51 protein-coding genes, 1 tRNA gene and 1 pseudogene (1 of these 53 only partly in view) are annotated in these 54,951 nt (G+C 73.1%); 25 read left to right on the forward strand and 28 right to left on the reverse strand.

Annotated features, from left to right (window positions below):
* Window positions 1–80: 80 nt before the first annotated feature.
* From mshC to ACFWVC_RS17995, 4 genes are all read right to left on the reverse strand, one after another.
* A complete protein-coding gene (mshC, locus tag ACFWVC_RS17980; protein WP_384286194.1) occupies window positions 81–1,310 on the reverse strand; it encodes a cysteine--1-D-myo-inosityl 2-amino-2-deoxy-alpha-D-glucopyranoside ligase in 1,230 nt (409 codons plus the stop codon).
* A gap of 124 nt (window positions 1,311–1,434) precedes the next feature.
* Window positions 1,435–2,310 carry an SCO1664 family protein gene (locus ACFWVC_RS17985; protein WP_384286197.1) on the reverse strand — a complete coding sequence of 292 codons (876 nt, stop codon included), beginning with the start codon at window positions 2,308–2,310 and terminating at the stop codon, window positions 1,435–1,437.
* Complete coding sequence (locus tag ACFWVC_RS17990; protein ID WP_384286200.1) at window positions 2,268–2,864, reverse strand: DUF3090 domain-containing protein; 597 nt, start codon at window positions 2,862–2,864, stop codon at window positions 2,268–2,270. The genes ACFWVC_RS17985 and ACFWVC_RS17990 overlap by 43 nt, the downstream gene beginning before the upstream one ends.
* 58 nt (window positions 2,865–2,922) lie before the next feature.
* Entirely contained in the window at window positions 2,923–3,621 is a 699-nt protein-coding gene (locus tag ACFWVC_RS17995) for a histidine phosphatase family protein (protein WP_384286203.1), read from the reverse strand.
* A 64-nt stretch (window positions 3,622–3,685) separates the two neighbouring features.
* Between ACFWVC_RS17995 and ACFWVC_RS18000 the strand changes: the two genes are divergently transcribed.
* Window positions 3,686–4,687, forward strand: a complete 1,002-nt coding sequence (locus ACFWVC_RS18000) for a magnesium and cobalt transport protein CorA (protein WP_384286509.1) — start codon at window positions 3,686–3,688, stop codon at window positions 4,685–4,687.
* Between the two features lie 37 nt (window positions 4,688–4,724).
* On the opposite strand, the gene ACFWVC_RS18005 is transcribed toward ACFWVC_RS18000, so the two are convergent.
* Window positions 4,725–5,513 (reverse strand): ferritin-like domain-containing protein, encoded by a 789-nt coding sequence (locus ACFWVC_RS18005; RefSeq protein ID WP_384286209.1) that lies wholly within the window; start codon window positions 5,511–5,513, stop codon window positions 4,725–4,727.
* Between the two features lie 305 nt (window positions 5,514–5,818).
* Between ACFWVC_RS18005 and ACFWVC_RS18010 the strand changes: the two genes are divergently transcribed.
* Window positions 5,819–6,424 carry a hypothetical protein gene (locus ACFWVC_RS18010; RefSeq protein ID WP_384286213.1) on the forward strand — a complete coding sequence of 202 codons (606 nt, stop codon included), beginning with the start codon at window positions 5,819–5,821 and terminating at the stop codon, window positions 6,422–6,424.
* Between the two features lie 37 nt (window positions 6,425–6,461).
* Here the strand turns inward: ACFWVC_RS18010 and ACFWVC_RS18015 are convergent, their stop codons facing one another.
* On the reverse strand, window positions 6,462–7,514 hold the full coding sequence (locus ACFWVC_RS18015) for an LLM class F420-dependent oxidoreductase (protein ID WP_384286216.1): 1,053 nt from the start codon (window positions 7,512–7,514) through the stop codon (window positions 6,462–6,464).
* Between the two features lie 126 nt (window positions 7,515–7,640).
* Here ACFWVC_RS18015 and ACFWVC_RS18020 point away from each other — a divergent pair, with 126 nt between their 5' ends.
* Entirely contained in the window at window positions 7,641–8,621 is a 981-nt protein-coding gene (locus ACFWVC_RS18020) for an aldo/keto reductase (RefSeq protein WP_384286220.1), read from the forward strand.
* Entirely contained in the window at window positions 8,593–10,677 is a 2,085-nt protein-coding gene (locus tag ACFWVC_RS18025; RefSeq protein ID WP_384286513.1) for a helix-hairpin-helix domain-containing protein, read from the forward strand. Before ACFWVC_RS18020 ends, ACFWVC_RS18025 begins: the two co-directional genes overlap by 29 nt.
* 46 nt (window positions 10,678–10,723) lie before the next feature.
* On the opposite strand, the gene ACFWVC_RS18030 is transcribed toward ACFWVC_RS18025, so the two are convergent.
* Window positions 10,724–11,347 carry a hypothetical protein gene (locus ACFWVC_RS18030; RefSeq protein WP_384286224.1) on the reverse strand — a complete coding sequence of 208 codons (624 nt, stop codon included), beginning with the start codon at window positions 11,345–11,347 and terminating at the stop codon, window positions 10,724–10,726.
* Between the two features lie 47 nt (window positions 11,348–11,394).
* Here ACFWVC_RS18030 and ACFWVC_RS18035 point away from each other — a divergent pair, with 47 nt between their 5' ends.
* On the forward strand, window positions 11,395–11,583 hold the full coding sequence (locus ACFWVC_RS18035) for a DUF5703 family protein (protein ID WP_319661956.1): 189 nt from the start codon (window positions 11,395–11,397) through the stop codon (window positions 11,581–11,583).
* Between the two features lie 78 nt (window positions 11,584–11,661).
* On the opposite strand, the gene ACFWVC_RS18040 is transcribed toward ACFWVC_RS18035, so the two are convergent.
* From ACFWVC_RS18040 to ACFWVC_RS18055, 4 genes and pseudogenes are all read right to left on the reverse strand, one after another.
* Window positions 11,662–12,531 (reverse strand): chaplin, encoded by an 870-nt coding sequence (locus ACFWVC_RS18040; RefSeq protein WP_384286230.1) that lies wholly within the window; start codon window positions 12,529–12,531, stop codon window positions 11,662–11,664.
* Window positions 12,532–12,801: 270 nt separating this feature from the next.
* Window positions 12,802–13,050 (reverse strand): annotated as a pseudogene (locus ACFWVC_RS18045) (chaplin); the annotation flags it as partial.
* A 176-nt stretch (window positions 13,051–13,226) separates the two neighbouring features.
* Window positions 13,227–13,460 carry a chaplin gene (locus tag ACFWVC_RS18050; RefSeq protein WP_384286235.1) on the reverse strand — a complete coding sequence of 78 codons (234 nt, stop codon included), beginning with the start codon at window positions 13,458–13,460 and terminating at the stop codon, window positions 13,227–13,229.
* Window positions 13,461–13,601: 141 nt separating this feature from the next.
* On the reverse strand, window positions 13,602–14,930 hold the full coding sequence (locus tag ACFWVC_RS18055; protein ID WP_384286238.1) for a M20/M25/M40 family metallo-hydrolase: 1,329 nt from the start codon (window positions 14,928–14,930) through the stop codon (window positions 13,602–13,604).
* 181 nt (window positions 14,931–15,111) lie between these two features.
* Here ACFWVC_RS18055 and ACFWVC_RS18060 point away from each other — a divergent pair.
* The 4 genes from ACFWVC_RS18060 (at window position 15,112) to ACFWVC_RS18075 (ending at window position 17,688) form a co-directional block, all read left to right on the forward strand.
* Window positions 15,112–15,199: transfer RNA gene (locus ACFWVC_RS18060), tRNA-Leu, on the forward strand.
* A 164-nt stretch (window positions 15,200–15,363) separates the two neighbouring features.
* Entirely contained in the window at window positions 15,364–15,768 is a 405-nt protein-coding gene (locus ACFWVC_RS18065; protein ID WP_384286242.1) for a hypothetical protein, read from the forward strand.
* A 107-nt stretch (window positions 15,769–15,875) separates the two neighbouring features.
* Window positions 15,876–16,229, forward strand: coding sequence for a hypothetical protein (locus ACFWVC_RS18070; RefSeq protein ID WP_384286247.1), 354 nt, complete (start codon window positions 15,876–15,878; stop codon window positions 16,227–16,229).
* Window positions 16,230–16,251: 22 nt separating this feature from the next.
* Entirely contained in the window at window positions 16,252–17,688 is a 1,437-nt protein-coding gene (locus tag ACFWVC_RS18075; RefSeq protein WP_384286517.1) for a DUF2252 domain-containing protein, read from the forward strand.
* Between the two features lie 36 nt (window positions 17,689–17,724).
* Here ACFWVC_RS18075 and ACFWVC_RS18080 read toward each other — a convergent pair whose 3' ends face one another.
* Window positions 17,725–19,008 (reverse strand): chloride channel protein, encoded by a 1,284-nt coding sequence (locus ACFWVC_RS18080; protein WP_384286252.1) that lies wholly within the window; start codon window positions 19,006–19,008, stop codon window positions 17,725–17,727.
* Window positions 19,009–19,198: 190 nt separating this feature from the next.
* On the opposite strand from ACFWVC_RS18080, the gene fahA reads away from it, so the two are divergent.
* The 3 genes from fahA to ACFWVC_RS18095 all read left to right on the forward strand — a co-directional run bounded on the left by fahA (window position 19,199) and on the right by ACFWVC_RS18095 (window position 23,445).
* Complete coding sequence (gene fahA / locus ACFWVC_RS18085) at window positions 19,199–20,440, forward strand: fumarylacetoacetase (protein ID WP_384286257.1); 1,242 nt, start codon at window positions 19,199–19,201, stop codon at window positions 20,438–20,440.
* A 112-nt stretch (window positions 20,441–20,552) separates the two neighbouring features.
* On the forward strand, window positions 20,553–21,977 hold the full coding sequence (locus ACFWVC_RS18090; RefSeq protein WP_384286260.1) for an MFS transporter: 1,425 nt from the start codon (window positions 20,553–20,555) through the stop codon (window positions 21,975–21,977).
* Entirely contained in the window at window positions 21,967–23,445 is a 1,479-nt protein-coding gene (locus ACFWVC_RS18095) for a pyridoxal phosphate-dependent decarboxylase family protein (RefSeq protein ID WP_384286263.1), read from the forward strand. The genes ACFWVC_RS18090 and ACFWVC_RS18095 overlap by 11 nt, the downstream gene beginning before the upstream one ends.
* Window positions 23,446–24,012: 567 nt before the next feature.
* Here the strand turns inward: ACFWVC_RS18095 and ACFWVC_RS18100 are convergent.
* The 4 genes from ACFWVC_RS18100 to ACFWVC_RS18115 form a co-directional block, all read right to left on the reverse strand.
* Complete coding sequence (locus ACFWVC_RS18100) at window positions 24,013–24,984, reverse strand: pirin family protein (RefSeq protein ID WP_384286266.1); 972 nt, start codon at window positions 24,982–24,984, stop codon at window positions 24,013–24,015.
* Window positions 24,985–24,991: 7 nt separating this feature from the next.
* Window positions 24,992–26,749, reverse strand: a complete 1,758-nt coding sequence (locus ACFWVC_RS18105; protein ID WP_384286271.1) for an acyclic terpene utilization AtuA family protein — start codon at window positions 26,747–26,749, stop codon at window positions 24,992–24,994.
* A gap of 89 nt (window positions 26,750–26,838) precedes the next feature.
* The gene (locus ACFWVC_RS18110) at window positions 26,839–28,200 is read right to left on the reverse strand and encodes an NAD(P)/FAD-dependent oxidoreductase (RefSeq protein WP_384286276.1); all 1,362 of its coding nucleotides are present in this window, start codon (window positions 28,198–28,200) and stop codon (window positions 26,839–26,841) included.
* A gap of 186 nt (window positions 28,201–28,386) precedes the next feature.
* Complete coding sequence (locus ACFWVC_RS18115; protein ID WP_384286281.1) at window positions 28,387–28,971, reverse strand: NUDIX hydrolase; 585 nt, start codon at window positions 28,969–28,971, stop codon at window positions 28,387–28,389.
* A gap of 129 nt (window positions 28,972–29,100) precedes the next feature.
* On the opposite strand from ACFWVC_RS18115, the gene ACFWVC_RS18120 reads away from it, so the two are divergent.
* The 3 genes from ACFWVC_RS18120 to ACFWVC_RS18130 all read left to right on the forward strand — a co-directional run bounded on the left by ACFWVC_RS18120 (window position 29,101) and on the right by ACFWVC_RS18130 (window position 30,423).
* Window positions 29,101–29,505 carry a YidH family protein gene (locus ACFWVC_RS18120; RefSeq protein WP_384286287.1) on the forward strand — a complete coding sequence of 135 codons (405 nt, stop codon included), beginning with the start codon at window positions 29,101–29,103 and terminating at the stop codon, window positions 29,503–29,505.
* The gene (locus tag ACFWVC_RS18125; protein ID WP_384286290.1) at window positions 29,505–29,828 is read left to right on the forward strand and encodes a DUF202 domain-containing protein; all 324 of its coding nucleotides are present in this window, start codon (window positions 29,505–29,507) and stop codon (window positions 29,826–29,828) included. Before ACFWVC_RS18120 ends, ACFWVC_RS18125 begins: the two co-directional genes overlap by 1 nt.
* Before the next feature lie 130 nt (window positions 29,829–29,958).
* Window positions 29,959–30,423, forward strand: coding sequence for a MarR family winged helix-turn-helix transcriptional regulator (locus tag ACFWVC_RS18130; protein WP_384286294.1), 465 nt, complete (start codon window positions 29,959–29,961; stop codon window positions 30,421–30,423).
* Here ACFWVC_RS18130 and ACFWVC_RS18135 read toward each other — a convergent pair.
* Window positions 30,369–31,313, reverse strand: a complete 945-nt coding sequence (locus ACFWVC_RS18135) for a hypothetical protein (RefSeq protein WP_384286297.1) — start codon at window positions 31,311–31,313, stop codon at window positions 30,369–30,371. The genes ACFWVC_RS18130 and ACFWVC_RS18135 overlap by 55 nt on opposite strands.
* A 193-nt stretch (window positions 31,314–31,506) precedes the next feature.
* Here ACFWVC_RS18135 and ACFWVC_RS18140 point away from each other — a divergent pair, with 193 nt between their 5' ends.
* Window positions 31,507–32,094 carry an AAA family ATPase gene (locus ACFWVC_RS18140; RefSeq protein WP_384286299.1) on the forward strand — a complete coding sequence of 196 codons (588 nt, stop codon included), beginning with the start codon at window positions 31,507–31,509 and terminating at the stop codon, window positions 32,092–32,094.
* Window positions 32,095–32,127: 33 nt separating this feature from the next.
* Here the strand turns inward: ACFWVC_RS18140 and ACFWVC_RS18145 are convergent, their stop codons facing one another.
* A complete protein-coding gene (locus ACFWVC_RS18145) occupies window positions 32,128–32,835 on the reverse strand; it encodes a FadR/GntR family transcriptional regulator (protein WP_384286302.1) in 708 nt (235 codons plus the stop codon).
* Between the two features lie 113 nt (window positions 32,836–32,948).
* Here ACFWVC_RS18145 and ACFWVC_RS18150 point away from each other — a divergent pair, with 113 nt between their 5' ends.
* From ACFWVC_RS18150 to ACFWVC_RS18160, 3 genes are all read left to right on the forward strand, one after another.
* Window positions 32,949–33,497 (forward strand): gluconokinase, encoded by a 549-nt coding sequence (locus tag ACFWVC_RS18150; protein WP_384286306.1) that lies wholly within the window; start codon window positions 32,949–32,951, stop codon window positions 33,495–33,497.
* Window positions 33,498–33,570: 73 nt separating this feature from the next.
* Window positions 33,571–34,974, forward strand: coding sequence for a GntP family permease (locus ACFWVC_RS18155; protein WP_384286309.1), 1,404 nt, complete (start codon window positions 33,571–33,573; stop codon window positions 34,972–34,974).
* A gap of 87 nt (window positions 34,975–35,061) precedes the next feature.
* Window positions 35,062–35,985, forward strand: coding sequence for an MBL fold metallo-hydrolase (locus tag ACFWVC_RS18160; protein ID WP_384286313.1), 924 nt, complete (start codon window positions 35,062–35,064; stop codon window positions 35,983–35,985).
* A gap of 9 nt (window positions 35,986–35,994) precedes the next feature.
* Here ACFWVC_RS18160 and ACFWVC_RS18165 read toward each other — a convergent pair whose 3' ends face one another.
* Window positions 35,995–37,293, reverse strand: coding sequence for a glucarate dehydratase family protein (locus ACFWVC_RS18165; protein WP_384286317.1), 1,299 nt, complete (start codon window positions 37,291–37,293; stop codon window positions 35,995–35,997).
* Window positions 37,294–37,352: 59 nt separating this feature from the next.
* The gene (locus ACFWVC_RS18170) at window positions 37,353–37,937 is read right to left on the reverse strand and encodes an ADP-ribosylglycohydrolase family protein (protein WP_384286320.1); all 585 of its coding nucleotides are present in this window, start codon (window positions 37,935–37,937) and stop codon (window positions 37,353–37,355) included.
* A 178-nt stretch (window positions 37,938–38,115) separates the two neighbouring features.
* On the opposite strand from ACFWVC_RS18170, the gene ACFWVC_RS18175 reads away from it, so the two are divergent.
* The 3 genes from ACFWVC_RS18175 to ACFWVC_RS18185 all read left to right on the forward strand — a co-directional run bounded on the left by ACFWVC_RS18175 (window position 38,116) and on the right by ACFWVC_RS18185 (window position 41,352).
* On the forward strand, window positions 38,116–39,141 hold the full coding sequence (locus ACFWVC_RS18175) for a phosphotransferase family protein (RefSeq protein WP_384286324.1): 1,026 nt from the start codon (window positions 38,116–38,118) through the stop codon (window positions 39,139–39,141).
* A gap of 2 nt (window positions 39,142–39,143) precedes the next feature.
* A complete protein-coding gene (locus tag ACFWVC_RS18180) occupies window positions 39,144–40,370 on the forward strand; it encodes an acyl-CoA dehydrogenase family protein (RefSeq protein ID WP_384286328.1) in 1,227 nt (408 codons plus the stop codon).
* Between the two features lie 163 nt (window positions 40,371–40,533).
* The gene (locus ACFWVC_RS18185; protein WP_384286330.1) at window positions 40,534–41,352 is read left to right on the forward strand and encodes an SDR family NAD(P)-dependent oxidoreductase; all 819 of its coding nucleotides are present in this window, start codon (window positions 40,534–40,536) and stop codon (window positions 41,350–41,352) included.
* Window positions 41,353–41,381: 29 nt separating this feature from the next.
* On the opposite strand, the gene ACFWVC_RS18190 is transcribed toward ACFWVC_RS18185, so the two are convergent.
* The 6 genes from ACFWVC_RS18190 to ACFWVC_RS18215 all read right to left on the reverse strand — a co-directional run bounded on the left by ACFWVC_RS18190 (window position 41,382) and on the right by ACFWVC_RS18215 (window position 49,773).
* Complete coding sequence (locus tag ACFWVC_RS18190) at window positions 41,382–42,656, reverse strand: glycosyltransferase 87 family protein (protein ID WP_384286333.1); 1,275 nt, start codon at window positions 42,654–42,656, stop codon at window positions 41,382–41,384.
* Between the two features lie 80 nt (window positions 42,657–42,736).
* Window positions 42,737–43,723 carry an NADPH:quinone oxidoreductase family protein gene (locus ACFWVC_RS18195; RefSeq protein ID WP_384286337.1) on the reverse strand — a complete coding sequence of 329 codons (987 nt, stop codon included), beginning with the start codon at window positions 43,721–43,723 and terminating at the stop codon, window positions 42,737–42,739.
* Between the two features lie 22 nt (window positions 43,724–43,745).
* Window positions 43,746–44,351, reverse strand: coding sequence for a TetR/AcrR family transcriptional regulator (locus ACFWVC_RS18200; RefSeq protein ID WP_384286340.1), 606 nt, complete (start codon window positions 44,349–44,351; stop codon window positions 43,746–43,748).
* Between the two features lie 54 nt (window positions 44,352–44,405).
* Entirely contained in the window at window positions 44,406–46,061 is a 1,656-nt protein-coding gene (locus tag ACFWVC_RS18205) for a long-chain fatty acid--CoA ligase (RefSeq protein WP_384286343.1), read from the reverse strand.
* Entirely contained in the window at window positions 46,058–46,825 is a 768-nt protein-coding gene (locus ACFWVC_RS18210; RefSeq protein ID WP_384286348.1) for an SDR family oxidoreductase, read from the reverse strand. Before ACFWVC_RS18210 ends, ACFWVC_RS18205 begins: the two co-directional genes overlap by 4 nt.
* 182 nt (window positions 46,826–47,007) lie before the next feature.
* Window positions 47,008–49,773, reverse strand: coding sequence for a penicillin acylase family protein (locus ACFWVC_RS18215; RefSeq protein WP_384286351.1), 2,766 nt, complete (start codon window positions 49,771–49,773; stop codon window positions 47,008–47,010).
* A 187-nt stretch (window positions 49,774–49,960) separates the two neighbouring features.
* Between ACFWVC_RS18215 and ACFWVC_RS18220 the strand changes: the two genes are divergently transcribed.
* Both ACFWVC_RS18220 and ACFWVC_RS18225 read left to right on the forward strand, forming a co-directional pair.
* Window positions 49,961–50,563: a hypothetical protein gene (locus ACFWVC_RS18220; RefSeq protein ID WP_384286353.1), complete on the forward strand. Its 603-nt coding sequence runs from the start codon at window positions 49,961–49,963 to the stop codon at window positions 50,561–50,563.
* A gap of 838 nt (window positions 50,564–51,401) precedes the next feature.
* Window positions 51,402–52,847 carry an amidase gene (locus ACFWVC_RS18225; protein WP_384286355.1) on the forward strand — a complete coding sequence of 482 codons (1,446 nt, stop codon included), beginning with the start codon at window positions 51,402–51,404 and terminating at the stop codon, window positions 52,845–52,847.
* Here the strand turns inward: ACFWVC_RS18225 and soxR are convergent.
* Both soxR and ACFWVC_RS18235 read right to left on the reverse strand, forming a co-directional pair.
* Window positions 52,780–53,322, reverse strand: coding sequence for a redox-sensitive transcriptional activator SoxR (gene soxR / locus ACFWVC_RS18230; protein WP_384286358.1), 543 nt, complete (start codon window positions 53,320–53,322; stop codon window positions 52,780–52,782). The genes ACFWVC_RS18225 and soxR overlap by 68 nt on opposite strands.
* Window positions 53,323–53,331: 9 nt before the next feature.
* On the reverse strand, window positions 53,332–54,633 hold the full coding sequence (locus ACFWVC_RS18235) for a glycosyltransferase 87 family protein (protein WP_384286360.1): 1,302 nt from the start codon (window positions 54,631–54,633) through the stop codon (window positions 53,332–53,334).
* A 167-nt stretch (window positions 54,634–54,800) separates the two neighbouring features.
* On the opposite strand from ACFWVC_RS18235, the gene ACFWVC_RS18240 reads away from it, so the two are divergent.
* A protein-coding gene (locus ACFWVC_RS18240; protein WP_384286362.1) for a MaoC family dehydratase crosses the window boundary here: on the forward strand, window positions 54,801–54,951 show its 5' end (the start). It continues 311 nt past the right edge of the window; 151 of the gene's 462 nt are visible here — the first part of the coding sequence; it begins with the start codon at window positions 54,801–54,803; the stop codon falls past the right edge of the window.

Consider the following 54,951-nt stretch of genomic DNA (forward strand, 5'->3'; position numbering starts at 1 on the left):
GCCCCCTGCAGGGGGCAACGGCCTTCGCCGTTCGCTCAGGTCAGGTCAGGTCAGGTCAGGTCGGATCAGACCGGGTCGGCTCAGAGCGCCACGCCGAGCAGGGCGTTCACCGCGCGCGACACCAGCCCGGGGGCCCCGGTGTCGGTGCCGCCCTCGGCGGCCTGGAGCGCCGCCCAGCGGTCCACCACGGCGAGCGCGGCGGGCGCGTCCAGGTCGTCGGCCAGCGCCTCGCGGATCTCCTCGACCAGGGCGTCGGCGGACGGGCCGTCCGGCCGCGACACGGCCGCGCGCCACCTGCCGAGCCGCTCGACGGCCTGCTCGAGGACGGCGTCCGTCCACTCCCAGTCCGCGCGGTAGTGGTGGGCCACAAGGCTGAGGCGTATGGCGGCCGGGTCGACGCCGTCCCGGCGCAGCTGCGAGACGAAGACGAGGTTGCCCTTGGACTTGGACATCTTCGCGCCGTCGAGCGCCACCATGCCGGCGTGCACATAGGCCTTGGCCATCGGGAACTCGCCGGTGAGCACCTGGGCGTGCGAGGCGCCCATCTCGTGGTGCGGAAAGGCGAGGTCGGAGCCGCCGCCCTGGACGTCGAAGCCCATGCCGAGGTGGTCCAGCGCGATCGCGACGCACTCGATGTGCCACCCGGGCCGTCCGCGGCCGAGGCTGCCGCCGTCCCAGCTGGGCTCCCCGTCGCGGGCCGAGAGCCACAGGATCGGGTCGAGGGGGTTCTTCTTGCCGGGACGGTCGGGGTCGCCGCCGCGCTCCGCGGAGAGCGCGCGCATGGCGGCCGCGTCGAGGTGGGAGACGCTGCCGAAGTGCGGGTCGGCGTCGACGTGGAAGTAGACGTCGCCGTCGAGCTCGTAGGCGGCGCCCGCCTCGCGCAGCCGCTCGACCAGCGGGACGATCCCGGGGATCGCCTCGACCGCGCCGATGTAGTGGGCGGGCGGCAGCATCCGCAGGGCTGTCATGTCCTCGCGGAACAGGGTGGTCTCGCGCTCGGCGAGGGCCGTCCAGTCCTGACCGGTGGCCACGGCCCGCTCCAGCAGCGGGTCGTCGACGTCGGTGACGTTCTGGACGTAGTGGACCTGGCGCTTCGTGTCGAGCCACACGCGCTGCACGAGGTCGAACGCGTTGTAGGTGGCCGCGTGCCCCATGTGGGTGGCGTCGTAGGGGGTGATCCCGCAGACGTAGATGCGGGCGACCGGTCCGGGGTCCAGGGTTACCGGTCCACCGGTCGCGGTGTCGTGGAGACGAAGGTCGCGTCCCCTGCCCGGGAGGGCGGGGACGTCGGAAGCGGGCCAGGCATGCATGTCATGAGATTAACCGCCCGCGTCTTCGGCAAACGACCGGCGGGGTCCCACGGGACTGTGCCGTCGCCCACGCCGGGGGCCCGCAGCGCGCCCGCAGTGCGCCCGCCAGGGCCGGACGGCCGGCTCAGATCGGGGGCCAGGGGATGGCCGGCCACTCCCCGGAGGGCTCCGGGTGCCGTCCCGTGCGCAGCAGCTCCGCCACGCGCTCGCGCAGCGCGGCCAGTTCCTCGGCGGTGATCAGCTCGGCCAGCCGCGCCCCGAGGCCGCCGTCGCCGAGTTCCGTCTCCAGCTTGCGGAGCACGTCCACGGCCTCGTCGGTCAGCGGCTCCCCCGCCCAGCCCCACAGCAGCGTCCGCAGCTTGTTCTCGGCGTTGAACGTCACACCGTGGTCGATGGCGTAGAGCCCGCCCGCCGCCGTCGGCAGCAGGTGGCCGCCCTTGCGGTCCGCGTTGTTGATCACGGCGTCGAGCACCGCGAGGCGCCGCAGGCGCTCGTCGTCCGCGTGCACCAGCAGCGCGGTGCGGCCCTCGCCGACCTCCGCGAAGCCGACCGCCTTCCAGCCGGGCTCCGGCTCCTCGGCGTCCACGAGCGCGAGCAGGCCGTCGCCGCCGGCCTCGCCTTCCTCGGGGGTGTCGATCCACAGCTGGCACATGCCCTCGCCGTACGGTCCGTCGCGCAGCACCGTGGGCGGCACGAGGCCCCACCCGGTCGCCTCGGACACCAGGAAGGCGGCCACCTCGCGCTGGGCGAGCGTGCCGTCGGGGAAGTCCCACAGCGGGCGCTCCCCGGCGACCGGCTTGTAGACGCAGTGGGCGGTGGCGCCCTCGTGGGCGATCTCGCAGTAGAGCACGGCGTTCGAGGCGTCGCGCAGCCGTCCGCGGACCGTCAGTTCGCCGCGCGCGAGCAGTTCCGCCCCGGATATGCCGCCGTCGACACCATCGGCCGGCACGCCGCCGTTCAGCCCGCCGCCGATCGCCGGTACCCGTTCTGACGTGGGCATACGTGTCCTTCCGGGTCCAGGGGCAGGCTGCACAGGGGGCACGGGGGCCGCCCCGCGGCCACGACGTCCAGGGCGCGCTTGGCGAAGGTGCGGGCCTGGGCGCCGGTCAGGCGCACCCGCAGCAGGGGCGGCCCGTTCTCCTCGTCCTGGAGCAGCATCTCCTCCGCGGCCTCCAGGTCCTCCTCGTCGTCCGCCTCGATCTCGACGAGGGCCTGCGCCTCCAGGATCATGCGCTCCTCGGCGCCGTCCCAGGCGAGGGCCATGGTGCCGACCCGGAACTCCTCCTCGACCGGAGCCTGCAGGGGAGCGTTGTCGGCCAGCTCGCTGGGCGCCACGGCGGGTACGGGCGCGGCGCCGCCGGTGCGCCGCACGACCTCGTCCAGGAGTTCGTCGATACGTTCCGCCAGCGCCTCGACCTGGGTCTTCTCCAAGGCGACGCTGGTGGTCCGGCCGGCCGCGCTGGCCTGCAGGAAGAAGGTGCGTTGTCCGGGCTGGCCAACGGTGCCTGCGACGAAGCGGTCGGGCTTGTCGTAGAGGAACACCTGACGAGGCACGTCCTGCTCCGTTTGCTCGGTGTCTTCGAGGTCCGGTCCACCCTACTGCGGAAGCTGATCACGGTGCGCCCGCACCACCACCGACCTCCGCGTCCCCCGGCGCGGCCGTGGGCTGCTCGCGCGGCCGGAGCCCGTCGAGGCTGCCGGTGTCCCCGAGGCGGAGCAGGAAGGGCCGTTCCGAGGTGTAGCGGATGGCCGTCACCGAGCAGGGGTCGACGGCGATGCGCTGGAAGAGGTCGAGGTGCATGCCGAGTGCGTCGGCGACGACCGCCTTGATGACGTCGCCGTGCGAGCACATGACCCACAGCGCGTCGGGGCCGTGGGCCTCCTCCATGCGGGCGTTCCAGTCGCGCATGGCGTCGACGGCGCGGATCTGCATGGCGCGCAGCGACTCGCCGCCCTCGCCGGGGAAGACGGCGCCCGACGGATAGCGCTGCACGACTCCCCACAGCGGCTCGTCGGCGAGCTCGGCGAGCTTGCGGCCGCTCCAGTCGCCGTACGCGCACTCGGAGATCCGCTCCTCGACGTGGAGGGGGACGTCGGGCAGCACGTCCAGCAGCGGCTGGACCGTCTCACGGCAGCGCTGCAGCGGGCTGGTGACCACCGCCGCGGGCGGCAGGGACGCCAGCCGCGCGGCGAGGTCCGCCGCCTGGTCACGGCCGGTCTCGTCGAGGGCGACTCCGGGGAGCCGTCCGGCCAGCACGTTCTCGGAATTGGCGGTGGACCGGCCGTGCCGGACCAGGATCACGGTGGACATGACCGCCACCATACGGCCCGCCCGCGACCGGTGTGTCGGCGGCGATACGCGGAAAGAGACATACGTGATCGTGGACTGTGCCGTGTACCGCGACGGCGAGCGAACGGCGACACCCGCCGGCGTGGCCGAGGCCCTGGAAGCCGCGCGGGCCATGGAGGGTGCCTTCGTCTGGATCGGGCTGTACGAGCCCACGGAGAAGGAGTTCGACCTCGTCAGCCGGGAGTTCACGCTCCACCCGCTGGCGGTGGAGGACGCCCTCAGCGCCCATCAGCGCCCCAAGCTGGAGGTCTACGAGGGCTCGCTCTTCCTGGTGCTGAAGCCGGTGGCCTACGACGACGTGCGGGACACGGTCATCGCGAGCGAGCTGATGGTCTTCGTCGGGCACGACTTCGTCGTCACCGTGCGCCATGGCGAGGCGATCGCCCCCGGGGAGATCCGGCACCGCCTGGAGGCCGAGCACGAGATCCTCAAGCACGGCCCGAGCGCCGTGATGTACGCCATCAGCGACACCGTGGTGGACGACTACACGGTGGTGGCGGCGGACCTCCAGGCCGATCTGGAGGAACTGGAGGCGGAGGTGTTCTCCCCCGAGCCGCGCCGGACGGCCGGCAGCCGCGGCGCGGAGAGCACGGCCAGCCGGATCTACGCGTTCAAGCGCCAGTTGCTGGAGTTCCGCCGGGCGACCTCGCCGCTGATGCAGCCGATGATCCGGCTGTCCGCGGGCGCGGTGCCGTACGTGGCGTCCAGCACCCAGCCGTTCTTCCGCGATGTCGCCGACCACCTCACCCGGGCCAACGAACTGGTGGACGGCCTCGACCGGCTGCTCAGCGACATCCTGGGCGCCCATCTGACCCAGGTCGGCGTGCGGCAGAACGACGACATGCGCAAGATCTCGTCCTGGGCCGCCATGGCGGCCGTGCCGACCATGATCACCGGTGTCTACGGCATGAACTTCGAGCACATGCCGGAACTGCGCCAGGTGTGGGGCTATCCCGCCGTCCTGACGGTCATCGTGGTGGCCGAGATCCTGCTGTACCGGACGTTCAAACGGCACGGCTGGCTGTAGCCGGCCGAGCCGGCCGGTGCGCTCCTCGTGCCCGTCGCTACACGGCCGCCTCGGCCGCGGTGGCGGGCCCGCCGAGGGCGTCGCGCCGCTGCGGCATGGACAGCCGGACCATGCGCCGCCAGCCGCCGAGGCGCTCGTAGAGGTAGACGGCGTGGATGCCCGCGCGCAGCAGCGCGGACCGGCCCCGGGACCAGCCGAGTACCCGTCCCATGTGGGCCATGACGGCGAGGCTGACGTCGCGGTAGACGCGGATCTCGGCCAGCGCGCACGTGCGCAGGGTCTGCCGGATGACGCGGCCGTGCCCGGCGGCGGCGAAGCGCAGCAGTTCCTCGTGGCAGTAGGCGAGGTGGTTGTCCTCGTCCTGGGAGATCATGCGGACGGCGCGGCCGATGTCGGGGTGGTCGGCGAAGTGGCGGGAGAGCAGCGCCATCTGCTCGGAGGCGCGCTGCTCGGTGACACGGCTGTGGGCGAGGTAGGTGACGACGTCCCCGACGGTCAGCGGCTCGGCGCGGCGGAGCTTGTCGTGGGCGAGGCCGATGCCGCCGCGTTCCAGCAGCATCGTGTAGTCGGTGTCCGCGGGCACGGGGACGGGGTCCAGTCCGCGCTTGTGCAGCAGGGCGTTGAAGATCCGCCCGTGCTTGTCCTCGTCGGCGCCGTGCCGGGCGATCTTCGGCGCCAGGCCGCGCTCCGGCTCGGGCACCAGGGCGGCGATACGGCCGTTCTCCCAGCCGCCCTGCGCCTCGCCGCTCGCGGCGATCGAGCAGAAGAGCCGGAAGGAGTCGTCGTGGTCGAGGATCTCCTGGAACAGACTCCGGGCGGAGAGCATGTCGGAACCTCCTGGGCGAACCGGATGGAACCACCGGATGACTCGACGAATCAGTCATACGTAAATGAAGAGTCAAATGCCCCGGAAAGCCGGTGGCAACAGCCCCGCGCGTCAACTCGGCCGAACGGATGAGGACGATCGGGTGAGGGGTGCGTAACCCCTGGCGCTTTTGGGCGTTGAGTTTGGTGACGGCCGTGGCGGGGAAGACCCCCGAGCCCCCACCACGGCCGCGGAAACCGAGGGGTCCTGCGGCCGGCCCGGGCGCTCGTGATTTCATAGCCCCTCGGAGGGGTCACTACCTAGACATGTTCAGCAAGGCGACGCGGAGCCGCTCGACGGTGCGTCCAGCGGGCCCCGCGGGTTCGGACTGGGCTCCTTACGCACGCCTGGACGACGCGGCGCACGCCTATTTCCTGCACGCCGAGGTGGCCCTTGAGGCGATCGGCGGAGTCGTGGGCCGGCGGCGGGTACGCGGCTTCACCCTGGAACGCGTGGTGGACCTCACGGAGGCCGGCACATCGGTGTGGCAGGAGGCCGCGGTCTGCGACGGGCGGCGGCTGATCCTCTGGCACAGCGAGGAGGTCGCCGACGAGGACGCCCCCGGCGGCCGCGTCCTGGACTCCTCCGTGCAGGTGCTGCCCCTGGAGACCATCGGCCACGTCGGGATGCGCACCCTGGTGGGCCGCGACGAGCAGGGCGGGCGCGTCGACCGCGGGGTGTACGTGGTGCTGGCGACCGCGATGCCGCACGAGCTGAGCGCGGTGCGCGGGGACGCCGACGGGGCGATCGCCTCGGCCCGGTTCCGGCCGGAGGCATTCCGCTTCAGCAAGTCCCTGGAGGACGGCGGCCCCGGGCAGATAGCGCGCCTGATCGCCTTCGGACGGCTGCTGGGGCGGCTGGTCCCGGGCTGAGCCGGGACCGGCCGCCGCCGCGCGGTGCCGCCGGGACCTACTCGGCCAGCCCGGCCCGCTCCAGCGCCTCGACGCCCGTGCGCAGGGCCGTCATCCGCTCGTCCAGGGTGAAGCCCGCCGGGGCGAGGGTCAGCGTGGTCACACCGGCCGCGGCGTAGGCCTGCATGCGGTCGGCGATGCGCTCCACCGTACCGAGCAGGGTGGTGGAGTCGATCAGCTCGCGCGGGATCGCGGCCGCGGCGCCGTCCTTGTCGCCGGACAGGTACTTGTCCTGGATCTCGGCGGCCTCCTTCTCGTACCCCATGCGCTGCGCGAGCTTGTTGTAGAAGTTCTGCTTGCGGCTGCCCATGCCACCCACGTACAGCGCGGTGTAGGGGCGGAAGAGGTCGGCCAGCGCGTCCACGTCCTCGCCGACGGCGAGCGGGACCGTCGGGCAGACATCGAAGCCCTCCATGGTCTTGCCGGCCTTCTCGCGGCCCGCCCGGATGTGGCGCAGGGCGGTGTCCTCCAGGTGTTCGGCGGAGGGGAAGATCAGCAGCGCGCCGTCGGCCAGTTCGCCGGTCTGCTCCAGGTTCTTCGGGCCGATGGCCGCGATGTACAGCGGGATGTGCTCGCGGACGGGGTGCACGGTCAGCTTGAGCGCCTTGCCGGGGCCTTCCGGCAGCGGCAGCGTCCAGTGCTCGCCCTCGTGCGTCAGCCGCTCGCGGGACATCGCCTTGCGGATGATCTCCACGTACTCGCGGGTGCGGGCCAGCGGCTTGTCGAACCTGACGCCGTACCAGCCCTCGGAGACCTGGGGGCCGGAGACGCCGAGCCCGAGGCGGAAGCGGCCGCCCGACAGCGAGTCGAGGGTGGCCGCGGTCATGGCGGTCATCGCGGGCGTGCGGGCCGGGATCTGGAAGATGGCCGAGCCGACGTCGATGCGCTCGGTCTGCGCGGCGACCCAGGCCAGGACGGTGGGCGCGTCAGAGCCGTAGGCCTCGGCCGCCCAGCACACCGAGTAGCCGAGACGGTCCGCCTCCTTGGCGACGGCGAGGTTGTCCGCGTCCATCCCGGCGCCCCAGTAGCCGAGGTTGATCCCGAGCCGCATGGCAATCCCCTTACCGATGAGTAACGTCGTTGTTCCCCGGACCATATCGCCCCGACGGCGGCGCGACGCCTGTCGGGTACGTCACTCGGGCCCAATTAACGCCGTTGACCAGTAATGTCAGCCCTCATGGAGCAAAGGCACCTCGGCCGTACCGGACTGCGTGTGTCCCGGCTCGGGCTCGGCACGCTGACGTGGGGACGCGACACCGGCGAACTCGACGCCGCGGACCAGCTCAAGGCCTTCTGGGAGGCCGGTGGGACGCTTGTCGACACGGCCGACGTGTACGGCGACGGCAGCGCGGAGTACCTGCTCGGCCGGCTGGTCGAGGACCTCGTGCCGCGCTCGGACCTGGTGATCGCCACCAAGGCCGGCAGCGTGCCCGACCCCGACCGTCGCTTCAACGCCTCCCGCGGCCACCTGCTCGCCGCCCTGGACGCCTCGTTGCAGCGGCTCGGGACGGACTACGTGGATCTGTGGCAGGTGCACGCGTACGACCCCACGACCCCGCTGGACGAGACGCTGCAGGCCCTCGACCTCGCCATCACCTCGGGCCGCGCCCGCTACGTCGGCGTCTCCAACTTCTGCGGCTGGCAGCTCGCCAAGGCCGCCACCTGGCAGCGGGCCGTGCAGACGCGGACGCCGCTGTCCAGTACGCAGATGGAGTACTCGCTGCTCCAGCGCGGCATCGAGCGCGAGGTGCTGCCCGCCGCGCTGGACCTCGGGGTGGGCCTGCTGCCCTCCTCCCCGCTCGGACGCGGCGTGCTGACGGGCAAGTACCGGCACGGCACCCCGTCGGACTCCCGGGGCGGCTCGGAGGACATGGCGCCCTTCGTCGCGCCCTACCTCGACGAGACGGCCCGGCTCATCGTGGACGCGCTGGCCATAGCGGCCGACGGGCTGGCCGCCTCGCCGCTCCAGGTGGCCCTGGCCTGGGTGCGGGACCGCCCCGGGGTCGCCGCGCCGATCGTCGGAGCGCGCAACGCCCAGCAGCTGGCGGCGGCGTTGTCAGTGGAGGCCCTTAGTCTTCCCGAAGAGATCTGCCAGGCGCTGGACGACGTTTCGGCGCCGCTGCACCGCTATCCGGACCACGACTGGAGCACGCTGTGAGCGTCCTCCGGAGGTAGTCCGCCCTACTACGGAGGCCACCGTGACCGAGGACCGCGACGACCGCGAGGACACCGCCGGTGCCGCGGACGGCATCGGCGAGGACGCGCCGCCGGCCCGGCGCCCGCGCCCGTCCACCGAAGGCGTCGGCTCGCAGCTGCCCGAGGAGCTGACGGACCTGGCGGCCGCGGTGCGGGCGATCGAGCGCGGGGAGCGGCCGGCGGCCGTTCCCAGGGGCCGTGCCGCCCCGGCACGCCCGGCCCCGGAGCGTTCGCCGGTGCCCGCGCCCGCCCCCGCCGTGATGGCCCCTGCCTCCGTTCCCGCCGTGCTCAGCGGGGACGCGGTGGCCGCCGCGCGCACGGTGCTCGCCGCGGGCGGCGCTCCGGAGGGGCTGGCGGAGGCGGCTGTGGCGGTGCTCGGCGAACGGGCCGGCGAGGTGTTGCGCGAGGACCCGTGGCAGGTGCTGTCCGTGCCGGGGGTCCGGGTGGACCAGGCCGACGGCTTCGCGAAGGCACTGCTGGGCGGCTCCGCGGGCCCGGACGACGAGCGCCGGGTACAGGCCCTGGTCGTCCGGCTGCTGGAGCAGGCGGCGGAGCAGGGGCACACGGCGGTCGAATGGTCCGTGCTCGGCGCGGCCCTGGGCCGGCACGCGGTCAACGCCACCGACGACGCGCTCAAGGCGGCCGTGACGGACGGCTCGGCGCTGCTCTTCCACGTCCCCGACGAGAGCGCCGGACCCGCGCAGGCGACGGCCGCCGACGACGAGGACGACGAGCGGCCGGTGCGGCTGCTGCTCGGCCTGGACCGGTGGGCGATGGCGGAGGAGAGCCTCGCCGACGGCCTGATGCGGCTGCTCAACACCTTCTCCCCCGGCGAGGGAGCGGACTGGGAGGGCGCGGCCGCCGCGGCACCCTCCTCGTCCGCGGGCGCGCTCGTGCGCGCGGCCGCGGGCAGCGGCCTCGTGGTCCACCAGGGCGCCGAGGAGGCCCGCGCCGAACCCGCCGCCCTGGTGGCGGCCGCCCGGGCGCTCGGCCTGCGCGCCTACGCCGTCGCGGCCACCGAGGACGGCCGCGGGCGGCTGGCCGAGGCGGGCGCGGGCGAGGACGCGGTGGCCACCTTCGCGGGGCTGCTCGCCGGCCACGAGGGGCCCGGCCGGGACGAGGACGGGACGCTGGCGCTGGACCTCCTGGCGGTCCTGGACGCGCCGCAGCTGGACGTGGAGGCGGCGGCGACCCTCGTGGAGGCCGTGCCCGACGGCGCACGGCTGATCCTCTCCGGCGACCCGGGCGCGCTGTGGTCCGCCGGCCCCGGGCGGATTCTCGCCGACCTGGCCGCCGCCAAGGTGTGCCCGCAGGTCGCCTCGCGCACACCCGACCCGGGGCCGATCGGCGAGCTGGTCTCGGGGATCGGCATCGGTGAACTCACGCAGGTGGAGGCGCCCGAGAAGGAGGTCGTGATCGTCCCGGTGCGCGACCCCGGGGAGGCGGTGCACCGCACGGTGCAGCTGGTCGCGGACTCCGTGCCCCGGGTCATCGGAGTGCCCGCGGAGAGCACGCAGGTCATCACCCCGGGCCATGGCGGCGCCGCCGGTACCCGGGTGCTCAACGCGGCGCTCAAGGAACGGCTGAACCCCGGCCCCGGCCGCTTCGGCGGCTTCGACCCCGGGGACCGGGTGCTCCTCACCCCCGCCCCCGGCAGGACCGTGCCGGGCACCGTGGCCGGTGGCGGCGACGAGGGCCTGCGCGTGGACTGCGACGGGGCCGCCGTCGTCGTTCCGCCCGACGCCGTCGCCGCGCAGGTGCGCCACGGCTGGGCGATCACCGCACACCAGGCCGCCGGGCGCCGCTGGCCTGCCGCGGTCGTGGTACTGCCGGGCGACGCGGCTCAGGCCCTCACCCGGGCCTGGATCTACACCGCCTTCGGCCGGGGCGAGCGGCACCTGTCCGTCGTCCAGGGCGTCGATCAGGCGCTCCCCCGCGCCGTCGCCGAGATCCCGGCCCGGGAGCGCACCACACGGCTGCGCGACATCCTCCGCGAGCAGGCGGCGTCCGCGCAGTAGCGCGCGGCGCGGGGGCCCGGGCAAGCCCGGGCCCCCGCGCGGTCCGTCATGCCTCGCTGCGGTCCTCGCCGAGCGCGTCGCTCTCCTCGTCGAAGACCGCGCTGACGTCGAACCGGCAGATCAGGTGGCGCGGATCGGCCTGCTCGAAGGGGGTGGCCAGCCACTCCCCCGGCTCCGCCGCCTCCACCGCGGTCACCCAGACCGTGGAGTCGCCCTCCTCCAGGCCGAACTCCTTGTGCCGCTCGGCGATCTCGTCGGGCTCGTACTCCCCGAACAGGGCCCCGATCGCGGCCGCGACATCGGTGCCGCCCTCGTCCTCGGGGTCGGTGTCGGCGACGCGTTCCGCCTGCTTCACCAGCCGCTGCGGATCGCCCACGGTGTAGTCGCGGCGGATCAGGACGCTGATCGCGCCCGGCTGCTCGGGACCGTCGTACTCGGGCAGCGTGTCCCCGAGCGGCACCTCGAAGGGGGTGACCTCGTCATAGGCGTCGTAGAGCAGCTCGTCGTAGGCCTCGGCCGCCGAGGCCAGGGCCTCGAAGGCCTGGTAGACCGCGGGATCGTCCTCCCCGGTGCGGTGCTCGACCGCGGCCAGGTGGCGGTCCAGAGCGGCCTTCACCGCCTCGACGGCGGCTCGTACCTCGGCAACAGCGGGCAGCGCGGCATCAGACATGCGGAAGACGCTATCCGTAGTGAGGCGCTCCCCGCACAATAGATGCGATGCCTGAATACGAATTCAGAGATGTGTACGTGCCACGGGGCGTCTCCCGCAAGGAGGCCCAGCGGCTCCTGACCGACCATGCGGAGTACGGCCACTGGGAGTTGGACCGTCTCCGCCTCTATCCGGACGGCAGTCGCCGGGTACGGCTGCGACGAAGAATCATCCGCCAGGTCCGCGCCACATGGTGATGCACACCACATGAAGCGGGGCCCCGCGCCGGCGGGGCCCCTTCCTCACATGCCGCCCCACAGGGGAGACGGAGGCGTTCAGCGACGGGCCGCGCGGGCGCGGCGGAAGAGCACGGCGCCGCCGAGCAGCAGGCCTGCGCTGGTGAGCAGCGCGGTGCTGACGTCCTCGGTACCGGTCTGGGCCAGGCTGGGGCCGCCACCGCCCGGGACGCCGGCCGGCTCCGGGTTGTTGTGCTCCGGGTAGTCGTCGTTGCCGCGCGGGATGTTCCGGTGCGGGCGCGGGTGGTGCCCGTGGCCCTTGCCGCCGCCGCCGTAGTGGCCGCCGTGGCCGCCGGCGTTCACGCAGGTGTTGCCGACCGCCGGGTTGAGCAGACCGACCACGTCGACCGAGTTGCCACAGGCGTTGACCGGGATGTTCACCGGCGCCTGGACGGCGTTCCCGGAGAGGATGCCGGGCGAGCCGACCGCGGCGGCGTGGGCCGACGCGCCTCCGTGACCGTAGCCACGACCGTCGCGGTCGCCACCGAAGCCGCGTCCGTGACCGCCGTCGTTGCCGCCGAATCCGCGGCCGCCGTCGTTGCCGCGACTGCCGAACGCGGAGTCGACACCGCGGTCGGAACCGCCCCGGCCGTCCTTGTCGCGGTAACCGCCCACGGGCTTGTGGAAGCCCTTCTTGTAGACGCGGACCTCGCGGCGCTCGGGGGAGCCGTTGACGCAGGTGTTGCCGGCCGCCGGGTTGAGGAGGCCGATCACGTTGATGGTGTTGCCGCAGACGTTCACCGGGATGTTCACCGGAACCTGGATCGCGTTGCCGGACGCGATGCCCGGCGAGCCGGCGGCGACGCCGGACGCGTTGGAGTCCGCGTAGGCGGCCATACCGCCGGTCACGGCGAGCACGCCGCCGGTCGCGACCGCGGTGAGAAGCCCCTTTTTCGCGACTTGTCGCATGGAATGTCCCTGCCTTGCTTTTCCAGATACGGAAACCGGCGGGCAATGCCCGCCGGGGGAATGGTCGCCCCCCCGGACGTCAGAACTTCGCCTCCCCCTACCGGGTCGGCCCCGGAAGCGCACAGGGCATTTCCGGGGCCGACCGGTTTCAGGCCTCCAAGGAGGCCTGAGAGAAAGTCACTTGCCGTCCTTGTCGACGTAGCCGCCACCGATGGGCTTGTGGAAGCCCTGCTTGTGGAAGCCCTTCTTGTAGACGCGGACCTCGCGGTGCCCGAAGGACCCGTTGATGCAGACGTTGCCCGCCGCCGGGTTGAGGAGGCCCACGATGTTGATCGTGTTGCCGCAGAGGTTGACCGGGATGTTGACCGGAACCTGAATCAGGTTCCCGGACAGCACGCCCGGCGAGCCGGCGGCCACGCCGTTCGCGTGGGAGTCCGCGTGGGCCATGCCGCCGGTGACGGCGAGCGCTCCACCGGCCGCGACCGCAGTGATCAGCGCCTTCTTTGCAACCTGTCGCATTGTCTTTCCTTGCCTTGCTCTTCCGGATACGGAAACCGACGGGCGATACCCGCCGGGGGAATGAATGACCCCCCGGACACAAAAACCGGCACTCCCCCAGCCGGGGCGGCCCCGAAGCCCTAGCGGGGCTTCACGGGGCCGACCGGATCAGGCCTTCGAAGAGGCCCGACGCGATGTCACCTGTTGAAGCAGACGTTGCCGACGGCGGGGTTCAGCAGGCCCACGATGTTGATCGTGTTACCGCACAGGTTGACCGGGATGTTCACCGGAACCTGGATCACGTTGCCCGACAGCACGCCCGGGGAACCGACCGCGGCCCCCTGAGCGCCGGAGTCGGCGACGGCCACGCCGGCACCCGCAGCCACGAGCCCACCGGTGACCACGGCAGCAGCGACGACCTTCTTGATCATTCTTCCTCCTCGTTGGCAAAACGGCCCCAACTTCGGACCGCACAGGACCCAACGAGTGGAAACAAGGCGCGCTACTGCCGCTGGGATTCATTCACTCTTTTCGGCTAAGCGGCAAGAAATGTCGATAATTGGCGAGTCGTTTCAACTGCTCGCGAGGAAGCGGTCGAGCACCCGCACTCCGAACTTCAGACCGTCCACCGGTACCCGCTCGTCGACGCCGTGGAACATCCCCGCGAAATCGAGGTCGGGCGGCAACTGCAGCGGCGCGAAGCCGAAGCAGCGGATGCCCAGGTCGTCGAAGGACTTGGCGTCGGTCCCGCCGGACAGGCAGTACGGCACGGCGCGGGCGATCGGGTCCTCGGCCTTCAGCGCGGCCTGCATGGCCTCGACGAGCGCCCCGTCGAACGAGGTCTCCAGCGCCTTGTCGGAGTGCAGGTCCTCGCGCTTGACCCGCGGACCGAGGACGCGGTCCAGATCGGCCAGGAACTCCTTCTCGTAGCCGGGCAGGAAGCGCCCGTCGACGTGCGCGGTGGCCTGGCCGGGGATCACGTTGACCTTGTAGCCGGCGCCCAGCATCGTCGGCGCGGCGGTGTTGCGCAGGGTGGCCCCGATGATCTTCGCGATGCCGCCCAGCTTGGCCAGCGTCGCCTCCATGTCCTCGGGGTCCAGCTCGGTCCCGAGGGCGTCGCCCAGTTCGTCGAGGAAACCGCGCACGGACTTGGTGACGCGCACCGGGAACTGGTGCCGCCCGAGCCGGCCGACCGCCTCGCACAGCTCGGTGATCGCGTTGTCGGTGTTGGTCATCGAGCCGTGGCCGGCGGTGCCGTCCACGGTGAGCCGCATCCAGTGCATGCCCTTCTGGGCGGTCTCGATCAGGTAGAGCCGCACGTCCTCGTTGACGGTGAAGGAGAAGCCGCCGACCTCGCCGATCGCCTCCGTGACGCCCTCGAAGAGCTCCGGGTGCTTGTCGACCAGGTAGCGGGCCCCGTAGACGCCGCCGGCCTCCTCGTCGGCGAGGAAGGCGAGCACGATGTCGCGCGGCGGGCGGCGCCCGCTGCGCAGCATGTCGCGCACGACCGCCAGGGTCATCGCGTCCATGTCCTTCATGTCGACCGCGCCACGGCCCCACACACAGCCGTCGGCGATCTCGCCGGAGAACGGGTGGTGCGTCCAGTCGTCGGCGTTGGCGGGCACGACGTCGGTGTGGCCGTGGATGAGCAGGGCGGGCCGCGACGGGTCCTCGCCGGCGATGCGGGCGACGGTGGAGGCCCGCCCCTCGTGCGACTCGAAGATCTGCGGTTCGAGGCCCACCTCGGCGAGCTTCTCGGCGATGTACTCGGCGGCGGCCCGCTCGCCCGGTCCGGAGTGGTCGCCGTAGTTGCTGGTGTCGATCCGGATCAGGTCACGGCAGAGGTCCGCGACCTCGTCCTCGCCGGTGATCGTGGGGGCGGCCGAGTTCGACTCGCTCACGCTGTCTCCTTCGTTCGTCGATCTCCCCATCCTCCCCCGCCTCCCCACCGGGCCGCGAGGCCCCCCGGGCCCCGTCACACGGCCGTCACACGGCCCCGCCCGGCGGGTTGATCGAGGGGCCCCGGATGTTTGCTATTGTTTTCCACGTCGCCGGGCCCGTGAGGCAGGCGGCGCACACCTTGTCCGGGTGGCGGAATGGCAGACGCGCTAGCTTGAGGTGCTAGTGCCCTTTATCGGGCGTGGGGGTTCAAGTCCCCCCTCGGACACCATGTGAAGCCTGTGGGCGGTACGGCCGGGGTACGGCGGTTCCGCCCTTCGGCGTTTCCGGGCGCGGGATCGCGACCGTGATCACGACCGGGCCGGGCCCGGCGCTCTCCGCATGCCGACCGCTGCGGACCGTGGCACGCTGGTTCCGAAGAGTAAGGAGCCCACCATGGCCACTCCGCGAACGGACGGCTCCGCGGCTTCCGGATGGATCGTCTTCGCCGCCGTCCTGATGATCTTCGGTGGCATCTCGGCGATCCTCCAGGGCGTCGCCGCGATCGCCAAGGACAGCGTCTTCGTCGTGACCAATAACTACACCTTCCGGTTCGACCTGAGCGCCTGGGGCTGGATCCACCTCGTCCTCGGTGTGCTGGTCGTCCTCGTCGGGCTGCTGCTCCTGCGGGGCGCGCTGTGGGCGCGCATGGCCGGCGTGGCGCTCACCGGCCTCGCGATGGTGGCGAACTTCGTGTGGCTGCCGTACATCCCCTTCTGGGCACTGGCGATGATCCTTCTCGACGCCGCCGTCATCTGGGCCCTGTGCACCGCTCCCGGGCGCAGGCCCGCGGCGGTCTGAGGCCGCCGCCGATTCAGCCGACTGGTCGCGCTGCGGGTGACAGGGGCCGGCGCACGCGGCAGCGTTGGCCTCAGTACCGGTCCCCCGTACAGACGAGGACGCTCACCATGGCCGCTCTCCGCCGGCCCGGCCTTCACGCCGGCGCCCTGCTCCTGCTCCTCGGCACCGCGGCGTGCTCCGGTATGACCCACCAGGCCGTGGGCAACCTGATCTACACGACCACCGACGGCAAGCCGCAGCAGATCGACAGCCCCTCGGTCGACGGGTGCCATCCGCTGACGGCCCCCGGGGCGAAGTCCGTCGACAACAACACCGTGAACGACGTGATCCTCTACACCCTGGAGGACTGCCACAACGCCACGGGGACCAGCCAGTTCTACCTGCCCTCGCAGACCAGCGACCCCGGCGTACCCGGCCAGACCCCCTGGAAGAGCTTCACGGTGGTCGGCGGAAGCCACTAGGGACGGTGCCGCGGTGACCGCCATGACGGACGCGCAGGACGGGCAGGACGCGCCGGCCGCGGCGCCCGGCGAGCGGGAGTACCTCTCGCCGCGGGAACGCGCCGCGCTGGGCCGGGCCGCCCGGCGGACCACGCCCCGGTCGTGCCACGCGGAGTGGGCGCCGTCGCCCCGGCGGGCCGACCCGGTCGACGTGATCGAGGAACAGTCCGCGCGGCGGGTGCCGGAGCTCGTGCCGATCCGGTACGGCCGGATGGCCGAGTCGCCGTTCCGCTTCTACCGCGGCGCGGCGGCCGTCATGGCGGCGGATCTCGCGGGCACGCCGGTGACGGGACTGCGCACGCAGTTGTGCGGAGACGCGCACATGCTCAACTTCCGGCTGCTCGCGTCGCCGGAGCGGCGGCTGATGTTCGACATCAACGACTTCGACGAGACGCTGCCCGGCCCGTGGGAGTGGGACGTCAAGCGCCTGGCCGCCAGCCTCGTCATCGCCGGGCGGGCCAACGGGTTCTCCGCCAAGAAGCGTTCGGCGACCGTCCTGGCCGCCGTCGGGGGCTACCGCGAGCACATGCGCCGCTTCGCCGGGATGGGCAATCTCGACGTCTGGTACGCCCACTTCGAGGCGGACCAACTGCAGGAGCGGTTCGCCCCCCTGCTGGACGCCCGGGACCGGGCGCGCTGGGAGCGTTCGCAGGAACGGGCCCGCTCCCGCGACAGGCTGCAGGCGTTCGCCAAGCTCACGCACGTCGTGGACGGCGAGCCGCGCATCGTGCCGGATCCGCCGCTGCTGACGCCGCTGCGCGATCTGCCGGACGCCGCGGGCTCCGGGGTGGAGCGCGAGCTCGGGCGGCTGATCGAACTTTACGGACACACCCTGCAGTCCGACCGCCGTGCGCTGCTGGAGCAGTACCGGGTCGCCGACATCGCCCGCAAGGTGGTCGGCGTGGGCAGCGTGGGGACGCGCTGCTGGATCATGCTGCTGCTCGGCAAGGACGACCAGGACCCGCTGTTCCTGCAGGCCAAGGAGGCCGACGAATCGGTGCTCGCCCGGCATGCGGGCACCTGCCTGCAGCGGACGCAGGGCGAGCGTGTGGTGGCCGGGCAGCGGCTGATGCAGGCGACGAGCGACATCTTCCTGGGCTGGGAACGCGTCCACGGCGTCGACGGGCGCCGACGGGACTTCTACGTGCGCCAGTTGCGCGACTGGAAGGGCATCGTGGAGGCCGAGACGATGTCGCCCGAGGTGATGGCCGTCTTCGGCCGGGTGTGCGGGGCCACGCTGGCCCGCGCGCACGCGCGGTCGGGGGACCGGATCGCGATCGCCGCCTACCTGGGCGGTGGCGAGGTCTTCGACCGGGCGCTGGCGGACTTCGCCGAGTCGTACGCCGACCAGAACGAGCACGACCACCAGGCCCTCCTGGACGCCGTGCGGACCGGCCGGGTCACCGCGCGGGCCGCCTGATCACGTCCCCTTCCCTCAACTCCCCCACGCCCCCGCTCAGTCGTCGACGCGGCCGAACGCCGGGATGTCCGGGCCCTGGGGCAGCAGTTCGGTGGTGACGAAGGCGACCACGGCCGCCAGCACGACCACCGGCACCGAGTCGGCGTTGCCCAGCAGGAGGACGACGAGCACGACCGTGCTGACGGGCAGCCGCATCGCCGCGGCGCAGGAGGCGGCCATCCCCGCGGCCATGGCGGGCACGAGACCGAAGCCGGGCAGCGGGGCCAGGAGCACGCCGCAGGCCCCGCCGAGGAAGAGCGAGGGGAAGATCGGGCCGCCGCGCAGGCTGCCCAGGCAGAGGGCGTACGCCAGGGACTTGAAGACCAGTACGGCGACCAGGGCGGTGACCGGCCAGGCGTGGGGGTCGGAGGCGAGCTGCGGCAGCGTGCTCTGCCCGGACAGCGCCGCCTCGGCCGGCGAACGCCCGGTCAGCAGGGCGTAGCCGGCCACGCAGACACCCGCGGCCACCGCGCAGGCGACGGTGTTGCGCAGGGGACGGCGGGAGACGAAAACCGCCGCGTACCGGCCGCCGACGACGATCCAGTGGACGACGACGCCCACGGCCAGGCCCATGAGCACACCCCACACGACGTCGCCGACGTCCAGCGCGGACGGCCGGGGCAGGCCGATGTCCAGGCCGCCGGTCTTGAGGCCCGTCCACCGCCCGAAGCCGGTGAAGACGATGTCGCCGACCCCGCTGGACAGCAGGGCCGGCAGCATGACGGCGAACAGCTGCGGACCGCCGACGCCCGCGACCTCCATCAGCAGCACCGCCGCCACGAGCGGATTGCCGAAGATCGTCGCGATCGCGGCGGCCGAACCGGCGGCGCCCAGCAGCATGTTGCCGGTGGGGGTGGGCGACGACCGGACCAGGTTGCGGAAGACCAGGGCGATGCCGCCGCCGAACGCGATGAGCGGCGCCTCGGGGCCGAGGACGGCCCCCAGCGGCAGACTCGCCACGGCCGCCACCACGACCCCGGGCACCGCCGCGGCGGTGGCACCGCCCGAGTGCAGCCCCGACGCCGGGATGTGGCCGCCGCCGCCCGGGAACCGCGTGACGACGAGGCCCACGACCAGACCGGCGACGGCCAGCAGCGGGATCGGCCACCACCAGGGCGGCTGAGCGTGGCCGAGATGCCGCGGCCACTCCTGCCAGATCAGCTTCTCCAGTTCGTGGAGACCGACGAGGAACCAGAAGGCGAGGAAGGACACGGGGATGCCGAGCGCGGCGGAGGACAACAGCGCCTTGCGGTAGTGCGGCTGACGCAGCAGATCCCGCAACTGGACGGCTTCCTGCGGCTGGTTCGCGGTCCCGGCGATCGCCTTCCCCTCTCGTCGCGGCGCACCGTTCGCGACATGTGCGGCTTTCGCGACATTACCGACGCGAGCCGTCCGGCGGCCTCAGCCACGCTGGACGCTAGGGTGAGCCGACCGCGCGAGGAGGCGCGGCGCTGACGCGTATGGAGGTGCCATGGCCGCCCCCACCTGGGTCGCCGTGCCGGACGACTCCCCCTTCGGCGTGCGCAATCTGCCGTACGGGGTGTTCACGACCGCGGACCGGCCGCGCGAGCGGCGGATCGGCGTGGCCGTCGGGGAGTACGTGCTCGACGCGGGGGCGGTGACCGCCGGGCGGCCCGACGACACCGCGGCCCTGCTGTCGGCGCCCTCGCTCAACCCGCTGCTGGCTGCGGGCCGGCCGGCGTGGACGGCGGTCCGCGCGCTGCTCACCGACTGGCTGACCGACCCCGCGCACCGCCCGGCGGTCGAGCCGCACCTGCTGCCGCGGACGGCGGTCGCGCTGCACCTGCCGTTCGAGGTGGCCGACTACGTCGACTTCTACGCCTCCGAGCACCACGCCACCAACGTCGGCCGGATCTTCCGGCCCGGGGGCGAGGCGCTGCCGCCCAACTGGAAGCATCTGCCGATCGGTTACCACGGCCGCAGCGGCACGGTGGTGGTCTCCGGCACGTCTGTCGTGCGGCCGAGCGGCCAGCGCCGGGCGCCGGGCGAGGCCGTCCCGGACTTCGGGCCGTCGCGGCGGCTGGACGTCGAGGCGGAGATCGGCTTCGTCGTCGGGGGCCCGACCGCGCAGGGCACGCCCGTGCCGCTCGCCGACGCGGAGGACCACGTCTTCGGCGTCTGCCTGGTCAACGACTGGTCGGCCCGCGACATCCAGGCCTGGGAGTACGTGCCGCTGGGACCGTTCCTCGGCAAGTCCTTCGCGACCTCCGTCTCGCCCTGGGTGGTCCCGCTCGACTCGCTCGACGCGGCCCGTGTCGCCCCGCCGGCCCGCGACGCGGCACTGCTGCCGTACCTCGACGACCTGGACGGCTCCACCCCGCCGCGCGGCCTGGACATCGCGCTGGAGATGCGAGTGTGCGGCGAGGTGGTCTCGCGGCCGCCGTTCGCCACGATGTACTGGACGTACGGGCAGATGCTCGCCCACATGACCGTGAACGGCGCCTCGTTGCGGGCCGGGGACCTCTTCGCCTCCGGCACCGTCAGCGGGCCCGAACGGGCGCAGCGCGGCGCGCTCATCGAGCTGACGTGGAACGGCGAGGAGCCGCTGAAGCTCGCCGACGGGACGGAGCGGACGTACCTGGAGGACGGCGACGAGGTCGTGATCACGGCCACCGCGCCCGGCCCGGACGGCACGCGGATCGGCTTCGGCGAGGTCGCGGGCCGGGTGGTGGCCGCGCGGGCACAGGGGTGAGCCGCCTGAAGGCGCACGGGTATTGACCGGTTCCGGGCTCTGTCGGTGCACCGGGCCGTTGTGATCTCCTACCCCTGTCGTTCCGCCGTCCGCCCCGGCCCGCAGGGAACCCATGCCCGAGACTCTGCCCTCCGCCCCTCCCGGAGACCCCGGCCGCGCGCCCGTCGCGCCGCTGCCGCGCGCGGTGCGGATCGGGTACGGACTGGGGTCGCTGGGAACGGGGGCGTTCGGCACGGTGCCAGGGCTGATCCTGCTCTACTACCTGACGAACGTGCTGGCCGTCCCGGCGGCCGTGGCGGGTGCGGCGGTCTTCCTCCCCAAGGCGTGGGACGTGCTGATCAACCCGCTGGTGGGGGCGGCCGCCGACCGCAGCCGCCTGCAAGGGGGTTCGCGGCGGCCGTTCCTGCTGGCCGGGGCGCTGACCCTGCCGCCGCTGTTCGCGCTGGTCTTCGCCGCTCCGCCGCTGCGGGGCGCGGCCGCGGCCGGCTATGTGGCCGTCTTCTTCCTGCTGGCCGCGACCGCCTACGCGGTCTTCCAGGTCCCGTACGTGACGATGCCCGCCGAGATGACCGAGGACGCCGGCGAGCGGGCCCGGGTGCTGGGCTGGCGGGTGGGTTTCCTCGGGGTGGCGATCCTGCTGTCGGGCGCGCTGGCCCCCGCGATCGCGCACGAGAGGGGCGACACCCCGGGCAGCTACCGGTTGATGGGCGTCGTCGTGGCGCTGCTGCTCATGGCCGGGACGCTCGGGGCCTGGCACTTCACCCGGCGGGCCCCGTCGGTCGCCCGCAGCGAGGCGGAGCCTTCCCTGCGGGCGCAGTTGGCGGCCGCCCGGGAGAACCCCGCCTTCCTCTTCCTGGTGGGCATGTGGGGGCTCCAGGCGCTCGCCGTCGGGATCATGCTGGCCGGGGTGCAGTACTTCGCCACGTACACCCTCGGCGCCGCAGGAGCCGTCACCCCGCTGTTCGCCTGCATGATCGGCCCGTTGGTGCTGGTGATGCCGCTGTGGAACCGGCTGGCCCGGGCGCGCGGCCCGAAGTACGCGCAGTGGTGCGCCTCGTCGCTGTTCGTCGCCGCGGCCGCGCTGCTCGGGCTCACCCCCCTCGCGGGCCCGGCGCTCGGCTACCCGGCGGTGGCTGCCGTCGGGATCGCTTACGCGGGGCTGCAGTTGCTGCCGCTGACGATGCTCGCCGACACCCTGGCCGCCGACGCGGTACGGACCGGGCGGCGCCGGGCGGCGACCTTCACGGGGCTGTGGACCGCCGCCGAGACCCTCGCGCTCGCGCTGGGCGCCGGGGTCTTCGCCCTGGTCCTGGCGGTGACCGGGTTCCGTTCCTCGGACGCCGCACACCATGTCGACCAGCCAGGCGCGGCCCTGACCGGCATCGCGTCCGGCATGAGCCTGCTGCCGGCCGCGCTCGCCGCGGCGAGCCTGTGGCTGCTGCACCGCTACCGGGAGGACGTCCCGGTCCCGGCGGCGGCCGCGCCCGACCCCGTCCGCACCGAGCCGTCCGAGGACATCGACGACCATGCCCACTGAGCCCGTTCCCTCCCCCGCGCTCCCCCACGGCCGGCCCGCCGAGGAGGTGCTGTCCGAGCTGCGGGCCCTGCGCGCGCAGGACGCCCCGACCCGCGGCGGGCGCACGTTCGCCTACGTCTACGACTCCGGGCTGGCCGGGGTGGACGAGCTGGCCGCCGCCGCGTACACGGCGTTCGCCACCGTCAACGGCCTGGACATGACCGTCTTTCCCAGTGTGGCCCGACTGGAGAACGACGTCGTGGGCGCGGCCGTGGCGCTGCTGGGCACGCCGGGCGCGCAGGGCACCTTCACCAGCGGGGGCACCGAGTCGATCCTGCTGGCCGTGAAGACCGCCCGCGACCACGCCCGCGCAGTAAGCGGGGTGACGGACCCCCAGCTCCTCCTGCCCTCGACCGCGCACGCCGCGTTCCACAAGGCCGCCTCCTACCTGGGCCTGGAGACGGTGACCGTCCCCGTGGACCGGGAGAGCCTGCGGGCCGACGCGGCGGCCATGGCGGCGGCGATCACCGGCCGTACCGCGCTCGTCGTCGCCTCCGCGCCCTCCTACGCGCACGGGGTGATCGACCCGGTGGCGGAGATCGCCGCCGCGGCGGCCGCGCGCGGCGTGCTCTGCCACGTGGACGCCTGCATCGGCGGCTGGCTCCTGCCCCATCTGCGGCGGGCGGGGCGGGAGGTGCCGCCGTTCGACCTGTCGGTGCCCGGGGTGACCTCGCTGTCGGTGGACCTCCACAAGTACGGCTACGCCGACAAGGGCGCCTCCGTGGTGCTGTACCGGGACGCGGAGCTGCGCCGCCACCAGTACTTCGCGCACGCGGGCTGGCCGGGCTATCCGGTGGTCAACCCGACCGTGCAGGGCACCAAGTCGGCCGGGCTGCTGGCCCAGGCGTGGGCGGTGCAGCGGCACATCGGCGAGGACGGCTACCGGGTGCTCGCCGAGCGGACCGCGGAGGCGGCCGACCGGCTGCTGCCGGGGCTGCGCGCCATGGAGGGCGTACGGGTGCTGGGCGACCCGGGGGCCGGACTCGTCGCCTTCACGCTGCTCGGGGCGGGCGGCGCGCCCGATCTCAGCCTGCTGCTGCACCTGGCCGACGAGATGCGCGAACGCGGCTGGTACCTCCAGCCCCAGCTGTCCTTCGACGGGCTGCCGCCGAATCTGCACCTCACCCTGACCCCCGCGTCGGCCGGCCTGGTCGACGCCCTGCTCGCCGACCTGGACGCGGCCCTGAAGACGGCACGGACCCTGCCGGCGGTGGCCGTGGACCCGGCGGTCACGCAGTTCGCGGCCGGGCTCGACCCCGACACCCTGGGGCCGGAGGAGGTCGAGGGAGTACTCGCCTTCGCGGGCCTCGGCAGCGGGTCGGGGCTGCCGCGGCGGATGGCCCCCGTGCTGATGCTGCTCGACGCCCTGCCGGGCCCACTCAAGGAGCGGCTGCTGACGGAGTTCGTCGGCTCGGTCTTCCGGGTGTGAGGCCTCGCGGGGGCGCGAGTGTCGCCCCCCGGGGCGGGGCCTCTGGAAGCGCTCCAGGAAGGCGCGTTCGGCGGTGGTGCCCGGTGCAGGCTGTGCTCGGGGCCACGGCGGAGCGCCACCGCGGCAGTCGCCCGGACCGCGCCCAGCCGTCGCGGACGTACTTCGTCTTCGGGACGGGCAGTTCGCGGCCGGGCGCCGCGGCGAACGCCGACCCCGGCGTCGTGCAGGGGAGTCACATGTCAGGAATGCCCGCACGGCCGGGGCGACTGTTTCCGGGACGCTTGGCCTCGGGGCGCCCGGCGGCGGCGAGTTCATCACGACCGCCCGCCACGACCGCGCGGAGAGCGACAAGACCAGGGAGGCCGTGGCCTGTGGGCGCGACATCCGGCGGTTCATCGCCGTGGCGCTGCCCGGACGCCGGCTGCACCCGGCAGCACAGCTTCACCGACGGCGTGTCCGGCTCGAGTTCGACCTCGAACCCGCCGAACAGTCCGTCGCCGTCATGCGCGCCCGCGAGCAGCGCGCCGCGGCGCTGTCCTTACGTCAGTGCCGTACGGGATCGCGGCGTCAGCGTTCGCGGCCCCGGGGCCTCAGCGGGGTCGCGGGCAGTTCCGGTGCGAGGAGCCGGTCGCCGTCGTAACCGTGGACCGCGCCGAAGGCGGTGCCGGTGTTCCACTCCTCGCGGGCCCGGGCGATCTCCTCGCCCGAACGGGCCACGAAGTTCCACCACATGACGAGCCTCTCCTCGAACGGCTCGCCGCCCAGCAGCATGACCGAGCCCTCGCTGTCCGCCCGCAGCGGCAACTCGGCGCGACCGCAGCCCAGATAGAGCATGGAGCCCGGCTCGACGGGCACCCCGTCGACGTCGATCCGGCCGGCCATGGCCAGCACGGCGTACTCGAAGTCGCGCTCCAGCGGCAGCCGTACCTCCGTGCCCTCGGTGAGGGCCAGGTCCGCGCCGATCAGGGGCGTGAAGGCGGAGCCGGGCGAGACGGCGGTGTCGAGCCCGCCCATGAACACCGTGGCCTGGAGGCCGCCCTGCCCGCCGGTGACGAGCGGGAGGTCGGCGTGGTGCTCGAACGACGGCTCGCGGTGCCGCTGCGCTTCGGGGAGGGCCACCCACAACTGCGCGCCGTGCAGCAGGCGGGCGTGCTCGCGCGGGGACTCCTCGGAGTGCGCGATCGCGCGGCCGGAGGTCATGAGGCCGAGTTCGCGGGGCCGCACGGTCCGCAGACTGCCGAGGCTGTCGCGGTGCAGCACCTCGCCCTCGTGCAGCCAGCTCACGGTCTGCAGGCCGATGTGCGGGTGCGGGGGCACCTGCATGCCGGGCTCGTCCGCAATGTCGTCCGGTCCGTAGTGGTCGACGAAGCACCACGCGCCGACCATGCGGCGGCCGAGGTTGGGCAGGAGGCGGCGCACTTCGGTGCTCTCGCCGAGCGGGACGACGCGGCCGGTCAGCAGGTCGCGGACGGGAGCGGCGGACACGTCCTCCCGGCCGCCGCACGTGGTCGGCCGGGGACGCGTGTCGAGGTTGCTCATGGGTTGATCATGCCTCGCGTCGCGGCGCCGGCAGCAGTACGGCGGGGATGTCGGCCTCCAGGCCGCGCAGCTGCTCCCCCAGCCCCTTGGCCTGCGGGTCGGGGCGGGTGGACGCGGCGACGCCCTCGCCGAGCAGGCCGTGCACGACGAAGTTGAGCGCCCGCAGATTGGCCAGTTCGTAGCGGCTGACGGGGAGCTTGGCGGCCTCCGGCACGAGCGCGCGCAGCCGTTCGACGTCGAGCCAGTCCCGCAGCCAGGCGTACGCGGCGTCGCTGCGGGCCCACAGGCCGACGTTGGCGTCGCCGCCCTTGTCGCCGGAGCGGGCGCCGACGACCAGGCCCAGGGGGGCGCGCACGGTGGGCCCGCCCGGCGCGACCGCGGCGGGCACCGCGGGTACGGCGACCGGTTCGGCCGCGGACACCCGCGGATGCGGCACGGGGATCCGGGTGCCGTCTCGGAGGACGACCTCGTGCCGGACCAGCTCCGCCGGGACCAGGGCGGGCCAGTGCACGCCGTACTCGGTGGCCCTGGGCGAGAAGTGCTCCATGTGCAGGCCGGGTGCCGTGGACAGGCCGGTGCCGACCACCGCGGAGAACAAGGCGCGGCCGGCCTTGTCCTTGTCGGCGTCCTTGACGGTGAGGGTGAGCCGGGCACCGGACGCGGTCGGCTCCGTGCGGACGTCGTACGTCCCGAAGCGCTCGGGTCCGCCGGTGGCGTCCAGCAGGGACGCCTCGGCGAACCGGGCCTTGGCCTCGATGTCGGGACCGGTCAGCACGAAGGTCGCCGTGTTGCGGTAGCCGCCGTGGTGGTTGACGCACACCTTGAGGGTGCCGGGAGCCGGCTCGCCGCGGGCGCCGCTGACCAGGACCCGGTCGGGGCCGAGCTGTTCCAGGGCGACGGTGTCGAAGCGGGTGACGACATCCGGGTTGAGGTAGGCGGGCCGGTCGATCTCGTACAGCAGTTGGGCGGTGACGGTCTCGACGGTGACGGCGCCGGCGGTGCCCTCGTGCTTGGTGATGACGGCGGAGCCGTCGGGGCGCATCTCGGCGATGGGGAAGCCGGGGTGCACGGGGCGGTCGATCTCGGTGAAGAAGGAGTAGTTGCCGCCGGTCGCCTGGGCGCCGCACTCGATGATGTGCCCCGCGGTGACGGCCCCGGCGAGCCGGTCCCAGTCGTCGGGCGCCCAGTCGAAGGCCCATGCCGCGGGGCCGACCACCAGGGAGGCGTCCGTGACGCGTCCGCAGATCACCACGTCGGCCCCGGCGCGCAGCGCCCGCGCGATGCCCCACGCGCCGAGGTAGGCGTTGGCGGTCAGCGGCCGCACGCCGGCGTCGGCGAGGGTGCGGCCGGTGGCGAGGTGCGCGAAGTGGTTCCCCTGCTCCTGGAGTTCGGGCAGCCGCTCCATGAGGTCGTCGCCCTCGACGTACGCGACCGACGGGCTCAGCCCGGCCAGGCCGGCCAGTTCGCCGAGCTTGGCCGCCAGCCCGGCAGGGTTGAGGCCGCCCGCGTTGACGACGACCTTGATGCCGCGCTCCAGGCAGGTGCCCAGCACGTCCCCCATCTGGGCGAGGAACGAGACCGCGTACCCCGCCGCCGGGTCGCGCTGCCGGGCCTTCCACAGCAGCAGCATCGTCAGCTCGGCGAGGTAGTCACCGGTGAGCACGTCGATGGGGCCGCCCTCGACCATCTCGCGGGCGGCCGAGAGGCGGTCCCCGTAGAAGCCGGAGCAGTTGGCGATCCGCAGGGTGTCTCGTCGCTGGGTCATGTCCCTCGCCGTCGGCGGTGTCGGTCTTCAGATGTGGTGGTGCGGCAGTGCGGTGGTTCGGTGGTGCGGGGCCGCTGGGGCCGCCGGGGTCAGACGGCGGTCGCGCGCAGGGAGTCCACGTGACGGCGGATCTCCTCCGGCGAGAGGTAGATGTCGGTGACCTCGAAGTCCTTCAGGGCGGCGGGCCTGCGCGCCTGGAACCCGGTGCGCACGAAGTCGTCGCCGGCGACGGCGTTGAGGAACCAGCCCGCCGCCGCGCGGAAGCGCGCGGGGAAGGTGCGCAGCGCGCCGAGGTGGTAGCCGCGGGCCACGATCTGCGCGGGCAGCCCGCTGAGCGGGATGCCGAGCGGCTTGGAGACCGCCTCGATGCCGCCGAGGTCCACGACCAGCCCGAGGTCCCTGTGCCGGTACGGCGCCGGCGGACGGCCGTGCAGGGCCGCGACCACGTTCTCGGCGACGGCCTTGCCCTGCCGCATCGCGTGCTGGGCGGTGGGCGGGCAGACGGCGTCGCCGCCGGTGACGAGGTCCGGGACCGCGGCGGAGTCGCCGAGGGCGAACACGCCGTCGGCGCCGGGGATGCGCATCTCGGGATCGGTGACGAGGCGGCCCTTGACGGTCTCGGTGCCGAGCGTGGTCACCAGCGGGCTGGACACGACGCCCGCGGTCCAGATCAGGGTGCGGCAGGGCAGCTTGCGGCCGTCGGTGAAGGTGACGGTGTCGGGGGTGACCTCGGCGACGGACACGCCGAGCGACACGTCGACCCCGCGCTCCCGCATGATCTGCAGCGCCTTCAGGCCGAGCTTCTCGCCGAGCTCGGGCATCAGGCGGGGGGCGATGTCGATCAGGTGCCACTTGATGAGCGCCGGGTCCAGGCGCGGGTAGCGCTTGGCGGCGGCCGTGGTGAGCCGCTGCAGCACGGCGGCGGTCTCGGTGCCCGCGTAGCCGCCGCCCACCACCACAAACTGCAGCCGGGACTCGCGCTCGGCCTGGTCGGTGGTGGCGGAGGCCAGATCCAGCTGGGCGATGACGTGGTCGCGGATGTACGCCGCCTCGGCCAGGGTCTTCATGCCCCGGCCGTACTCGGTGAGTCCGGGGATGTCGAAGGTGCGCGTGACGCTGCCAGGGGCCAGGACGAGGTAGTCGTACTCCTCCACCGACTCCTCGTCGGTGATCTTCTTGATGACCACCGCCTTGGCCGCGGGGTCCACGCCGATCGCCCGCCCGGGTATCACCGCGGTGCGGTGCAGCATGCGGCGCAGCGGGACCGCGACGGCCTGCGGGGTGAGGACACCGGCGGCGACGTGCGGCAGCAGGGGCAGATAGAGCTGGTGGCTCCAGGGCGTCACGAGGCTGATGTCGGCCTCGTCCGGTGTCAGCCGGCGCTCCAGACGGTGCGCGCACTCCATGCCCGCGAAGCCACCGCCGACGACCAGGATCCTGGGTCGGTTCATCACTCGCCTCCCGTGGGGACCGTTCGGGCCCGATTCCCTACCCGCGGCGTGTACGGATACGCCTCCGGTCACGCTCGCACAGGCCCCGCCGCGGCGCGAACGGAACACCGGGGCGCGCGAGCGGCACGCTACCGGCCGCGCCCCGCCGAGCAGAAGAGCCGGGCGGCACGTGCCGTGACGCGGTGGTCAGCGCGCGGTGCGGCGCCAGGCGAGCAGCCGGTGGTAGGCCTCCAGGCCGTCGGGGACCCACGCGCGGCGGGGCAGCTCGTCCGCCAGCTCCCGCTCGGTGAGGAAGGCGTGCCAGGCCACTTCCTCCGCCTGCGGCGCGACCGGCAGGTCGCAGCGCACCTCGTAGACCCGGGACCACCAGGTGTGGCCGGCGGCCTCGCCGGTCCCCTCGTAGAGGAAGCCGAACAAGGGGGCCGGTTGCGGCAGCCCGCTGACGCCGAGTTCCTCCTCGGCCTCGCGCAGGGCGGCCTCGTCGTACGTCTCGCCGGCCCCGACGACGCCGCCGACGAACATGTCGTACAGGGAGGGGAACACCAGCTTCCCGGCGGTCCTGCGGTGCACGAAGACCCGGTCGTCGGCGTCCCTGGCCAGGATGAAGACGCACCGGTGGCGCAGTCCGCGGGCGGTCGCCTCGCCGCGGGTGGCCTGCCCGACGACCCGGTCCCGCTCGTCCACGATGTCCAGCAGCTCGTCCGCCGGGCGCGGCGCGGTGTCCTCGGCGCTCTTGCCGACCGTGCCGTCCTCGTCGCTCTTGCCGTCCATGCAGCGCCTCCGCCGTGCCGTCGCCGGTGATCTCCGTACGGTGCCACGACCGGAGGCGTCACGCACACCTCCCCCGGGCGCAGGCCCGTGGACGCCGGAGGTTGTCCCGGCGTGGGTAGGGTGAACCGTGTGATCGACGCTGTCCGGAACACCGCGCGGGCGGTCGGCCTGTGGTTCGCCCCGGAGCGGGTCCGGACGGAGGGGACGACGCCCGACTACCGCTTCTCTCTGGCGAACGAGCGGACGTTCCTGGCCTGGCTGCGCACGTCGCTGGCGCTGGTGGGCGGCGGCTTCGCCGTGGACCAGTTCCTCCACGACCTGCAGCGGCCGGTCCGTGTGACGCTGGCGGTCGTGCTGGTCGTGGGCGGGGCGATGTGCGCGGTACGCGCGGTCAACCACTGGGTGCGCTGCGAACGGGCGATGCGGCGCGGGGAGGACCTGCCGGTCTCCCGCTTCCCGGCGCTGCTGGCGGTGGTGGTGGCCACGATGGCGGTGGCGATGCTGCTGATCGCCGTGCTGGGGCGGGCGGGCTGATGGACGCCGGCGACACCCCGCCGCGCGATCCCGGGCTTCAGCCGGAACGGACCCGGCTGGCGTGGCGGCGGACGACGCTCTCCTTCGCGGTGGCGGCGCTGCTGGCCGGGCGTGAGGCGCTGCTGCACGGGGGGCCGGCGGGCGCGATCGGCGGGGTGGCGCTCTGCGCGCTGGTGTGGCTGGCCTTCACGGCGGTCGCGCAGCGCAGGATCGCCGTGCTGGACGCCGCCCGGCCGCCGGTGCTGACCGGGCCGCGGGCGGCCGGGGCCGTGCTGTGCGTCCTGGCCCTGGCCTGCCTCGGGGCGGCACTGCTGTTCCTCTGAATGTTCCTGTGAGGCGGCCGTTCCTTTGCGGCGGCCACCGGTCACGGGTCCCGGCGCCGCCGCGCTCGCAGAAGCTTGTGGACGTCAAGCAAATGGTTCACAATGTCAAGTATCTGAGTACACTCGCAGCATGAGCGCCCGGAACGCCCCGACTTCGCCGACCGTGACACCACCCTCCAAGATCCAGTTGCTGGAGCTGCTCGCGGCCATCGGCACCGCCCAGTGGCAGGACTTCGCCGCCGCGGCGGCACAGCACGGGCTCACCTCCATGCAGGCCAAGGTGCTCTCCCAGTTGCACGGCCCGGTCCCCATGCGCGGACTCGCCGAGCGGCTGGTGTGCGACGCGTCCAACATCACCGGCATCGTCGACCGGCTGGAGGCCCACGGCTTCGTGCGCCGCGAGGTGAGCCCGGCCGACCGCCGGGTGAAGAACGTGGTCGCCACCGACCTGGGCCGCGAGACGATGCGCCGGGTGCGCGACGAGATGCAGGCCACTCACGGCGCCCTCGACGTCCTCGACGCCGGGGAGCAGGAGTCCCTCTACGGCCTGCTGGAGCGGCTGCGCCCGGTCATGGAGGACCGCGCCCGCGACTGACGCCGCAGCGGCGCGACCAGTGCCCGGACGTTCCGGTCGGCGAAGCCGGGCTCGGCGCCGATGACCCGGATCAGGTCCTCGCGCACGGCGCGGCCGCGGCCCGCCTCGACCAGCGCGAGCGACTCGGCCAGGGCCGACGGCAGCCCCGGCCGGTGCCAGGGCTCGGCCGCCCACTCGTCGAACCACCGGCGGGGCGGGAAGCTGGGCTGCAGCTTGTCCTGGTCATTGCCCAGGTAGGCCCAGACGCGGACGTCCAGCGACACGCTCACGGCGTGCCCGGACGGCAGGGCGCGGGCCCAGCCGCCGTCCGTGTGCTGCTGCCAGCGCCAGGTGTTCGGGCTGGTCCGCCCCCGGATCGTCACGCCGACGAAACGCAGCTTGCGGCGGATCACCGGCCAGGGCTCCCGGCACTCGGCCGCCCAGCCGGCCAGCGCGCCGTGCAGTACGTCGTAGGTCGTGCCCGCGTCGACCACGTCGACCAGGGCGACCGGCCGGGTGCGGCGGGCCAGGTCGTACGGGGCGAGCCCGGCGGCCGCCAGGTGCTCCCGCAGCCGGCGGGTGTGCGCCGCGTCCAGACCCGCGCGGGACACCCGCAACGAGAGCGGCAGGCGCAGCAGCCGCCCATCCCAGGAGGAACCCTCGAAGGCGCCGCTGAGCAGGTCGTACATGCTGTCCAGGGAACGTCCCACGAAGCACGGATCGGCCCCGCCCGAGCGGGCGAGCACCTTGCCCGCGCAGTCCGTCAGCTCCGGCAGGAACCACAGCCGGGGCGGCTCGGCCCCGCCGGCGAGCGCGCCGAGGCGGTCCGGGCGGCGTCCGTCGCGGGCACGCGACAGCGTCCAGCGGTAGGGCTGCGGAGGGGCGGGACGCGCACCGGGTGGGTAGGTCACGGGCGCCAGTCGACCACGCCCCGGCCCGGCCGGTCACCCGGTTTTCGCGCCGACCGGTACCGGGGATTCCGCTGCCGCCGTGCGCGACCGTAGATTCGCCCCCGACACCTCAACAGCTCTGAGGAGAAGGCGTTATGACGAACCGTTACAGGTTCCGTGAGAGACAGCCGGCCGGGCGCCGGGGGCGGCGGCGGTGGGAGGCGTGTTCCTGATCACCGGCATCCCCGCGTCGGGCAAGTCCACGGTGGCGCAGGCACTGGCCGAGCGGCTGCCGAGGTCGGCGCACATCCGCGGGGACGCCTTCCGGCGGATGATCGTGGGCGGCCGCGCCGGGCCCGTGTCCGGCCACCACGGCCTGCAGCACAGTGAGCACCACGGCCGGCACCACGGCGGCGACCTCGAGGACGGCCCCGACGAGGAGACACTGCGGCAGATGCGGCTGCGGCACTCCCTGGCCGCGGCGAGCGCCGACGGTTACGCCGCCGCCGGCTTCACGCCCGTGCTGCAGGACGTGATCCTCGGCGACGAACTGCCGCGCACGATCGCGCTGCTGCGCACCAGGCCGCTGCACGTCGTCGTCCTCGTCCCGCCTCCCCGGGCGGTCGCCGCGCGGGAGGCCGCGCGCGCCAAGCGGGTCTACGACTCCGTCGTGACGCCGGCCCGGCTGGACCACGCGCTGCGCTCGGGCACGCCCCGGATCGGGCTGTGGCTGGACACCGGTGAGCAGACCCCCGAGGAGACCGTCGACACGATCCTGCGCCATGCCGGGCCCACCGGCTGAGCCCGGGTCCGTCCGCCGAGCGGACCGGGCCCGTCAGGGCGCCAGGATGTCCAGTTCGCGCATGGCGCCCACGCAGATCTCCCGCATGAGCCGCTCGGCGGCCTCGGCGTCCCGGGAGCGCACGGCTTCGGCGACCCGGACGTGCAGGGTCACCGCCTCCGGGTCGGGGGCGGTGAACATCAGGTGGTGCTCGGTGCGGCCGGTCAGGACCTCGGCCACCACGTCGCCGAGCCGGGCGAACATCTCGTTGCCCGAGGCCTGGAGCATCACGCGGTGGAACGCGATGTCGTGGACCAGGTACTCGTCCAGGTCCGCCGCGCGTCCGGCCGCCGCCATCTCGGCGGCGAGGAGGGTGAGTTCGCGGCACTGGGCCGGGGTGGCGGCCGCCGCCGCGAGCCCGGCGGCGACCGGCTCGACGGCCGTGCGCAGCATGGTCAGCGAGCGCAGCTGGCGGGGCCGGTCGGCGCCGGCCAGGCGCCAGCGGATGACGGCGGGGTCGAAGACGTTCCACTCCTCGGTGCGGCGCACCGTGATGCCGACCCGGCGCCGGGACTCGACCAGGTGCATGGCCTCCAGCACGCGGACGGCCTCGCGGACGACGGTGCGGGAGACGCCGAAGTCGCGCTCCAGCTCGTCGATGCGCAGCACCGTGCCGGGCGGGTGGACACCGGACGCGATGGCGGGGCCGAGTTCCGCCAGGACCCGGGCGTGCAGGCCGCCGTTCTCTCCCTGCCGATCCATGGCCGCCAGCCTATGCGGGAATGGTTCGTATGACGATTTGATCTCGACCTCTTGAATAAGTAGTACCTATGGCGTTTCCTGAGGGCCGTCACCCGGACGAGGAGGTACCAGTGATGACCGACGACGGCGCGAACAGCCCGAACACCGCGAACGGCCCGGACGGCCCGGGTCGCCCCCTGGTGGTGGTCATGGGGGTCTCCGGATCGGGCAAGTCCACCGTCGGCGGCCTGCTCGCCGAGCGGCTCGGCGTCCCCTACGCCGAGGCCGACGACTTCCACCCGCCGGCCAACATCGCCAAGATGTCGGCCGGGCATCCGCTGGACGACGAGGACCGCGCCCCCTGGCTGGACGCGATCGCGGCCTGGATCGCCGAGCGGGGCGAGCGCGGCGGCGTGGTCAGCTGCTCCGCGTTGCGCCGCCGCTACCGCGACCGGCTCCGCAAGGACGCGCCCGGCCTGTTCTTCCTCCACCTCGACGGCCCCGAGGAGCTGATCGCCGCCCGCCTCGCCGCGCGGATGCAGCACTTCATGCCGGCCGGCCTGCTGCACTCGCAGTTCGAGGCGCTGGAACCGCTCGACCCGGACGAGGCCGGGGCGGTCGTGACGATCGAGGGCGGCCCGCAGCAGATCACCGAGCGCGCCCTGGCGGTTCTCCCCCACTGAGCCGCCCCCCTCGCACGCCCCGCTCCCCACGTATCCCCCCCCACCGCCCCCCCACTGACAACGGAGTACGAACGTGTCTGCACTCAGTGCCGAGTTGCTGGCCGCGACCCCGGCCGCGACGGAGCCGATCACCAGCGCCGGCGACACCCGGCTCGCCGTCGCCGCGCTCGTCGGCATCGCGGTGATCGTCCTGCTGATCACCCGCTGGAAGATGCACGCCTTCCTGGCCCTCACCATCGGCACCGGCGTCCTCGGCGCCGTCGCCGGAGCGCCACTGGCCAAGACGATCACCAGCTTCACCACCGGGCTCGGCACCACCGTCGCGGGCGTCGGGGTGCTCATCGCGCTCGGCGCGATCCTCGGCAAGCTGCTCGCCGACTCCGGCGGCGCCGACCAGATCGTCGATACGATCCTCGCCAGGACCAGCGAGCGCCGGCTGCCCTGGGCGATGGCACTGATCGCCGGGCTGATCGGCCTGCCGCTGTTCTTCGAGGTCGGCATCGTGCTGCTGATCCCGGTCGTGCTGCTGGTGGCCCGCCGCGGCAACCACTCCCTGATGCGGATCGGCATCCCGGCGCTGGCCGGCCTGTCGGTCATGCACGGTCTCGTCCCGCCGCACCCGGGCCCGCTGGCCGCGATCGACGCCATCCACGCCGACCTCGGCACCACCCTCGCGCTCGGCGTCCTCGTCGCCCTGCCCACCGTCGCGATAGCCGGGCCGCTCTTCGGCCGCTTCGTGGACCGCTGGGTGAAGGTCACCCCGCCCGAGCACCTCACCCCCACCCGCGCCTCGGACGAGCTGGAGAAGCGGCCCGGCTTCGCGCCGACCGTGGCCACCATGCTGCTGCCGGTCGTGCTCATGCTCGGCAAGGCGCTGGTGGACGTGCTGGTCGACGATCAGAGCAGCCTGGTCTTCCGGATCTTCGACGTCATCGGCTCGCCGCTGATCGCGCTGCTGGCCGCCGTCGTGCTCGGCATGTTCACCCTCGGCCGGGCGGCCGGCTTCACCAAGGAGCGGATCTCCACCACCGTCGAGAAGTCCCTCGGCCCGATCGCGGGCATCCTGCTGATCGTCGGCGCGGGCGGCGGCTTCAAGCAGACCCTCATCGACGCCGGTATCGGCAACATGATCCTCAACTGGTCGGACGGCTGGCACATCTCGCCGCTGCTGCTGGCCTGGCTGATCGCCGTCCTGATCCGGGTGGCCACCGGCTCCGCGACCGTGGCGACGATCTCCGCCGCGGGCCTGGTCGCGCCGCTCGCCGAGGGCATGACCTCCACCCACGCCGCGCTGCTGGTACTGGCCGTCGGCGCCGGGTCGCTGTTCTTCTCGCACGTCAACGACGCCGGGTTCTGGCTGGTCAAGGAGTACTTCGGGATGAGCGTCCCGAAGACCCTCAAGTCCTGGTCGGCGATGGAGACCGTCATCTCGGTGGTCGCGATCGTCTTCGTCCTGCTGCTGTCGCTGATCCTGTAGCCGGTTCGCCGAAGGCGGCCCCCACCCCGCCTGGCCTGCGCCCTTCCCTGTTAGGTTCCTTCCGGACCACCAGGGAAGGGCGCAGCCATGTCGTCACCGTCGCAGACCGAAGCTCCGTACACCTCCCGGCTCGCGCCGGGCGTGCACGCCTATGTCCAGCCGGACGGCGGCTGGTGCCTGAACAACGCCGGATTCATCAGCGACGGCCGTACGACCCTGCTGGTGGACACCGCCGCCACCGAGCGGCGCGCCCTGCTGCTGCGCGACGCGCTGACCGCGGCGGGGGTGCCGCAGCCCGAGTACGTGGTCAACACGCACCACCACGGCGACCACACCAACGGCAACAGCGTCTTCACCCCCGGCGCCCGGATCGTCGGCCACACGGCGTGTGTCAAGGAGCAGCTGGCCGCCGGGCACCAACTGCACGCCATCTGGCCGGACGTGGACTACGGCGAGGTGCCCGTCACCCCCGCCACGGTCACCTACGAGCAGGAGCTGACCCTGCACGTCGGCGACGAGGAGGTGCGGCTGCTGCACCCCGGGGTCGCCCACACGCTCGGCGACACCGTGGTGTGGCTGCCCGGGCCGCGGGTGGTCTTCACCGGCGACCTGGTGTTCAACGGCGGCGCGCCCTTCGTCCCGATGGGGTCGCTGGCCGGCTCGCTGCGCGGGCTGGAGCTGCTGCGGTCGCTGGACGCCGAGGTCGTCGTGCCGGGCCACGGTGAGGTCTGCGACCCGTCGGTGTACGACACGACGGAGGGCTATCTGCGCTTCGTGACGGAGCTCGCGGCCGACGGCCACAAGGCCGGGCGCGAACCGCTGGAGGTCGCCCGGACCGCCGACGCCGGGGAGTTCGCGGCGCTGCGCGAGCCGGAGCGGCTGGTCGCCAATCTGCACCGCGCGTACGCGGAGCTGGACGGGCTGCCGCCCGGCTCGCCGCTGGACCTGGTGCGGATCATCACCGACATGGCGGCGCTGAACGGCGGCCGGGTCCCGGAGTGCCTGGCCTGAGGCCCGCCGTCACCAGCGCGGCACGACGGGGGTGACCCAGCCGGGCTCGGCCCGGCGCATGGCCTTGGCGTCGTCGCGGTCGCGCAGGCCGCCGTCGTCGTCGAGCCAGCGGCGGTGCAGGGTCTCCAGGGCCGTCCGGTCCAGTTCGACGCCGAGGCCGGGGGCGTCGGACACGGCCAGGCGGCCGCCGCGGAACTCGTGGCGGCGGGTGATGACGTCCTCGGTCTGCCACGGGTAGTGCGAGTCGCAGGCGTGGTGGAGGTTCGGCACCGTGGCGGCGACATGGGTCATCGCGGCGAGGCTGATGCCGAGGTGGGTGTTGGAGTGCATGGACACTCCGACCCCGAACGTGCGGCAGATCGCGGCGAGTTCCTGGGTGTTGCGCAGCCCGCCCCAGTAGTGGTGGTCGGAGAGCACGACCTGGACGGCCTCCTGGGCGAAGGCGTCGGGGATCTCCGCGAACGTGGTGACGCACATGTTGGTGGCCAGCGGCAGGTCGGTGTGGGCGGCGACCTCCGCCATGCGGGCGGTGGTGGAGGCGGGGTCCTCCAGGTACTCCAGGACGTCGCCGAGTTCCTCGGCGACGCGCAGCGAGGTCTCCACGGACCAGGCGCCGTTGGGGTCCAGGCGCAGCGGCATGCCGGGGAAGGCCGCGGCCAGCGCCCGGATCGCGGCGATCTCCTCGTCGGGCGGGAAGACGCCGCCCTTGAGCTTGAACGAGGCGAAGCCGTACTCGCGGACGAAGCGCCGGGCCTGCGCCACGACGCCGTCGGGGTCGAGCGCCGCGCCCCAGTCGTCCTTGAGGCCCTGGCCGTCGGGGTGCTCCGCCCAGCGGTAGAAGAGATAGGCGCTGTAGTCGACGGTGTCGCGCACCTTGCCGCCGAGCAGCGCGTGCACGGGGAGCCCGAGCGCCTTGCCGAGTGCGTCCAGGCAGGCCACCTCGAAGCCGGACACCACCGACAGCAGCACCTTGTCGGCGGTCTGCACGCCGCGCAGCCCGCCCGCGTCCACGGCGTCCGAGGTCTCCTGGGGCACGGCGCACACCAGGCCGGCCAGCGGCGACAGATTGTTCAGGTCGCTGACCTCGCATCCGGGCAGCGCGTCGGCGAGCTGCCGGGCCGGCTCCAGGTACCGGGCGTCGCCGTAGGTCTCGCCGACGCCCGTGATCCCGCTCTCGGTGGTCACCTCGATGATCAACCGGGGCGTGAACGGCTGGTGAACGCCCTGGGTGTTGAGGAGTGGGGGGTCGGAGATCAGGACGGGAGTCAGTCGTACGTCCGTGATCGTCAGGTCCCTGCGGTGTGTCATCAACGCCCCACCCTCGTCGTTCACATACATGATTACAATGCGTCTACCAAAACCGGACACTAGGTCCCCTCCCCAAACTCGTCAAGAACGCACAGGTCCGGACACGTACGGAGACCCCCCGCGACGACGGTACGGGCGGCGGCGACCCCGCCCGGCAGGTCGTCCAAGTGCGTGGCGGCGCACCACAGGCCGAAGGGCGCAGTGTCGGGGCCGGAGACTCCGTAGCCCGAGCCCAGCACATGCGGCGTGCCGGACGGGGATGCCCTCCGGAAAGCGGCTCGCGACGCGCAGGCCGGCGCGTACGTCGCCGGCCGGGGTGCGGTCGCCGACCGTCCGCAGCAGGCCGACGGGGGGTCCGTCGCGGCTGCGGGCGGCCGGTGCGGCGGCGAGGGCCACGGCGAGGCGCCTGCGGTGGCCTCCGGGTGATGGTGCGAGACCGCCGCCTGACGCGCGGCGGCGTCGGCGACGGCGTCCCGGCCGGAGTGCGGGCCGGCGGCGAGCGGGGCGCAGCGGGCGAGCGCCTGCGCGGGCACGTCGGTCCACGGCCAGGGACCGGTTCCCGCCTCAAGGACCGCCGCGGCATCGCCTCCTCGGGCTCCCCGTACGCCACGCCACCCGGAACCAGCGGCCGCCGAAGGCGTCACCGCGGGCCGGGCCGTACAGGCAGTCGAGCGCGGCGGGCGGGATCATGGCTGAAAGTCTTGCAACGGCGCCGGGCGCGGGCACCTCGGTGCGCGCCCCGCCGGTTCACGCAGGGACTGGACGACATACCGACTGGTCGGCATGATGTCGGGGACAGGTTCGGCAGTGGCGAGGAGCATGATGAGCGGTACGGAGAACCCACCGGGGCTCGACCTGGACCGGCTGCGGCGGTACCTGGACGTGCAGCGGCCCGGCCTGCTGCGCGGCGCGCTCGACGGCGAACTGATCGAGGGCGGACGGTCCAACCTGACGTACGCCGTGAGCGACGGCACCGCGCGCTGGGTGGTCCGGCGGCCGCCGCTGGGCCACGTCCTGGCGACCGCGCACGACATGGGCCGCGAGCACCGCGTGATCAGCGCCCTGCGCGACACCCCCGTGCCCGTTCCCGGCGCCGTGCTCCTGTGCGAGGACCCGGAGGTCCTCGGGGCGCCCTTCTACGTCATGGACTTCGTGGACGGCACGCCCTTCCGCACCGAGAAGCAGCTCACCGAACTCGGCCCGGAGCGCACCCGCGCCATCGTGCTCGGCCTGGTGGACACGCTCGTCGCGCTGCACGCCGTCGATCCCGCCGAGGCCGGGCTCGCGGACTTCGGCCGCCCCGACGGCTTCCTGGAGCGCCAGCTGCGCCGCTGGGGCAAGCAGCTGGCCGCCTCGCGCAGCCGCGACCTGCCCGGCATCGACGAGCTCGCGGCCGCCCTCGGCCGGCGGCTGCCCGCCTCCGGCCCGCCCGCGGTCGTGCACGGCGACTACCGGCTCGACAACGTGCTGGTCGGCTCCGACGACACCATCAGGGCCATCCTCGACTGGGAGATGTCCACCCTCGGGGACCCGCTCACCGACCTCGGCCTGCTGCTGATGTACGGCGAACTGCGCCCGACCCCGGGCACGCCGGTCTCCGTGACCGGCGGCGCCCCGGGCCACCCCTCCGCCGCCGAGCTGGTCGAGCGCTACGCCGCCGGATCGGGACGCGACGTGTCGTCGGTGGCCTGGTACACGGCCTTCGCGTACTTCAAGCTCGCGGTGATCCTGGAGGGCATCCACTACCGCTTCACCCTCGGCCAGACCGTCGGCGCCGGCTTCGACCGGATCGGCGCCATCGTCCCGGCCTTCATCGGCAACGGCCTGCGCACACTTCAGGAAGGCTGACCATGGATTTCTCGTACGACGCCAGGACCGGGGAACTGCGCGAGCGGCTGCTCGCCTTCATGGACGAGCACGTGTACCCCGCAGAGCCGGTCTTCCACCGGCAGCGCGAGGAGGCCGAGGGCGACGCCGTCTGGTCGGCGCCGCCGGTCGTCGAGGAGCTGAAGGCGAAGGCGCGCGAGCTGGGCCTGTGGAACCTCTTCCTGCCCGGCGAGCGCGGCGCGGGCCTGACCAACCTCCAGTACGCGCCGCTGGCCGAGATCACCGGCCGCAGCCCGCACCTCGCCCCGCCCGCCCTCAACTGCGCCGCCCCGGACACCGGGAACATGGAGGTGCTCAGCGAGTTCGGCACCGAGGAGCAGCGCAAGACCTGGCTGGAGCCGCTGCTCGCCGGGGAGATCCGCTCGGCCTTCGCGATGACCGAGCCCGACGTGGCCTCCTCGGACGCGACGAACATCGAGACCCGGATCGTGCGCGACGGCGCCGACTACGTCGTCAACGGCCGCAAGTGGTACATCTCCGGCGCGATGAACCCGCGTTGCGCGATCTTCATCGTCATGGGCAAGACCGATCCCACCGCCGACCGGCACCGCCAGCAGAGCATGATCCTCGTGCCGCGCGACACGCCCGGCCTCGAAGTCCGGCGCGGTATGCGGGTGTTCGGCTACGACGACGGGGACCACGGCGGCCACGCCGAGGTGGTCTTCCACGACGTGCGGGTGCCGGCGGAGAACCTGGTCGGCGAGGAGGGCGGCGGCTTCGCCATCGCCCAGGCCCGTCTTGGGCCCGGCCGCATCCACCACTGCATGCGGCTGATCGGCATGGCCGAGCGCGCGGTGGAGCTGATGTGCCGGCGTGCCACCGGGCGGATCGCGTTCGGCAAGCCGCTGGCCGCGCAGGGCGTCGTCCAGGAGTGGATCGCCGAGGCCCGCGTGGAGATCGAGCAACTGCGGCTGCTGGTGCTGAAGACCGCGTGGCTGATGGACACCGTCGGCAACCGCGGGGCGCACACCGAGATCCAGGCCATCAAGATCGCCACTCCGTCGAAGGTCGGCCTGATCCTCGACCGCGCCATCCAGGTGCACGGCGCGGGCGGCGTCAGCCAGGACTTCCCGCTCGCCGAGCTGTACGCGGCGGCCCGCACGCTGCGGCTGGCCGACGGGCCCGACGAGGTCCACAAGCGGTCGCTAGCCCGGCGTGAACTGAAGCGGTACGCCGCCCAGGAGAGCTGAGCGGCACACGCGAACGAAGGCGCCCCCGGTCCCCCGGCCCGGGGGCGCCTTGGTGTGCGGGGGCGGTGCGCCGCCGGTGCGCGGGCGGTCAGCGCGGGGCGGGACGGTGGTCCCACGACGGCCGGGCCGCAGGGGCCCGGCGCCGCGGACCGGGGAGACCGACATGAACGCACCGACCGCACCGACCGGTTCCACCGCATCGACCGGTTCCACCGCACTGACCGGCAAGACGGCACTGGTGACCGGTGGTTCGCGCGGCATCGGCCGCGCCGTGGCACGGCGCCTGGCGGCCGACGGCGCCCTGGTCGCCGTCCACTACGGCACCGGCAAGGAGGCCGCCGACGAGACCGTGGCGCTGATCAACGAGGCCGGCGGGCGGGCGTTCCCGGTCGGGGCCGACTTCGCGTCCCCCGACGCGGCTGACCGCCTTTTCGAGGGGCTGGCCGCGGGGCTCGGCGAGCGCGGGCTGGACATCCTGGTGGGCAACGCGGGCATCGCGTCGACCAGCCCGATCGCCGCCGTCACCGAGGAGGAGTTCGACCGCGTCCTCACGGTCAACGTCCGCACCCCGTTCCTGGTGACCCGGCGCGCGATCCCCCTGCTCAACGACGGCGGCCGCATCATCACCATCGCCTCCACCGCCACCCGCGTCGCGGTCTCCACCCAGATCGCCTACACCATGTCCAAGGCGGCCCTGGAGAGCATGACCCCGTCCCTGGCCAACGAGCTGGGCGGGCGCGGCATCACCGTGAACACCGTCGCGCCGGGCGTCATCCGCACCGACATGACCGCGGGGCACACCGCCGCCCCGGAGGCGGCCGCCCAGCTCGCCGCGATCACCGCGCTGGGCCGGCTCGGCGAACCCGAGGACGTGGCCCGCGCGGTGGCCTTCCTGGCCGGCCCGGACGGCGCCTACGTCACCGGCCGGCGCGTCGACGTCTGCGGCGGCCTGTGGCTCGGGCCGATGATCCCGGGACGGTGAGGTCCCGGCGCCGCGGGCGGCCGGCCCGGTTACGCCGCCCGGCTGCCCGCGCCGACCGTCTCGGCGTCCTTCCCGCCCTCCGCCTCGCCGTCCGGGATCCGGCGGACCTGCCCGGGGCCGGTGTCCGCGCGGCGGGTGGCGCGGAGCAGGCGGGTCGCCGAGAGCACGGTGGCGGCCACGAGCAGCAGGTTGCGCGCGGTCAGCACGGCCACGGCCAGGACCGACCCGTCGAGCATGTCGCGGAAGAGCAGCGGGAAGTCCAGGGTCGTCAGCACGGTCGCGGCGACCAGGAGGGCGGCGACCGGGCGCTGCGAGGTCCCCCGGTGCAGCAGGCAGACGGAGGCCAGCCCGATCAGCCAGATCAGGTACTGCGGGCTCAGCACACGGCTGGTGACGACGAAGAGCAGCACCGCCGTCAGGGCCGCGTCCGGCAGCACCCAGGGCGCCCGGCGGTCGGCGCGCCGCCACCACCACAGCAGCCAGCAGAAGGCGAGGACCGTGCAGGCCTCGCTCACCCAGACCGCCTCGCGGATCCAGGGGCCGACGAACTCCATGGAGCCGTCGCGCGGCATCCACCTCCCCGACCAGCCGAAGTGCCGGGCGACGTGGAACGGCAGCGCCGCCGTCGCCTCGACCTCGATGCCGCGCTCGCGCTGCGCGGCCAGGAAGCCGAAGGCCCCGGGCATGGCGACGGCGAAGCCGAGTGCGAGGGCCGCCGCGGTCGCCGCCGCGGTGAGGACCGCGGTACGGGCCCGCGGACCGGCCCGCAGTCCGCTGAGCAGGAGCAGCGGCCAGGCCTTGACCATCGCGCCGAGCCCGACGAGCACTCCGAAGACGAGGTCGGCCCAGCGGCGGCGGGTGCCCGCGGCGATGAGGGCTCCCATGGCCATGGCGGTCACGAAGACGTCGAAGCGGCTCCAGGGCAGGGTGATCAGCAGCGGCAGGCCGCCGATCCACATCCAAGCGGCCGCCGTGCCCGGCCCCTTGCGGAGCAGCACGGCCGTCACGGCGGCGTCGCACAGCGCGCAGCACACGACGAAGGCGTGACCGTAGTCCAGCAGCGGCACCAGGCTCGGGGCGAGCAGCGGGAGCGCGGCGCCGGGCGGGTACTGCCAGGTGACGTCGGCGACGGGGAAGACCCCGGTGCGCAGCACCCCGTACCAGCCCGTGTAGACCTCCGAGACCGACGGGTCCAGGGGGCCGAGGCCGCTGAACGGGCCGAGACGCAGCGACGCCGCCACAAGCAGCAGCCGGGTCACCGCCCAGGCCGTCCACTGCCCGCGTGCGTCAAGGCACCACCGCATCGTTTGTTTCTCCCCCTGTTCGGCGGTCCGGCCTCTGGAGAAGAGACGATCGAAACGACGCACAGGTTGCCCGCGGGCAATCAGCTGTTGACGACCACCAGTCGTCCCGTCGTCGTCCCGTCCGCGACGCGCTGCACGGCGTCCGCGGCGCCGGTGAGCGGCACCCGCTCACTCACCAGCGGCTTGATCGCGCCCTCGGCGGCCAGCCGGGTCAGTTCGCCGTGGCAGCGCCGGACGGCGGCCGGGTCGTGGGTGTTGTACAGGCCCCAATGGAGGCCGAGGACGGCGTAGTTCTTCACCAGGACATGGTTGAGTCCGGGGCTGGGGATCGTGCCGCTGGTGAAGCCGACGACGACGATGCGGCCTTCGAAGGCGACGCACTTGGTGGACCGGGTGTACGCCTCACCCCCGACCGGGTCGTAGACCACGTCGGCGCCGCGCCCGCCGGTGGCCTCCTTGACGACGGCCACGAAGTCCTCGCTGTGCCGGTCGACGACGACGTCGGCGCCGAGTTCACGGGCGGCCTTGGCCTTCTCAGGGCCGCCGACGACACCGATCACCGTGGCGCCCGCCGCCTTGCCGAGCTGGACGGCGGCGCTGCCCACGCCGCCCGCGGCGGCGTGCACGAGCAGGGTCTCGCCGGGCTGCAGCGCGGCGCGGCGGTGCAGGCCGAACCAGCCGGTCTGGTAACCGATGTGGAGGGCGGCGGCCTCCGCGTCGTCCAGGGCCTCCGGCGCGGGCAGCACGCCGGCGGCCGGGACGACGGCCCGCTCGGCGAAGGCGCCGCCGGGCAGCGCGGCGGGGGTGATGACACGGTCACCGACGCTGTGTCCCTCGACGCCCTCGCCGACGGCGGCCACCTCGCCGCAGAACTCGACACCGGGGGTGAACGGCAGAGGCGGGCGCACCTGATAGTGGCCGCGGCACAGCAGCGCGTCGGGGAAGTTGACGGCGGCCGCGCGCACTGTGAGCAGCAGTTCACCGGGGCCGGGCTGCGGGTCGGGGACCTCCTCCAGGCGCATCGCCTCGCGCGGCTCCCCGTTCTCGTGCACTCGCCATGCCTTCATGCGGTCCGCTCCCGGCTCCTGTTCAGGGCTGCCGCACGGAGTGCAGCAGCATGTCGGCGAAATCGGCGGCGACCTGGCCGGCGGACAGCGGTCCGTCCTCGCGGTACCAGGTGCCGAGGTGGTGCACCGCGCCGAAGAAGAAGTCGACGACGAGGTCGGGCCGGGCCTCCGCCCGGAACACCCCCTCGCGCTGTCCCTCTTCCACCATGGCGCGGAACTTCTCGTGGTAGCGGCGCCGGTCGGCCCGTACCGCCTTCTGCTTCTCCGGGCTCAGCTGGTGGATGGACCGGAAGAAGATCTTGGTGTCGTCGAGGTTCTGGATGCTGGTGACGACGACGTCCGCGGCGGCCTCGACCAGGCGCCGCTGCACGGGCTCGTCCCTGTCCGCGATCGACTCCAGGCGCTCCAGCTGCAGCCGCAGCACCCGGCCGTAGATCTCGTGCAGGAGGTCGTCCTTGCTGCCGAAGTAGTGGTAGAGCGCGCCCTTGGTGACCCCGGCGGCCTCGACGATCTCCTGCACGGACGTCCGGTCGTAGCCGCGCTCGGCGAAGAGCCGGGTGGCCTCGGCGAGCAGCCGCTGCGGGACAGCGGTGGCGGCCGCCTTCGGTGGTGTCGTACTCCGTGCCATGGCCTGCCCTCTCTCCGTACCGGTGCGCGGGACAGCGTACCGAGCGGTATGTCATCAGTCCGCGCGTGCCCGCAACTCCCTGCGCAGGATCTTGCCCGTCGCGGTCTTGGGCAGCTCGGGCAGGACCTCGATCACGCGAGGGTACTTGTACGCCGCGAGCCGGTCCTTGCAGTGGGCGATCAGCTCCTCGGGCGACGCGGCGGCGCCTGGGCGCAGGCTGACGTACGCCTTCACGGACTCGCCGCGGTAGGCGTCGGGGACGCCTACGACGGCGGCCTCGCGCACCGCGGGGTGGGTGTAGAGGACGTCCTCGACCTCGCGCGGCCACACCTTGAAGCCGGAGGCGTTGATCATGTCCTTCTTGCGGTCGACGACGTAGAGCCAGCCGTCCTCGTCCATGAAGCCGATGTCGCCGGTGCGCAGTTCACCGCCTGGCAGGGCCGCCGCGGACGCCTCCGGGAGCCGCCAGTACCCCGGGACGACCATCGGGCCGCGCACCGCGATCTCGCCGTGCTCGCCGAAGGGCACGTCCGCCCCCTGGTCGTCGACGATCCGCACCAGGGTGTCGGGACCGGGGACGCCCACCGAGAGCGTGCCGGAGACCGGGTCGACCGGGGCCTCCAGATCGGGCGGGGTGCTGGTGGCGGGGGCGGTGCACTCGGTGAGGCCGTATCCGTTGCGCAGATAGTGGCCGAAGCGCGCCCGGAAGGCCTCCACCAGGGCGGGCGGCAGCGGCGCGCCGCCGGAGTACAGCAGCTGGAAGGAGGCGAAGTCCTCGGGCACGGCCTCGGGGTGGGCCATCAGCGCCATGTAGGCGGTGGACGGCCCGACCATGTAGGCGGGGCGGTGCTCGCGGAGCGCGTCGAGGACCACGCCCGCCTCGAAGCGGTAGGCGAGGGCGACCGTCGCGCCCGCGGCGATGCCGGCCGCGAGCTGGCAGACCATGCCGGTGATGTGGAACAGCGGTGCCAGGGCGAAGATCGTCGCACCGTCGGGGAGCACGCTGTGGGCGCGCTGCCGGTCGGCGTTGAAGCTGATGTTGCCGTGGGTGTTCAACGCGCCCTTGGGCACGCCGCTGGTGCCCGAGGTGTAGCTGATCAGCGCGATGTCCTCGCCCGTGAGCCCGGGATCGGGCAGGGCGGGCCCCACGGTGCCGGCATGGGCGGCGGCGAGCAGGTCCTCGGCGTCCTCCGCTGCGATCCGCTGCCCCGGCAGGACGCGGAGGTCGTCCCGGGTCTGCAGGTCGAGCTCGCTGGTGGTCAGCGGGATGCGGACCGGGGAGTCCGCCGCCGTCTTGCGGATGTACGCGTCCCAGGCGCGCTCGGAGCACACCAGCGCGGTCACGTCGGCGTCACGGAGGATGTGGCCGAGCTCGTGCTCCTTGTACATCGGGTTGACCGGGACGACGCTGCCGCCGGCCTTCCAGGCGGCGAGCAGGGCGATGACGAACTGCGGGACGTTCTGCAGCACGATGGCGAGCCGGTCGCCGCGCGCGAAGCCGCGGCCCATGAGATGGCGGGCGAGTCCGTCGGAGAGCTCGTCGAGCTCGCGGTAGTCGATCCGGGCGTCGAAGTAGGCCAGCGCGGTGCGGTCCGGCACCCGGTCCACGGTCGCGCGGAAGGCGTGCAGCAGCGTCGGCGGCGGGTCGGGGAGGCTGCGCAGTTCCTCCCGGAAGTGCTTGAGCCAGGGCCTGCTCTCGTACGAGGTCATGCCGCTCCCCCCTCCTCCAGCTTCCGCTGCACCCGGTTCATGGCGCCGATCCAGTGGTCGGTGTCGGTGGCCCGGGCCGCGTAGTAGCCGGCGGCGTCGGGGTGCGGCAGGATCAGGAAGCGCTCGTCGGCGATGCCCTGCAGCACGGCCTCCACGACGTCCTCCGGCTCGATGGCGCCGGGGGCGAGGACGAGTTCGCCCGCGGGGCCCGCCGCGCGCAGCATGTCGGTGCGCACGCCCTGCGGGCAGACGGCGTGGACGCGGATGCCGCGATGGCGGTAGGTGACGGCCAGCCACTCGGCGAAGGCGAGGGCACCGTGCTTGGTGACGGAGTACGGGGCGTCGCCGACCATGGTCAGCAGTCCGGCGGCGGAGACCGTGGCGACGAAGCGGCCCTCACCGCGCTCCAGCCACTCCGGGAGCAGTTCGCGGGCGGCGCGGACGTGCGCCATGACGTTGACGTCCCATACGCGCTGCCAGACCTCGTCCTCGGCCTCGGGGCCGGCCATGGAGCCGATGCCGGCGTTGGCGCAGAAGAGGTCGATGCGGCCGCCCAGCGCCTCGCGGGCCGGCCCGACCACGCCGGAGGCGTCACCGGCCAGGCAGATGCCGCCGATCTCCTCGGCGACGGCCTCCGCGGCGGACTTGTTCAGGTCGTTGACGACCACACGGGCGCCTTCCGCGGCGAATCTCCGGGCGAGCGCCGCACCGATCCCGCCTCCCGCACCGGTGACGACCACCCGGGCATCGCGCAGCGCATCCATCGCGTCTCCTTCGACTCGTACGGCTCCCTTCGCATACTAAGCGGTCGGTCACATGGAGGGAAGGTCATACCGCGGAGATCGCGGAACGCCCCTTGTGCGGCGCGGCCCGGCCGCGCCGCGTACGGGCCGGGGCCCGGCCGTATCGGCCGGGCCCCGGATCGCGTACGGAAGGTCGCACCGGGTCAGCGGTGCGCGGCGAACTCCACGACCTGCTGGTAGGTCGGGCGGTTCTGCCAGCTGATCTTGCCGTGCTTGATGCCGCCGAGCGGCCGCTGGATCACGGTGTCGGCACACCACTGGTCGCCGGCCGAGCAGTTCTCGTCGCCCGGGTAGACCTGGGCGGCGGTCGTCGCCGCGGCCTGCTTCAAGGTGCTGATCAGGATGGACCGGCAGGCGCTCAGCGAGCCGCCGCCGCAGTACTTCGCGGCCAGGCCGCCCTGGACGGGCTCACCGAGGACCGCGCGGATGTCCTTGTCGACATAGGACCACCAGCCGTACTGGAAGGCGCTCCCGGCGTGGGCACCGGTCGGGCCGTGCCCGGCCGAAGGGGCCTCGTCGACGGTCAGGTTGGCGGTGAGCGCCGCGTACAGCCCGCTGCCGAGGCCCGGTTCGAATTCGGCCTTGACGAGCAGCGGCCACCACGCGTCCATGATGCGCACCGCGTCGGCGTTGGCGTAGGTGTGCGAACCCGCCGAGGTCTCCTTGCGCTTGGCGCCCGCCGTGACCCAGTCGCCCAGCTTCGTGACGGCGGCGGCCGCGGCGGGATCGGAGACCGCACTGCTGCGGATCACCTTCAGCAGATTCGGCAGCACGTCCTCGCCGCGCAGATCGGTGAGGGCCGCGTCGGCCATCGCCCGGACGAGCTGCGCCCGGGTGACGCCGCCCGCGGCGACCAGTTGCTTCACCCGGTCGTCGAGCAGGTCCCCGCGGTGCACCGAGCCGTTGCCGAAGCCGGCCGCGTCGTACCCCTTGGCCTGCCGGTTGTTCCAGGAGACGTAGTAGTCCTGGTCGACGGACTGCGGGTGCTCGGCGGGCGGGGTGTAGTCGGCGGTGTTGTGCGCCGGGTCGAAGCCCTGCCACTCGTACGCCGTCTCGGCGCGCACCGGGAAGGTGGCGTCCACCCCGGCCTGCCGGACCGGGTTGTCGCCGCTGTTGTAGTAGGCCGTGTGCTGGGAGTCGGCGTAGAACCAGTTGAAGGTGTAGTTGATGTGCTGCACGGCCTCCTCGAAGGAGGCGGGACCGGTGACCGCGGACGGGTCGTTGAGCATCTGGAAGCCGACCACCGAGTCGGCCTCGTGCATATAGGAGCTGCGCAGGCTGGTGAACGCCACCTTCTTGCCGCCGACGGTCCCGCGGTACTCCACGGTGCCGTACTTGGTCCGGTAGACCTGCATCCGGTACGAGCCGGCGGCCGTGCCGTCGGCGGTGGTCGGCGTCCAGGCGTTGCTGCGTTCCAGCTTCTCCATGGGCGTGCAGGTGCCGTGGTACAGGTAGTGGACGTCGTCCTGGCACAGTTCGACCGCGTAGGTGTCGGTGATGTCCTGGGCCGAGGTCGTCGCGCTCCACGCGAAGTCCGGGCCGCGGCCCAGCTCCACGTACATGCTCAGCCCCGCGAAGGAGGCGCCGCGCGCGCTGATCCCGGGGCCCTGGATCTCCTGGAGCATGAGCAGCTGTGGCGCGAAGTAGCCGGTCTGCGGGCCGAAGACGGCGACCGGGTGGCCGCTCGCGGTGTGCGCGCCGCTGACGAGCAGGGCGTTGGACATGCCCCTGGTGTTGGCCGACAGGGCCGTTTTCGCCGCGCTCTTGGAGGCGGCCGCGGCCTTGGCGGTCGCGCCGGTGCCGGTGCGGTCGTAGACCAGCGGCTCCTCCGTCACCGAGCCGGCGTCCGGCATCGCCGTGCCGCGCGGGGTGTCGGGGCGCACGGCGTACGGGAAGCTCTCGCCGTCGTGGACGGTCAGCGCCGCCTCGGGGTCGTCGCGCTCGCGGAAGGACTCCCACACCTTGGTGCCCTCGGCGACGCCGTACTTCTCCTGGGCCGCCAGCAGCGACAGCGCGTTGGTCACCTCGCCGCCCCCGCCCGTGCCGAACAGGGCGCCGATGACGGAGGCGAGCGCCACCAGGTCGGTGGGCTTGAACCTCTCTATGGTGCCGGCGTTGGTGATCGCGTCCTTGTGGCCGGTCAGCACGTACTCGCCGGGGAAGTAGCGTCCGCTGTCCGAGGCGGCGATGTAGGCGTTGACGCCGTCCACATAGGCGTTGACGTCCGCGAACGCCTGCTGGCCGCGGGCGCCGTTGTGGGAGGCGATCCAGTCGATCTGGGTCTGCAGATCGGCCTCGGTGTAGGGGGCCGCGCGCCAGAACTGCTGCTCCAGGCCCTGGTTGGCGAGGGCGCCGCCCGCGAAGGAGGTCAGCTGGCCGCGGCCGACGTGCCGGAACAGGTCCATCATCCACAGCCGGTCCTGCGCCGCGGCGTACCCGGCGCCGAACTCCGTGCCGTAGCGGGTCGTCCCGGAGATGTGCGGGACGCCGGTCTTCTTGTCGCGCGTGATCGTCACGTCGCTGCGGGGCGAGACGGTGGAGGCCACCTGGCCCGCGGGGACGCCGAAGGACGCGTCGTTGAAGAAGTTGCTGATGGTGGCGTTCGTCAGGTTCTGGTACCCGGTGGCCAGGTTGGCGTAGGGACCGAGCTGGTCCTCCGCATGGTCGGGCTGGGTGCCGAAGATCTGGTTGAGCAGGATCTGGGCGAGCGTGGCGTTGCCGTTCTCGCCCGGCGGCAGGATGTCGGAACACTGCCCCTGGCAGTAGTCGGTGGGGGTGGCGGCGGCCGCGGGGGCCGCCAATGGGAGCGGCGCGAGGAGACTCGCGCCCAGTGCGAGCACCGCCGCGGCGGCACCCGTTTTCAGTCTTGACCTGAACTTTGACCTGAACCTGTCAATCTGCGCACGCATGACCGCTCCTCCCGAAGGCCGGTGTGACGCAGATTACTTCGAAGATGACCCATGAGTAAGGTGAACATGCGTCACGTTTTGGGCACGCGAAATCGGCTGGAACTCATCGCCCCGGGGATGGATCCGGATCGCCGTCCGTTACGTCCATTCGACAGCGATGCGAACCCGATGACGGAGGTGGCATGCCATGGCCGGATTCCGAAGTCTCGCGAGACAGGTGCGCGACCCGCGGTGGTGCCCCACCCAGCGCCGCACCTACCTGCGGCGATGCCTGGAGCGCTTCGCGCCGTACGGGCACCGGGCCACCTGGGACCACCTCTGCGCCCGCGCCGGCTTCGCCCCTCAGGACCGCGAGCCCGACCCGGCCCGCCTGCTGTCCGCCCTCGCGGAGCTGGAGGAGGCACGGGCCGTCTGGCTCACGTACGAGCGGGAGTTCGCCGCCCGCCGCAAGGAGGAGAAGTTCTCCGGCATCCGCCAGCCCGGCGCCCTGGACGACTGGCACCGGCGCACCTGGGGCGGCAACGGGGTCGCCTGGTGCGACGATCCGCTCACCCACCCCTCCGACCGGCTCGCGGACGTCCTGCGCCGCATCATCGCCGCGATCGACGCGGGGGCGGGGCAGGCGTGCCCCGTCTGCGCGCGGGAGCGGCTTCTGTGGCGCGACCGCCTCAACCACTATCCCGGGGCGGGGCCGGTGTGTGCGCACTGCGGGATCGTGGTGCCGCTTCCCGTTCTCACGGGGGCCGCGGTCGCGGCGGCGCGGGGGGAGTTGCTTGTCGCCGCGGGCTGACCTGACGCTCGGCTTGCGGTCCGGGTGGGTTTTTCCCCCGCCGGCCCACCCTCCCCCAACCTTCGGCCGGGGGTGCCCCCAGCCCTGTGAAGTCAGTGACCCCGGCGCGCGTTTGAGGTGGGCCGGGTGCGGGGCCTCCGGGGCTGGCCATTCTGGACAGCACATTTACGTGCGTGACGGGCACTTGCTCATCCCATCCCTGCCCGGATGCCGCACACAAATATGCTCCACAGTCCAGAACACCCACCCCTACGACCCCGCCCCCTCCGTAGTCTTCGCGCCTGATCCCCAGTGGGGGGGGAAGGCAGCCATGGCACAGCCCCACAGTCGGTGCAGCGGCACATCAGCCGCCCAGCCGTCACCGCCCCCACGCGATGCGCACCGGGCGTCACGTCGCGCCCACAGCGGGTCCCCCGGGCGAATGTTGGGGCAGGCCCGGCAGGCCGATGGGGGCTGTCTCCAGGCAACCGGAGTCACCCCGGTCCGCCTCCATACCCCCACTGGGGATCAGGCGCATGACGAAACGGAGGGGGCGGGGTCGTAGGGGTGGGCGTTCTGGACTGTGGAGCATATTTGGGTGCACAACCCGGAGTGACCAAGGAGAGTGCCCGAGGCACCAAAATGTGCTGTCCAGAATGGCCAGCCCCGGAGGCCCCGAACCCGGCACCCAACGAAACGCGCGCCGGGGTCACTGACTTCACAGGGCACACGGGCGGGAGGGCGGGGAACAAAACCTACCCAGACCGCAAGCGCAGCGCAGGGGCTGACACCTACCGGAGGGTAATGCGACGATGCACGTCGCAGGGGTCCAAACGACGTGGGACGGGACGGTACCGGCATGGCCGAACTGCACGATCTGACCGCACTGGAGCAGGGCGCCGCGATCCGGGCAGGCGAGGTGTCCCCGGTCGAACTCACCGACCACTACCTGGCCCGCGTCGACCGCCTCAACGACACCGTCGGCGCCTACATCACCGTCACCCCGGAGATCGCCCGCAAGCAGGCCGCCGACGCCGAGTCCGAGGCGCTGGCGGCCCGCCGCGAGGACCGCGTCGAGGATCTGTCGCCGCTGCACGGCGTGCCCGTCCCCGTGAAGGACCTCAACTTCGTCGCCGGCGTGCGCTGCACGCTCGGCTCGCAGGCGTACGCCGACCACGTGCCGGACGTCGACGACCACGTGGCGGCGAGGCTGCGCGCCGCCGGAACGGTCCTGCTGGGCAAGACCAACACCCCGGAGTTCGGGCTGCCCTGCTACACCGAGAACAAGCTGGCCCCGCCCGCCCGCACCCCGTGGGACCTGGAGCGGTCCGCGGGCGGCTCCAGCGGCGGCGCGGCGGCCGCCGTCTCCGCGGGGCTGGCGCCGATCGCCCAGGGCAGCGACGGCGGCGGTTCCATCCGCATCCCGGCCTCCGTCTGCGGTCTGTTCGGCATCAAGCCGAGCCGCGGCCGGGTCAGCCCCGGACCGGTGCAGCACGACGTCAGCGGACTGAGCACGAGCGGCCCGATCGCCCGCACCGTCGCGGACGCCGCGGCGCTGCTGGACGTGCTCGCGGGCGGGATGCCCGGCGATCCGTACGGCGCCCCGTCGCTGCCGCCGGGCGAGACGTTCGCCTCGTACGCCGCACGGGAGCCCGGCCCGCTGCGGGTGGTCGGGCTGCCCCAGCCTCCCGTGCCGGGTGTCGAACTGCACCCGGACTGCCGTGCGGCGTACGACGGCACGGCGGAGCTGCTGCGTGAGCTGGGCCACCAGGTCGACGAGGTCGAACTGCCCGTCGACGGCGCGATCCTGGACGCCTTCACCCGCGTGTGGGGCGTGATGGCCACCGTGTACCCGGTCGCGCCGGAGCAGGAGGAGCTGCTGATGCCGCTGACCCGGCACCTGCGCGCCGAGGGCGCCAAGGTGTCGGGTCCGGACTTCGCGGCGTCGTTGTACGCGTTCCGCGCGCTGGGGCAGTTGATCGCGGACGCGCTGCTGTCCTCGTACGACCTGGTGCTGACCCCGACGCTGGCGCAGCCGCCGGCGCCGGTGGGTCCGGCGGGGCTGCGCCACGACACGGACCCGGCCGCGGAGTTCGCGGGGCTGGCGGCCTTCACGCCGTTCACGCCGATCTTCAACGCCACGGGCCAGCCGGCGGTGAACGTACCGCTGCACTGGACCGAGGGCGGCCTGCCGATCGGGGTGATGTTCGGCGGCCGCTACGGGGACGAGGCGACGCTCATCTCGCTGTCGGCGCAGCTGGAGGCGGCCCGTCCGTGGGCCGCCCGCAGGCCCGCGCTCTGGTAGCGGGTACGGGGCGCGGCGGCCTCTGCGCGAGGAGCCGCCGCGCGCCCGGCCCCTGCTCGCCGAGCGCGTCGCCGGGGTTGGACAGGGCGCAGCGGTCCAGGGAGAGGCAGCCGCAGCCGATGCAGTCGTCGAGGCTGTCGCGCAGGCGGGTGAGCTGCTCGATGCGCGCGTCGAGTTCGGACCGCCAGCCAGCCGAGAGCCGCGCCCAGTCGGCACGGTCGGGCGTGCGCCCCGCGGGCAGGCCGTCCAGGGCCTCGCGGATCGCCGCGAGGGGCATGCCGACCCGCTGGGAGGCCCGGATGAAGGCGACCCGGCGCAGCGCGTCGCGGGTGTAGCGGCGCTGGTTGCCGGCGGTGCGGCGGCTGCGGATGAGGCCCTTGGACTCGTAGAAGTGGAGTGCCGAGACCGCCGCGCCGCTGCGTGCGCTGAGCTGGCCGACGGTCAGTTCGCGTTGTTCGGTGGGGATGGCGGTCATTCCCCGACTCTACGAGAGCTTCGCGAGCTTCTTGCGACGCGGGATGCCCGCCCGCCACAACCGGAGGCAGGACATGACGGCGGCGCCGACCAGCAGGGAGTTGCGGATCGCGACCACGCTGGTGCCCTGCCAGGAGTTGCTGACGACCTCCTCGAAGAACAGCGGGTAGTCGACCGTGGTGACCGCGGTGGCGAGCAGCAGCAGGACGGCCACCGGGCGCTGCGTCGTCTGGCGCATCGTCAGGCAGACGGCGCCGAGCCCGATCAGCCAGATCAGGTACTGCGGGCTGATGACGCGGCTGGTGACGGTGAAGAGCAGTACGGCGGTCAGCGCGGCGTCGTAGGGCGTGGCCGGTGTCCACCGGGCCGCCCGCAGCCGCCACACCAGCAGCCACACCAGGGCGGCGCCGGTGAGCACGAGGGAGGCGGTGGCCACCCAGTTGACGTACGGGCCGATGAACTCCATGGAGCCGTAGTGCGCCCGCACCCGGCCGGGCCAGCCGAGCAGTCCGGCGACGTGCAGAAAGGTGCCGCCGAGCGATTCGACCTCGACCCCGCGGTGGTGCTGGGCGGCGACGAAGCCCGTGGCACCGCGGAAGAAGACGGTCAGCACCGCGAGCAGGGCGGCCGCCGACATGCCGAGCGCCGTCCAGGCCTGACGGGTCGTGCGGCCGCGCGGTGTGCCGAGGACGGTGAGCGCGGGCCAGAGCTTGATCATGGTGGCGAGCCCGACGAGGGCGCCGCCCAGCCGGGGCCGTGCGGGCACCGCTAGCAGGGCGCACACGGCGACGGCCGTGACCAGCAGGTCGTAGCGGGAGTACGGCAGGTGCATCAACAGGGGCAGCCCCAGTACCCACATCCAGGCACCGGCGGTGCTCCGGCCCGGCCGGTTCCACCCGGCACGCAGAAGGGCGACGAGGACGAGGGCGTCGCCAAGGAACGAGAGCAGGACGAAGCCCTGCAGGTAACTGAGGCCGGGCAGCAGCGCGGGGGTCAGCATCACCAGGGCGGCGCCGGGCGGGTACTGCCATGTGACGTCGCGGACCGGGTACGTGCCGCGCTCGAAGCCGTGACTCCAGTGCTGGTAGAGGTAGTAGACCTCGCGGGCGATGTCCCCGTGGCCGGCCCGCAGCAGGGCGAGCATGACCACCCGGCTGGAGATCCAGTACGCGCCGATCGCGACCCAGGCCTGCGGCCAGGTGGACGGGCGCAGCAGGGCGCGGCGGTCGCCGGGGAGGGACGGTCCGCTGCCGTAACGGACCTCCGTCGTCTCCCAGTCGTGCCGGCTGGTCTCCGTCCTGGCCTCGGCCACTGCCGCCTCCTCCACCACCACAACGCCACATTCGGTGCATATGGCTATGAAAGATAGCCACAAACCGGACATGGGCTTCGTGATACGCGCCGGAGGACGGGGCGTTGACAGGGATCCGCCCCTCGCAGCATGCTGAGCAAGCGCTTAGACAGCACGGGAGGCATGACATGGGACAGCCCAGGATCTTCACATCGGTGGACGAACTGAAGGCCGCCGTCGGCGAGGAACTCGGCACCACCGAGTGGCTGGAGGTCGACCAGAAGCGGATCGACCTCTTCGCGGACGCCACCGGCGACCACCAGTGGATCCACGTGGATC

It is taken from the genome of Streptomyces sp. NPDC058691, assembly GCF_042714775.1.
Taxonomy (GTDB): Bacteria; Actinomycetota; Actinomycetes; order Streptomycetales; family Streptomycetaceae; genus Actinacidiphila.

What these genes read in the sequence shown, in the direction of transcription:
- mshC (WP_384286194.1), bottom strand. Translation starts at nt 1,310, where the DNA reads ATGCATGCCTGGCCCGCTTCCGACGTCCCCGCCCTCCCGGGCAGGGGA.
- ACFWVC_RS17985 (WP_384286197.1), bottom strand. Translation starts at nt 2,310, where the DNA reads ATGCCCACGTCAGAACGGGTACCGGCGATCGGCGGCGGGCTGAACGGC.
- ACFWVC_RS17995 (WP_384286203.1), bottom strand. Translation starts at nt 3,621, where the DNA reads ATGTCCACCGTGATCCTGGTCCGGCACGGCCGGTCCACCGCCAATTCC.
- ACFWVC_RS18005 (WP_384286209.1), bottom strand. Translation starts at nt 5,513, where the DNA reads ATGCTCTCCGCCCGGAGTCTGTTCCAGGAGATCCTCGACCACGACGAC.
- ACFWVC_RS18010 (WP_384286213.1), top strand. Translation starts at nt 5,819, where the DNA reads ATGTTCAGCAAGGCGACGCGGAGCCGCTCGACGGTGCGTCCAGCGGGC.
- ACFWVC_RS18015 (WP_384286216.1), bottom strand. Translation starts at nt 7,514, where the DNA reads ATGCGGCTCGGGATCAACCTCGGCTACTGGGGCGCCGGGATGGACGCG.
- ACFWVC_RS18020 (WP_384286220.1), top strand. Translation starts at nt 7,641, where the DNA reads ATGGAGCAAAGGCACCTCGGCCGTACCGGACTGCGTGTGTCCCGGCTC.
- ACFWVC_RS18030 (WP_384286224.1), bottom strand. Translation starts at nt 11,347, where the DNA reads ATGTCTGATGCCGCGCTGCCCGCTGTTGCCGAGGTACGAGCCGCCGTC.
- ACFWVC_RS18035 (WP_319661956.1), top strand. Translation starts at nt 11,395, where the DNA reads ATGCCTGAATACGAATTCAGAGATGTGTACGTGCCACGGGGCGTCTCC.
- ACFWVC_RS18040 (WP_384286230.1), bottom strand. Translation starts at nt 12,531, where the DNA reads ATGCGACAAGTCGCGAAAAAGGGGCTTCTCACCGCGGTCGCGACCGGC.
- ACFWVC_RS18050 (WP_384286235.1), bottom strand. Translation starts at nt 13,460, where the DNA reads ATGATCAAGAAGGTCGTCGCTGCTGCCGTGGTCACCGGTGGGCTCGTG.
- ACFWVC_RS18065 (WP_384286242.1), top strand. Translation starts at nt 15,364, where the DNA reads ATGGCCACTCCGCGAACGGACGGCTCCGCGGCTTCCGGATGGATCGTC.
- ACFWVC_RS18070 (WP_384286247.1), top strand. Translation starts at nt 15,876, where the DNA reads ATGGCCGCTCTCCGCCGGCCCGGCCTTCACGCCGGCGCCCTGCTCCTG.
- ACFWVC_RS18075 (WP_384286517.1), top strand. Translation starts at nt 16,252, where the DNA reads ATGACGGACGCGCAGGACGGGCAGGACGCGCCGGCCGCGGCGCCCGGC.
- fahA (WP_384286257.1), top strand. Translation starts at nt 19,199, where the DNA reads ATGGCCGCCCCCACCTGGGTCGCCGTGCCGGACGACTCCCCCTTCGGC.
- ACFWVC_RS18090 (WP_384286260.1), top strand. Translation starts at nt 20,553, where the DNA reads ATGCCCGAGACTCTGCCCTCCGCCCCTCCCGGAGACCCCGGCCGCGCG.
- ACFWVC_RS18095 (WP_384286263.1), top strand. Translation starts at nt 21,967, where the DNA reads ATGCCCACTGAGCCCGTTCCCTCCCCCGCGCTCCCCCACGGCCGGCCC.
- ACFWVC_RS18100 (WP_384286266.1), bottom strand. Translation starts at nt 24,984, where the DNA reads ATGAGCAACCTCGACACGCGTCCCCGGCCGACCACGTGCGGCGGCCGG.
- ACFWVC_RS18105 (WP_384286271.1), bottom strand. Translation starts at nt 26,749, where the DNA reads ATGACCCAGCGACGAGACACCCTGCGGATCGCCAACTGCTCCGGCTTC.
- ACFWVC_RS18110 (WP_384286276.1), bottom strand. Translation starts at nt 28,200, where the DNA reads ATGAACCGACCCAGGATCCTGGTCGTCGGCGGTGGCTTCGCGGGCATG.
- ACFWVC_RS18115 (WP_384286281.1), bottom strand. Translation starts at nt 28,971, where the DNA reads ATGGACGGCAAGAGCGACGAGGACGGCACGGTCGGCAAGAGCGCCGAG.
- ACFWVC_RS18125 (WP_384286290.1), top strand. Translation starts at nt 29,505, where the DNA reads ATGGACGCCGGCGACACCCCGCCGCGCGATCCCGGGCTTCAGCCGGAA.
- ACFWVC_RS18130 (WP_384286294.1), top strand. Translation starts at nt 29,959, where the DNA reads ATGAGCGCCCGGAACGCCCCGACTTCGCCGACCGTGACACCACCCTCC.
- ACFWVC_RS18145 (WP_384286302.1), bottom strand. Translation starts at nt 32,835, where the DNA reads ATGGATCGGCAGGGAGAGAACGGCGGCCTGCACGCCCGGGTCCTGGCG.
- ACFWVC_RS18150 (WP_384286306.1), top strand. Translation starts at nt 32,949, where the DNA reads ATGACCGACGACGGCGCGAACAGCCCGAACACCGCGAACGGCCCGGAC.
- ACFWVC_RS18160 (WP_384286313.1), top strand. Translation starts at nt 35,062, where the DNA reads ATGTCGTCACCGTCGCAGACCGAAGCTCCGTACACCTCCCGGCTCGCG.
- ACFWVC_RS18165 (WP_384286317.1), bottom strand. Translation starts at nt 37,293, where the DNA reads ATGACACACCGCAGGGACCTGACGATCACGGACGTACGACTGACTCCC.
- ACFWVC_RS18175 (WP_384286324.1), top strand. Translation starts at nt 38,116, where the DNA reads ATGAGCGGTACGGAGAACCCACCGGGGCTCGACCTGGACCGGCTGCGG.
- ACFWVC_RS18180 (WP_384286328.1), top strand. Translation starts at nt 39,144, where the DNA reads ATGGATTTCTCGTACGACGCCAGGACCGGGGAACTGCGCGAGCGGCTG.
- ACFWVC_RS18185 (WP_384286330.1), top strand. Translation starts at nt 40,534, where the DNA reads ATGAACGCACCGACCGCACCGACCGGTTCCACCGCATCGACCGGTTCC.
- ACFWVC_RS18190 (WP_384286333.1), bottom strand. Translation starts at nt 42,656, where the DNA reads ATGCGGTGGTGCCTTGACGCACGCGGGCAGTGGACGGCCTGGGCGGTG.
- ACFWVC_RS18195 (WP_384286337.1), bottom strand. Translation starts at nt 43,723, where the DNA reads ATGAAGGCATGGCGAGTGCACGAGAACGGGGAGCCGCGCGAGGCGATG.
- ACFWVC_RS18200 (WP_384286340.1), bottom strand. Translation starts at nt 44,351, where the DNA reads ATGGCACGGAGTACGACACCACCGAAGGCGGCCGCCACCGCTGTCCCG.
- ACFWVC_RS18205 (WP_384286343.1), bottom strand. Translation starts at nt 46,061, where the DNA reads ATGACCTCGTACGAGAGCAGGCCCTGGCTCAAGCACTTCCGGGAGGAA.
- ACFWVC_RS18210 (WP_384286348.1), bottom strand. Translation starts at nt 46,825, where the DNA reads ATGGATGCGCTGCGCGATGCCCGGGTGGTCGTCACCGGTGCGGGAGGC.
- ACFWVC_RS18215 (WP_384286351.1), bottom strand. Translation starts at nt 49,773, where the DNA reads ATGCGTGCGCAGATTGACAGGTTCAGGTCAAAGTTCAGGTCAAGACTG.
- ACFWVC_RS18220 (WP_384286353.1), top strand. Translation starts at nt 49,961, where the DNA reads ATGGCCGGATTCCGAAGTCTCGCGAGACAGGTGCGCGACCCGCGGTGG.
- ACFWVC_RS18225 (WP_384286355.1), top strand. Translation starts at nt 51,402, where the DNA reads ATGGCCGAACTGCACGATCTGACCGCACTGGAGCAGGGCGCCGCGATC.
- soxR (WP_384286358.1), bottom strand. Translation starts at nt 53,322, where the DNA reads ATGACCGCCATCCCCACCGAACAACGCGAACTGACCGTCGGCCAGCTC.